The sequence below is a fragment of the Phenylobacterium sp. genome, assembly GCF_024508875.1.
Lineage (GTDB): Bacteria > Pseudomonadota > Alphaproteobacteria > Caulobacterales > Caulobacteraceae > Phenylobacterium.
The window spans coordinates 1-55091 of record NZ_JANINU010000016.1 but is presented as its reverse complement, the minus strand read 5'-3'; the positions used below and the strand labels follow the sequence as shown (position 1 = coordinate 55091).

Sequence of the window (55091 nt, the reverse complement as noted above, 5' to 3'; positions counted from 1 at the left end):
GGGCTGCGGCTGGACGGCGAAGACCGACTTCGCGCGCATTCCCGCGATAGAGGCGATCAACGGGATCAACGCCGAGGGTCCGCTGTCGGGCATTCCGTTCTGGGAGGCCCAGTTGAACGCCGGCCGCCGCATCACCGCCATCGGCGGCTCCGACAACCACGACGCCACGCTCACCGGTCTCCGCGGCGTCGGCACGCCGACGACCGTAGTCTGGGCCGAAAACCTGAGCCAGGACGCGATCCTGGACGGCATCCGCAAGGGCCGGGTCTTCGTCGACGTCCAGGGCACGCGCGACCGACTGCTGGAGGTGAAGGCACAGGGCGGCAAGCTCACGGTCAGGGTCGCCAAGGCGCCGGGAGCCAAGCTGGCCTTCGCAGGTCCGGGTTCTGCCGGGCTGGCCGACGACGCGGCGCTGAGCGACGACGACACCCGGACGTTCGACCTCACCGGCCGCAAGGGCTGGCTGCGCGTGGACGTGCGCGGCCCCGACGGCAAGCTCTGGCTGCTGGGAAACCCGGTCTACCTGGCGCCGTAGCGCCTACTCCCCCGAGGTCGTTCGCGGACGTCCACCTCCTCTCCCCCCGAGCTTGCGAGAGGAGAGGGCAGGGAGAGGGGCGACGCAGGGCGCGCCGCTGCTGCTCCGGGGGCAGCCAGAATCCACCGAAGGATGCTAGCCACCGCGGGCGCAAAGGTTGGATCATGGCTGGGCCATCGTGCAAGCGTCCACGCCGCCGTCGCCCCTCACCCTACCCTCTCCCCTCTCGCTTCGCGGGGGGAGAGGAGGCGAAAACGCCTAACATCCGCCCGGCCCGGCGCTAACTCATCCCCCAAACAACTATTCATCCGGCGCGTTGGGGGATCGGCGGCTGACCATCCAGCGCTTGACCTCGTGGCGTCGAGCCTGCCTGCCGGCCGAGGCGTGTCAAGGACGCGCCTTCGGCGCGCCGCCGCGCGGCTGGCCTCCGGCCAGTCCTTGAGACGCCTCGTCCGACAGGCTCCAATCCGTCCATGAGATCGAAGCCCTCCCCTCTCCGAGGGAGCCTTATCGAAGGGAAGCAGCGAACATCTGCAATGGGTGGAAAGGGGATGTTGGCAAAGCAGCGCTTTCTGCCGATGCTCCCGGCATGCGCCGCTCGCGATTGATCGTTGCCGTGCTCCTGATGATTCCAGGAGTGCTATCCTTCGCTCTCGACTTCGGGACCGGAGGGGGCCTCGGCCTCGCTTGGCGAGTGATCGGCTTCGGATTTTTTGTGGCGGGCGGCCTACTGTTCCGAAACGAAACCAAGCGCCTCCGGAATCCTGGAAGCTGAGGGTGGGGTATGTCCCCGCGCCAACGTCTCAGATAGGTCGTAAGCCGACCTCCACACTGCACCGGCCCCCGCCTCCCGGAACCGGGGTTGAATCACGTCCCCACCATCTACGTCCGAATCTGACGCACACACCCCCTACCTCTCTCGCCATGTCCGCGACCGACCGCGACCTGGAGATGATGGCCTGGCTCGCCGAGCGGGACATGGAGGCCGTCGCCCACGCCCATGCGCAGTTCACGGCCGCCACCGACCCCGACGAGGTGGCGAGCCTGGGCCGGACCTATCAGCGGGTCTCGCGGTGCCTGCGCTCGACGCTGGCGCTGAAGATGAAGGCGCAGCAGGGCCAGGCCGACGAGGCCGCCCGCGCGAAGATCCTGGGCCGGCGCGACGCCTTCGCCCGCGAGCAGCGGATCGAGACGCGCACGCGGGAGCTCCAGGACGCCGTCGAACGCGTCGCCGCGGCCGCCGTCGCCGATCCCGAGGCGCGCGAGGAGCGCCTCACCGACTTCGACATGGCGCTCGACGACTGGATCGAGCAGCCCGACTTTCTCACCGCCGACCTGGACGAACAGGTGCGGCGCGCCTGCCACATGCTGGATCTGCCCGAAGAGCTCGGCCGGGTCTGGCGCACGCTGCCGCGGCCGGTCTTCGAGGACGACCAAGCCCAGGCCGACGATCCGCCCTCCGACGAGGCGGCGGCTGCCCCACCGCCCCATCGCGACTCGGGGTGAAGGGCACTCTCCTCTTCCACCCAAATTTAAGCTCGTCATCCCCGGGCTTGTCCCGGGGATCCAGGGTTCAGCGACCGACGCGTCTTGCGGCGGGTCGCGTCCGCGCGACCCGCTTCCGCCGTCGTGCGGCCGAAGGATGGATCCCCGCCACAAGGGCGGGGATGACGAACGGGAAGGGGGAGGGAGGCCCTCTCCCACGGCCTGGGCAGCCTAGGGCGCGCCACCGCGCCCTAGGCTGCCGCCTCGCCGCCCTCTTCGCGGCCCGCAACGGCATGCAGGATCGCCTCGATCAAGGCGTCGGCGTGGATCGGCTTCGACAGATGCTGGTTGGCGCCGGCCTCGAGGCTGGCCTTGACGTGCTCGTCCAGGGCGTTGGCGGTGAGCATGATCACCGGCGTGTGCGGCAGGCCCTGCTCGCGCTCCCAGATCCGGAGCTGAAGCGTGGCGGCAAGGCCGTCGAGCTCGGGCATCTGCATATCCATAAGCACGACGTCGAAGCGCGCGCCCCGCAACGCCTCCAGGGCAAGGCGGCCGTTCTCCACCACGACCGGCTCGATGCCCACCGCGCCGAGGACCAACTGGACCACCTTCTGGTTCGTGGGATGGTCCTCGGCCAGCAGGACGCGCGCGCCGGAAATGTCGATCGCCTGGACGGCCTCCTCCGCGGCGACCTCGGCCTCACCCTCCAGGCGCTCCAGCGGGACCTGGACCGAGAAGACCGAGCCGTGGCCGGGTTCCGAGGCCACTTCGATCGAGCCCCCCATCAGCTCGACCAGCGAGCGGCTGATCGCCAGGCCCAGGCCGGTGCCGCCGAAGCGCCGGCGGATCGAAGCGTCGGCCTGTTCGAAGCGGCGGAACAGCCGCTCGCGGACCTCGTCGTCGAAGCCGATCCCGGTGTCGGCCACGGTGAAGCCCACCGTGCCGCCGGCGGCGTCCACCTCCAGCCGCACCTCGCCCGCCTCGGTGAACTTCACGGCGTTGGACAGCAGGTTGGAGAGGATCTGGGTGAGGCGCACGGTGTCGCCGGCGAACCGGCGGTCGGCCTCGGGCGAAACGGACCAGTGCAACTGCAGGCCCTTCGCCTCTGCGGACGCCCGGTGCAGCTCGGCGATCCGCCCGACCAGCGTGGCCATGGCGAACTCGTCGCGCGCGAGCCGGATCTCGCCGGCTTCGATCTTCGAGAAATCCAGGATGTCGGTGAGCACCCGCTCCAGCAGCCGGCCGGACGAGACGATCAGCTCGGCCAGCTCCTTGCCCTTGGGGGTCGCCTGCTCCCGCGCCAGGGTCTCGGAGACGGCGATGACGCCGTTCAGCGGCGTGCGCAGCTCGTGGCTCATGTTGGCCAGGAAGCGGCTCTTCTCGGTGTTGGCGCGCTCGAGCTGGGCCGTGCGCTCCTGCACGCGGTCCTCCAGCGTGGTGACAGCGGCTTCGGCCTTTTCCCGCTCGGCGCGGAGGGAGCGGGCGAGGACGCCGATCTCGTCCCGACGCCGCTCCTCGGCGCTCATGTCGGGCCGATGGGCCTCGTCCGCTTCGCACGACTGCGCCAGCCGCTGCAGCGGCCAGGTGATGGTCCGCCGCGCCAGGTAGATGACCAGCAGCGTCTGCAACGCCGTGGCGATCGCGCCCAGCACCAGCACCCACGACGCCGACTGCGCCGCCGAGGCGGCCACGGCCGCCTTCGGATAACTGAGCAGCAGGTACCATTCGGGACCGGACAGTCGCCCGAAGGCGATGATCTGCTGGCCGTCCGGGCTGGTGATGACCCCGCTGGCCCGACCCGTCTTGGCGATGTCGGCCACCATCGCCTTGAGGCCGAGGCGATGCTCGTATTCCGCGACGGTCTTTTCCGCCGCCCTGCCCGGCACGGTGTAGCCCGGGTAGGCGATCAGCTCGCCCTTGCGTGTGACCAGCAGCGCCGACGCGCCGGGCAGCGAGGTCTTCACCGCATTGGCCAGGAAGCCGGTGAGCTCGATGGACGAGCCGAAGGCGCCGACGTAGCGGCCGTCCACGTAGGCCGGCGTGAGGCAGGCGGTGGCCAGGCGCTCGCCCACCTTGTCCTGGATCAGGCGCTGCAGGTTGGTGCAGCGGGTCAGGCGCTGCGGATCGGACTCGGGCAGCGTCAGCCGGGACATCTCCTCCTTCGAGATATCCAGGTCCGCCGGCGCGTCGTGGCGGTAGAACATCAGCCGGTCGGGCCGCTCGGGTCCGAACATCACCAGCCGCGTCTGGGGTGGGGCGAAGAAGTAGAAGTTGTCGTAGTCCTTGCGGGCGGCCTGCCCGAAGGTGGCGACCAGGTCGAACGCCGCCACCAGCGCCTTCTTCTCCTGCGCCGTCATCTCCTCCGGCCGCGCCACCATGGCGCCGACGCCATAGACGTAGCGCCCGTCCTGCAGCTTGCCGTCGAACCATGCGTCGCCGCTCCGGCGGGTGCCGTCCGGACGCTTGGGGAAATAGACGTCTGCGAGGCGGTCCACCTCGGCCGAGGTCAGGCGGTGCATCCGCCGCTCCAGCTCCTCACCGGCCGCGCGGTGCAGGGCGGCGAGGTTCGAGAAACGGCGCTCGACGTTGCTTGTGCGCTCGCGGACGTAATCGGCGAGGAACGAGACCTGCCGGTTCGAGAGTTCACGCTGGAACACCACGAAGGCGCCCAGGGAGCCGCAGATTGTCAGGACCAGTGACGTGATGCCGATGCTGACCAGGAACCGGCGGGAGAGGGATTTCATCGACCGTGGAACCTATACCGCCGTTCTGTTTTGAGGCTTGTTCATTGAGGCTAGGTAAAAAGACAGGAAAATCCGATACCTAAAGAGTCGCAACAGCAACTCGACTGCGTGATCGTGGGCGCCGGGCCGGCGGGGCTGACCGCCGCCATCTACCTGGCCCGGTTCCGGCGGCGGTTCGTCGTGGTCGAGTCCGGCGAAAGCCGGGCCGCCTGGATCCCGCGCAGCCACAACCACCCGGGCTTTCCGGACGGCGTGCGCGGTCCGGTGCTGCTGGACCGGATGCGGCGCCAGGCCGAGCGGTACGGCGCAAGAATCCTGCACGGCCGGGTGGAGGAGCTACACGCTGGCGCACAGGGGTTCCGCCTTTCGACCGAAGCGGGGCCGCTGCGCGCCCGGAACGTCATCCTCGCGACCGGCGTGCTGGACAACGCCCCGCCGATCCCCGGGCTGGAGGATGGCGTGGCGCGCGGGCTGGTCCGCATCTGCCCCATCTGCGACGGCTACGAGGTGATCGGACTGCGGGTGGGCGTTATCGGGCTCGACGACCACTGCGCCCGCGAGGCCCTGTTCCTGCGCACCTATTCGGACGACGTGGCCTTCATTCACGTGGGGCCAGGCGCCCTGCCGGCCGACACGGCGCAGATGCTTCGCGCGGGGGGCGTCGAGGTGATCGAGAGCGCCCTGCGGGGCGTGCGGATCCGGGGCCGGCGGATCACCGCCTTCGACTTCGAGGCCGGCGAGCCGCGCACGTTCGACGTGGTCTATTCCGCGCTCGGCGTGACGCCCCGCACGCGGCTCGCCGTCCACGCCGGCGCGAAGCTGGATGACGGCGGACGGCTGGTCGTCGGCGACCACCAGGAGACGTCCGTGCCGGGGCTCTATGCCGCCGGCGACGTAGTGCGCGGCCTGAACCAGATCTCCACGGCCCAGGGCGAAGGCGCCATCGCGGCCACCGCCGTCCACAACCGACTGCGGAACGCAGGCGTAGCTGCGCCGTCGGCGGTAGCTCGCCCGGCGAAGACCGGCCTATGATCCCGCCATGACGACCTATCGCATCGGCGTGATCGGCCTCGGCCAGCGCATCGCCCACGTGCTCGCCGCCATGCAGGAGGTGGGCTGGAACCTGGACCTCGTGGGGCACGTGGACCCGGCGCCGGTCGGACAGCCGATCCTGGAGGCCGCGGGCGTGCCGATGGGCCGCGCGTTCGCGAGCCCGGCCGAGCTGATGAAGGCCGGCCCGTTCGACCTGCTCATGCTGGGCGCGCCGAACCACCTGCATTTCGAGCACTTGGCCTTCGCCCTGGACCAGGGCGTGCCGATCTTCGCCGAGAAGCCCATCGTCCGCACCGAGGCCGAGACCGAGGCCCTGGCGCGGCGGCTGGCCGACAAGGCCGCCCCGCCCGTCTACGTGGGCCTGGTCATGCGCTCGCTGCCGATCGTGCGCGAGGTCCTGAGGCGGATCGACGGCGGCGAGTTGGGCGAGGTGGTCTCCGTGGACGCCACCGAGCACCTCCCGCCCGAGCACGGCGGCTACCTGGCCCGGAACTGGCGGCGGAAGCAGGAATGGGGCGGGTCCTATTTCCTCGACAAGGTCGTCCACGACTTCGACATCTTCAGCCGCATCGCCGGCGCGAGAGCCGAGCGGGTGGCCAGCTTCGGCGGGCGGCGGATCTTCGTGCCCGAGCGCAGCGACCGGCCGCGGCAGTGGGAGGACGGTTCGGCCGCCTATGCGCTGCGCGACGCCGGCTGGGCCGGGGCCAACGACGCCTTCGAGTCCGACATGGACGTGACGGACCACCAGGTGGCCATGGTCGAATACGCCAATCAGGTGCGCCTCAGCTTCCACGCGAACAGCCACACGGCGCTGACCGAGCGCCGCTGGTACGTGGCCGGGACCGACGGGACGCTGATCGCAGACCTGGTGCGCAACAAGCTGATGGTCCGGCGCGCCCTGTTCCGCGGGAAGCCCGAGAAGATCGACTATGGCAACGTCACCGCCGACGCCCACAACGGCGCCGACCAGGCCATGGCCCTGGACCTGCTGGCCGCCCTGGAGGGCCGCGCGGCCTTCCCGGTGACGCCCTACGAGTCCATGGAGGCCGGCCTGACCGTCATGGCCATCGACCGGGCGCTGGAGACCCGGCAGGTGGTCGAGTGCGCGCCGATGTGGGACCGCTACGACGCGGCGAAGGCCGGCCGCCAGCTCGAGCCCGCGCGCTGACTCGACCTCGTCTGGCCGGGCTTTAGAGGGCGGTGAGCACCGCGTCGCCCAGCAGGTTCTGCAGCACCGGCGCCTTCGGGTAGGGTGTGTGGCGGTACTGGCGGAAGCCTTCGGCGAGTTCGACGCCGAAGTCGCGGCCGACCCGGCGGGTCCAGGCGTCCATGTCCGCGAGATGGTCGGCGATGCCGTGCTGGCGGGCGACCCAGGCGGCCTGGCTCTCGTGCTGGGCCAGCATGGCCTGCTTGAACTGGAACGCGGCGCCAACGTCGACGGCGAAGTCGCGCGGGATCTTCACGCCGTTGCGGTCGCGCCCGCCGATGGCGTCGGTGAAGTACAGCGCCGGGATCGCGTCCAGCGCAGCGGCCTCGCCCGTGCAGTAGTTGGCGACCGGGGCGGCGAAGCAGGCGTCGCGCGCCAGGATGCTGATCGCCTCGTGGTCGGGATGGTAGTCCGCCGGCGAGGCGGTGATCACCACGTCCGGCCGCACGTCGCGCAGCAGCTCGGTGACCTTGCGGCGGGAGGGGTCGTCGTTGAACACGCCGAGATCCGGGAAGCCCAGGCAGCGGTATTCCGCTCCGATCACCTGCGCCGAGCGCCGGGCCTCGGCCTGGCGCACGCGGCCGGTCTCTTCCGTGCCGAACTCGGCCGACCCGCCCTCGCCCGCCGTGGCCGTAACGGCGACGATCCGGTGGCCGCCCGCCTTGCTGAGCAGCGCCAGCGTGCCGCCCATCAGGATCTCGATGTCGTCGGGGTGGGCGTGGAGCGCGAGGATCGTGGCCATCAGCGGTCGAACTTCGTGGAGAGGACCAGGGAGGTGTTGGTGCGCTCGACCCCCTTCACCGCGCCGATTTCGTCGATGACGGCGTCCATCTCGGCCACGCCGGCGGCTTCGACGGTGGCGATCATGTCGAACGGCCCGCTCACCGACTGGAGCCGGCGTACGCCCGGCATCCGCTTCAGCGCGGCGGTCACCGCCGCCGCCTGCTTGGGCTCCACGGTCAGGGTGATGAAGGCCTGGACCCGCCCGGCCTCGTATGCGCCCGCCAGCTTCACCGCGTACCCCGCGATGACCCCGGTGCGCTCCAGCCGCGCCAGCCGGCTCTGCACCGTGGTGCGCGACAGGCCCAGCGCCCGGGCCAGTTCCGCCACCGGCGCCCGGGCGTTGTCGCGGAGCTTCGCCAGGAGGTGCTCGTCCAGGTCGTCCATCGGCGTTCCGCGCAATGATATCGGCGATCCGCCCAGTCTATGCCCGCAGATCGCCGGGGCGCCAATTGAAAGTGGCCAAGCCGCACGGGATTCTGAGCGCGCTCAATGGGAGGAAGTCATATGCGCAAGGTCGCCGTCGTCGGTGCGGGCAAGATCGGGTCCACGGTCGTGGATCTTCTCGTTGGATCGGGCGCCTACGAGGCCATCCTGATCGACCAGTCGGCCGAGGCCCTGGGCGAGTTCGCGGGCCGCGCGCACGTGACCACCGCCGCCATCGCCATCGACGAGTCCGGCGCCCTGGCCGCCGAGCTGGACGGCTGCTTCGCCGTGGTGAACTGCGCCCCCTATCATCTGACCACCGCCGTCGCCCGCGCGGCCAAGGCGGCCGGCGCCCACTACCTGGACCTGACCGAGGACGTGGCCGCCAGCCGGATCGTCCGGGAGCTGGCCAAGGACTCCAAGACCGCCTTCATCCCGCAATGCGGCCTGGCCCCCGGCTTCATCACCATCGCCGCCTGGGACCTGATCAAGCACTTCGACCAACTGCACGACGTGCGCCTGCGCGTCGGCGCCCTGCCCCGCTATCCGTCGAACGCCCTGAACTACAATCTCACCTGGTCCACCGACGGGGTGATCAACGAATACTGCGAGCCCTGCGAGGCCATCACCAACGGCAAGCTGCGCGAGACGCCGGCGCTGGAGGAGTGCGAGGAGTTCGCCCTCGACGGCGTCACCTACGAGGCCTTCAACACCTCGGGCGGCTTGGGCACCCTCTGCCACACGCTCGATGGCCAGGTGCGGAACCTGAACTACAAGACCATCCGCTATCCGGGCCACGCGGCGATCATGAAGGCGCTGCTCAACGACCTGAACCTGCGCAACCGCCGCGACGTGCTGAAGGACATCCTGGAGAACTCGGTCCCGGCCACCATGCAGGACGTTGTCATCGTCTTCGTCACCGTCTCGGGGATGAAAAAGGGCCACCTGATGCAGGAGACCTATGTCAACAAGGTCTTCTCCCAGGAAGTCGGCGGCGAGATTAAGAGCGCCATCCAGATCACCACCGCCGGCGCAATCTGCGCGGTGCTGGACATGCTGGCCGACGGCTCGCTGCCGCAGGCGGGCTTCATCCGCCAGGAAGATATTCCGCTGCACGCCTTCCTCGCGAACCGCTTCGGGCGCTATTACGCCTCGGAACCTGCCGCCGCGCCGTTCCGCGCCGCCGCCGAGTAAGACCAGAGTCCGGACATGACCGTGCAATCGAAGATCACCTCCGCCTCGGCGGAAGCCGCCGCCGTTCTGGGTCGCCTGGGCGTGGCCGACGCCCTTTGGACTGGCGGAAACCGCCCCGTCCGCTCGCCCGTGACCGGCGAGGTCATGGCCCACGTCCACGACGCCACGAAGGCCGAGGTCGACGCCGCCATCGAGGCCGCGCATACGGCGTTCCTGGCGTGGCGCAACGTGCCCGCGCCGCGCCGCGGCGAGCTGGTCCGCCTGTTCGGCGAGGAACTGCGGGCGGCCAAGGCCGACCTGGGCGCCTTGGTCACCCTGGAAGCCGGCAAGGTCACCTCCGAGGCCCTCGGCGAGGTCCAGGAGATGATCGACATCTGCGACTACGCCGTCGGCCTGTCGCGCCAGCTCTTCGGCCTGACGCTCGCCACCGAGCGCCCGGACCACCGGATGATGGAGACCTGGCACCCGCTGGGCGTGGTCGGGATCATCTCGGCCTTCAACTTCCCGGTCGCGGTCTGGTCGTGGAACTCGGCCCTGGCCTTCGTCTGCGGCGACGCGTGCGTCTGGAAGCCCAGCGAGAAGACCCCGCTGACCGCCCTGGCCACCCAGGCCCTGTTCGAGCGCGCCTGCGTCAAGTTCGGCGATGTCCCGGCCGGCCTGTCGTCGGTGGTGATCGGCGGCCGCGAGGTGGGCGAGGCCCTGGTCGACCATCCGAAGGTCCCGCTGGTCAGCGCCACGGGCTCAACCGCCATGGGCCGCACCGTCGGCCCGCGCCTGGCGCAGCGCTTCGCCCGCGCCCTGCTGGAGCTGGGCGGCAACAACGCGGCGATCATCGCGCCCACCGCCGACCTGGACCTGGCGATCCGCGGCGTGGCCTTCGCCGCCATGGGCACCGCCGGCCAACGTTGCACCACCCTTCGCCGCCTCTTTGTGCATGAGAGCGTCTACGACGCCTTCCTGCCGCGCCTGAAGGCCGCCTACGGCTCGGTGAAGGTGGGCGATCCCCGCGAGGCCGGCACGCTGGTCGGCCCGCTGATCGACGCGCAGGGCTTCGAGCTGATGCAGAAGGCCCTGGCCGACGCCAAGACGGCCGGCGGCAGGATCGTGGGCGGCGAGCGCGTCGAGATGGGCGAGGCCTTCTACGCCCGCCCGGCGCTGGTGGAGATGGACGCCCAGGCCGACGTGGTGAAGCGCGAGACCTTCGCGCCCATCCTCTACGTCATGAAGTACCGCGACCTCGGCGAAGCCATCGCCCTGCAGAACGACGTGCCCCAGGGCCTGTCGTCGTCGATCTTCACCAACGACATGCGCGAGGCCGAACTTTTCATCTCAGCCCGGGGCTCGGACTGCGGCATCGCCAACGTCAACATTGGCCCCTCGGGCGCCGAGATCGGCGGGGCGTTCGGCGGCGAGAAGGAGACCGGCGGCGGCCGCGAGGCCGGCTCCGACTCCTGGAAGGCCTACATGCGCCGGGCCACCAACACCCTGAACTACGGCAAGACCCTGCCGCTGGCCCAGGGCGTGACGTTCGACGTCTGATTTCCGCGAGCGGCCCGATCGTCGCACGGCGATGATCGGGCATGTTCCGCCTCATCGGCCCAGACGGCCGCCCCTATGTGAGCGAGACCCCCGGCCGGTTCGGGGGCCACCGGCGGCTCAAGGGTTACGGCCGCCTGGACTGCCCCAGCGCGCTTCGCTGGATCGCGGCCGGCCACTACGTACGCCATCGCGTCTTCTTCGCCGACGAAGCCGCCGCGCTCGCGGCGGGCTACCGCCCCTGCGCCCGTTGCCTGCCGGTTCGCTACGCCGCTTGGAAGGCGGACCCTACGGGCTTCGCGGCGTCCGTCCGCACCCCGTCAAACGGCTGTTTGCCTGCGGACGCCGACCACGGCACAATCGGGCTTTCAGACGTCCATTTCGAAAGACCGTTGCTTTGACCATTTCCAACCCGGCGGCCGCGGCCAACGCCGCCGACCCGCTGGCCTCTGTCGACGCCCTGATCGAGGGCCTGGGCTCGGTCGGCTACATTTCCTCGCGCCGCATCGCCACCGCCCTGTTCATGGCCGTGAAGCTGGAGAAGCCGATCCTGGTCGAAGGCTCGGCCGGCGTCGGCAAGACCGAGCTGGCGCTCTCCACCGCCAAGCTGCTCGGCCTGCCGCTGATCCGCATGCAGTGCTACGAGGGCCTGGACGAGTCCAAGGCGCTATACGAGTGGAAGTACGGCAAGCAGCTCCTCTACACCCAGATCCTCAAGGACCGGATGGGCGACGCCCTGGCCGACGCGCCCGACATGGACGCCGCCATGGACCGTCTGCACGGCATGGGCGACCTGTTCTTCTCCGAGCCGTTCCTGGAGCCGCGCCCGCTGATGAAGGCGCTGCGCGAGGATGACGGCTGCGTCCTGCTGATCGACGAGGTCGACAAGTCGGACGAGGCGTTCGAGGCGTTCCTGCTGGAAGTGCTGTCCGCCTACCAGGTATCGGTGCCGGAGCTGGGCGTGCTGAAGGCCAAGACCCCGCCGCTGGTGTTCCTGACGTCGAACAACGTCCGCGACCTGGGCGACGCCCTCAAGCGCCGCTGCCTGCACCTGCACATTCCGCTGCCCGAGGCGGCGCTGGAGGAGCGGATCGTGGCCACCCGCGTGCCGGGCATCGAGGCCAAGCTGACCCGCGAGTTGGTGTCCTTCGTGCAGACCCTGCGGACCCTGGACCTGCGCAAGTCGCCCTCCATCTCCGAGACCGTGGACTGGGCCCGCGCGCTGGTGCTGCTGCACGCCGACAGCCTGTCGGCCGACGTGGTGCGCGACACCCTGAACGTGATCCTCAAGTTCGAGCAGGACATCGGCGCCATCGAGCCCCAGGTGGTCGAGCTGCTGCATCGCCACTGATGCAGCACACCCTCGAACAGTTCTTCCGTGCGCTGCGAGCCGCCGACGTTCGGGTCTCCCCGGCCGAGGCGATCGACGCAAGCCGAGCCGTGGCCGTCACCGGCTATGGCGACCGGACCCTGTTCCGCGACGCCCTGTGCTCGACCCTGGCCAAGTCGGCCGAGGAGGTGGACCGGTTCGAGACGGTGTTCGACACCTTCTTCGCTCGCGACGCCCTGGCGCCGCCGCCCGAGGGATCCGAGCGGGAGGCGCCGTCCGAACAGGATCTGGCCGCGGTGGAGAGCTCGCCCCTCGCCAGGGCGGTGCTGGAGGGTGACAACGCCCAGATCCAGCAGTCGATGGAAGAGGCCGCCAACCGGGCCGGCGTCGCCGACATCCGCCTGACCACCCAGCGCTCGCGCCTCACCCGCCGGCTGCTGGAGGAGATGGGGCTGGAGGAGATCGAGAGGATCATCGCCAACGCCCGTCGGATGCCGAACGGCGAGGGCGAGGGCCTGGCCGACCGCTTGGACCAGGCGCGCCGCGACCTGTTCGCCGAGGCGCAGCAGTACGTGGCCCGCCAACACGATCTTTATGCCGCGGGGAGCGCGCGTGAACTGCGGGAGGAGCGGCTGGCGCGAAAGCAGCTCAACGCCGACGGCGGTGTCGATCCGGTCGACTACCAGCTCATGCAGGCGCTGGTGAAGAAGATGGCCAAGCGCCTCGCGGCCAAATATTCGCGCCGCCGCCAGGCGGCGCAGAAGGGCCACCTGGACGTCCGCAAGACCCTGCGCCGGTCGATGGCCTATGGGGGCGTGCCGTTCAACATCGAGTGGAAGGTCAAGAAGATCGACCGCCCGTCGATCGTGGCGATCTGCGACGTCAGCAAATCGGTGGCCGCCGCCGCCCAGTTCCTGCTGACCTTCCTGTATTCGCTGAACGAGGTGGTCGACCGGATGGAGGCCTTCGCCTTTTCCGGACGGATGATCAGCGTCACCGAGATCCTGGAGGAGAACGGCGTCGACGGGGCGATCCTGAAGGTGCTGCAGGAGATCGGCTTTCAGCAGACCGACTACGGACGCTCGCTACAGGATTTCGCCGAGCAGCACCTGGAAAGCCTGGACCGCCGGACCACGGTGATCTTCCTGGGCGACGGCCGGTCGAACTTCGCGGACCCGCGCCTGGACATCATGCGCACGATCCATGACCGGGCCCGGGCCGTGATCTGGCTGAACCCCGAGCCCGAGAGCTACTGGGGCCAGGGCGACAGCGTCATGAACCGCTATGCCCGCTTCTGCCACGTGGCCAAGCAATGCGGCACCATTGAGCAGCTCGAACGGATCATCGAGGACGTGCTGCGCAGCTACGTGCCGCACTGACTTCCACTCTTTCGTCTCCCGCGAAGTGGGAGAGGAGGGTTCTAGGAACTCCGCCCTGCCCGCACGTCCTCGGCGCGCTTCACCTGGAGGCGCGCGGCCAGTTCGGCGTGGCGCTCGCGGCTGACGGCGTAGGGCAGCAGCGCAAGGCCTGCCCCGACGCCGAACACCGCGGCCAGCGGGCCCCAGGCGAGGATCAGCAGGCGTAGCGTGTGCTCGGGGACCGTGGCGCCGAGGGCGGCGTGCGCAGTGTCGGGGAAGCGCAGGGCGTCGAGGGCGAAGCCCGCCGCCATCTGGCCCAGCCCCGACGCCGCCTTGGACGCGAACCCCAGGCCGGCGAAGTACAGCCCTTCGCGCCGGGCGCCGAACAGGACCTCGTGCTCGTCGGCCGCGTCGGCCATCATGGCCGGGTACGCGACGACCAGCAGGCCGACCCCGACCCCACCCACGGCGGCGTTTGCCATCAGGAAGGGCACAGCCGCCTCGCCCACCGGCGCGAAGACACCCAGCGCACGCAAGGTGTGGACGATCGTCATCGACAGGATCACCAGCCCCAGGCCCTGAAGGATCACGGTCTTCTTTTCGAAGCGATTCAACAGGGGCCGGGTGACCGGCACGCCCAGCATGATCGCCACGTAGAAGGCGAGGTTCACCGGCTGGATGAGCTGGGGCGTCATCTTCCAGACGAAGGTGTAGGCGTGGTTGTTCAGCGCGCCGTTGATGCCGGCGGCGATCCAGAACAGCAGGGCCGAGACGAACAGCGACCGGAACGAGGCGTTGCGGAACACCTCGGGCAGTTCGCGGGCCAGACCGCCGAACAGCGTGGCGCCCGGCGTCGTCGGCTGGGGCAGCTGGCGCGCGTAGGACCAGACGCCCAGGCAGCAGATCGCGCCCGCGCCGAACAGCATCAGGCCCATCCCCATCCCGAAGGCGGGGTAGTAGGCGCGTTGCTGGATGCCCCCAGGTCCGGCGAAGAAGTACGAGTAGGCCAGGATCGTCACGGCGATGCTGATCAGCACGCCGAAGGCGCCACGGTAGGCGACGACGCTCGCACGTTCGGCATAGCCGCTGGCCATCTCGGCCCCCAGCGCGGCGTAGGGCAGGTTGTAGAGCGAAGCCACGCCCCGCAGGCTCATCTTGAAGACGACGAGCCAGGTGAACAGGATCAGCGGTTGAAGGCCCAGCGGCGGCGAGAACAGCATCCAGAGCGCCAGGCCGGTCAGCGGCGCGCCCAGCGCCATCAGCGGCAGGCGCCGGCCGAAGCGGCTGCGCAGGTTGTCGGAGAACGACCCGATCAGCGGGTCCATCACGGCGTCCAGGCACATGCTGATCGCCAGGGCCACGCCGACCATCGTGCCCGAGAGCCCGAGGACGGCCGTGTAGTAGAAGAACACGAAGCCGGCGACGATCAGGTAGCCGGACTCGATCGCCTGGCCGAACGCGTACAGCAGCTTCACATGGAACGGCGGCTTCAGCTCGCCCTCGGCCACGGCGGGCGCGGGCCCACCTAGTGCGTCAACCGCCGCCAACTCGTTCCTCCCGTACGTCTAATTGTTGGAAGGAACGGTATCGTTCCTGGGGCGGCTGGCAACTTACATCGCCGAAGGAATCGCCCGTTCACTCACCGGCCAGGCCGCGGCGTCGGCGCAGCTCCGTCGAGATTTCCTCGTGCCGCGCCCGGGTGATCGCGTAAGGCGCGAAGATCGCGGCCCCAACGCCGACCAGGGCGGCGGGCAGCCAGCCCCAGGCCAGCACGAGATGGGACAGCACGTCGCCCGACACCGCCGCGTGCGCGTCGCGGCCCACCTCGCGCGGGAAATGGAGCAGGTCGAGCGCAAAGCCGCCCAGCAGCAGGCCCATCCCGCCCGCGGCCTTGCCGGCGAAGCCGAGCCCCGAGAAGAACAGCCCCTCGCGGCGGACGCCCTGGCGATGCTCGTGCTCGTCGGCCGCGTCAGCCATCATCGAGGGATAGGCGATGAAGATGAAGCCCGAGCCCAGGCCGAACACCAGCGACGTGGCCGCCAGCCAGGGCAGCGCGGCCGCGCCGGTTGGGGCCAGGAAGCCGAAGCCACGGAGCCCAGGCACGACCAGCCAGGCGGCTGTGACGGCGACGAAGCCGAAAGCCACTACCACCTTCTTCTCGAACTTGCGGAGCAGCGCAGGCGTCAGCGGGACACCGGCCAGGATGCCGGCGAGGTAGGTGTAGGTCAGGATCTGGATCGTCTCGGGCCGGAGCTTCCAGACGAAGACGTAGTTGTGGTTGTTCAGCGCCATGTGGAGGCCGGCGGCGCTGGCGAACAGCAGCATCGAGAGGAAGAGCACGCGGAAAGTCGGGTTGCGCGCCATCTCGACCACCTCGCCGGCAAACCGGCGCAACATGGGCTGGGGCGGCTCGACCGGCTGGGGCAACGAAGCGGCGTAGCGCCAGACGCCGGCGCAGCAAACGAGGCCGCCGATCAGCACCAGCGCGGCGATGGTCCAGCCGAACTGGGGATAGCTGTCCGGCCGCTGCAGGCCGCCCTCGCCCGCGAAAAACACCGAATAGGCCAGCGCCGTGATCAGGACGCTGACCACGATGCCCGACAGCAGGCGGTAGGCCACGATGCGCGAGCGCTCGACGTAGTCGTCCGACATCTCTCCGCCGAGCGCGAAGTAGGGGATGTTGTACATCGAGGCGAAGGCCCGCACGGCGCCCTTGGTGAGCGTGAGCCAGACGAACAGGGCGATCGGCGTCAGCGCCGATGGGGGGGCGAACAGCAGCCCCATGGCGATCATCGTCAGCGGCGCCGCCAGCAGCATCATCGGAAGGCGACGGCCGAAGCGCGAGCGCACGCTGTCCGACCATGAGCCGATCAGGGGATCCAGCGCCGCGTCGGCGGTCATGCTGATGGCCAGCGCCGCGCCCACCAGGCTTCCCGAGAGCCCGAGCACCGCCGTGTAGTAGAAGAAGATGAAGGTGTTGATGGCCAGGTAGCCGGACTCGACGAACTGGCCGATGCTGTAGAAGAACTTGACCGCCGCCGGCGGCCGCAGTGTTTCGACGCACGGCGACGCCGCGGTTCCGGCGGCCGCGCCGCCCAGGCCTTCCACGACCGCCACCTGGTGTCCTCCCCGTGCGGCTCTCTTTGCGAGAACGGTACGCCCCTCGGGAGGCGTGGCAACCGTGACGTTGCGTCAGGCCTCCGGGTCGCCGCGACGCGCCTGCAACGCCGCGGCGACCGCGGCGTGGCGCAGGCGGCTGATCCCATAGGCCGCGACCAGGGCCATGGCCGCGAAGACGAACAGCGCCGAGAACGGCGCCCAGGCGAAGACCACCCGGTCCTGCAACGCCTCCGGCAACGCCAGCCCCACCTTGCGGCCGGCGTCCTTGGGAAAGCCGATGACATCCAGCGCGAGCCCCGAGACCAGCACGCCCAGTCCCGTGGCGGCCTTGAAGGCGAAGCCGAGGCCGGCGAAGTAGAGGCCTTCCCTTCGCCGGCCGAACAGCAACTCGTGCTCGTCCGCCGCGTCCGCCATCATCGACGGATAGCCGATCGCGCAGAAGCCGGCGCCGATCCCCATCACCGCCGCCAGGCTGGCCAGGTACGGCACGGCCGCTCGGCCCGAGAGCGCGACCAGCCCGGCGAGGCGCGGGACGCCCATCAGCAGCCAGGCGGCGGCCACCAGGCCCATGCCGATCAGCACCACGGTCTTCTTTTCCAGCGCCCGCACGATGAGCGGCGTCGCTGGGACGCCGAGGAACAGGCCGCCGAGGAATGAGAACGTGACCGTCTGGATCATGTCCGGCTGGAGCTTCCAGACGAAGACGTAGGCGTGGCTGTTGAAGGCCTGGTTCACCCCCACGGCCGTGTAGCAGACGGCCGCCGAGAAGAAGAGCGTACGGAACGAGGCGTTGCGGAACATCTCCGCCACCTCGCCCGGCAGTCGCCTCAGCAGGGTCTTTGCGACGGGCGCCTCCGCCGGCAGGCCGGCGGCGTAGCGGGTCACGCCCAGTGTGCAGATCAGGGTCGAGGCGGCGATCAGCGCCGCGATGGTCCAGCCGAACGGCGGATAGTTCTCCAGGCGCTGCAGGCCGCCCTCGCCCTTGAAGAAGCCGGAGTAGGCCAGGCCCGTCGCCGTGCCGGTGGCGAGGATGCCGAACACCGTGCGCCAGGCCACGACGCTGGAGCGCTCGTGGTAGTCGGACGACATCTCGGCCCCGAGCGCCACATAGGGCACGTGGAACATCGAGACGCCGGCGCGCACCAGCATCGCCCAGCCAGACAGCCACGCGAACAACGCAAGGTCGGGCAGGCCCGCCGGCGGGGCGAACAGCATGCCCACCGAGACCGCCATGAGCGGCCCACCGAACGCCATGAGCGGCACGCGCCGGCCGAACCGCGAGCGCAGGTTGTCGGACCAGGAGCCGAAGAACGGGTCCACCACCGCGTCGGCGCAGAGGCCGAGGAACAGCGCGGTCCCCACCAGGCTGCCCGAAAGTCCCAGCACGGCGGTGTAGTAGAAGAACGCGAAGGCGACCGCGGCGATGAAGGCGGACTCGCCCATGTTGCCCAGGCCGTACAGGAACTTGACGGCCAGGGTCGGCCGGCGCGCCGTCGCGTCGATCCCCTCAGCCACCCGTTCCTCCGCCGTGCTTCGCGCGCCGACCGTATTCGCTGGCTCGGCGCTGGCAAGCCGCCTGAGAGAGGTTCGCAATTTTTCCGATTGCTTTTTGCAACTGGTTTTTGTTTATCGAGCTTGTCGTTCGGCGCCCCGCCGTCCGTCCCCAAGGAATCTCAGATGCGCAAGCTGATCGTTTCCCAGTGCGTCAGCCTGGACGGCTTCACCACCGGTCCGGCCGGCGACTTCGTCCCCCCGCCCTGGTCCGACGAGGTGGCGGCCAAGTGGTCGGGTTGGGCCATGGAGACGGGCGACCTGTTCGTCTATGGCCGCGTCAACTTCGAGTACATGAAGGGCTTCTGGCTGGACGCGGAGCACAACGAGGCCATGCCGCAGGACATGCGCGACTTCGCGGTGGCCTATAACCGCCGCGCCCGAGTGGTGGTGTCGAAGACCCTGTCGGGCGATCCGGGCTGGAACGCCACGCTGCTGAGCGGCATCGACCAGCTCGCCGCCCTGAAGGCCGGCCCGGGCGGCGACATGGTCTGCTTCGGCGGCGCCAACCTGGCCCACAGCCTGGCCGAGGCGGACCTGATCGACGAGTACCGGCTGATGCTCACGCCCTACACCCTGGGCGGGGGCAAGAAGCTGTTCGACAGCGACAGGCGGCGCGACTTCACCCTGACCGAACTGGTCCGCACCGACGTGGATTCGTTGATCCTCACCTACGCCCGCAAGCGATAGGCGCCGGCCGCGTCAGCCGCCCGTCGGCCGCTTGCGCGCCACCAGCACGAAATGGAAGGCGCGCGCGACGTTGTACTGATGCCGCACCAGGTCGCTGGCCTCGTGGCCACTGAGCTCACCCCGGTCGAACCGGGAAGCGAAAGGCTCGGCCAGGACCACGGCCCGTTCCGCCAGATGGAAATCGACCCCCGCGTAGAGCGCCAGCGGCGTATTCGACAGACCCTCCGCCCGCCACCGCTCGTTGAGCTGCCGGTCGAAGAGCTGCAGCGTCTCGGGCAGGATCGCACGTACGTGGGTCGGATCGGCCAGGAAGTCGTCGTGCCGCGGATGGGGCACGTCGATCACCACCCGCGCCCCGTCCCGGCAGATCCGGTAGAGCTCCTGCATGATCGCCACGAACACCTTGGGATTGCCGCCGATGTGCTCCAGCGCGTGGATGAAGCTGACTTCGTCGGCGCAATCCGACGGCCAGGGCCAGGGCGTAACCTCCAGGTCCCACACCTCGTCGGGTTGGGCCTCGGGCGAGGCGTCGACGTTGACGTAGCCGGGCTTCTTGCGCAGCCCGCACCCCATGTTGAACTTCATCGACGCATCCTGACGGCCCGGATCGCCCAGGCCACTCCGCAGACCGCAGCCACCACGATGCCGAACTCCAGCCATGGGTGACTCCAGGCCGGAAAAGGCCCGCAGTCGATGCCGCAGGTCAACTTCCCCACGACCTTCATCGTCGGCGGGTCGGATCCCTCCGCCCCGTCGGCTATCACGCCCTACGCCTTCAGCATGTCCGGCGTGACCGGCAAGCTGCGCACGCGCTTGCCGGTGGCGGCGAAGATGGCGTTCGTCAGCGCCGGGATCACCGGCGGCAGGGCCGGCTCGCCCAGGCCGGTCGGCGGGAAGTTCGTTTTCAGGAACTGCACCTCCACCTGCGGCGCCTCGGAGATGCGCATGAGCGGGTAGTCGGTGAAGTTCGACTGCTCGGCCCGGCCGCCGTCGATGGTGATCTGCTGGTGCAGCGCCGCCGACAACCCGTCGATCACCGAACCCTGGACCTGGTTCATCGCGCCCATCGGATTGATAATCTGGCTGCCCACGTCGGCGGCCACCCAGACCTTCTTCACCTTCACCGCGCCGTCCGGCGAGCAGGCCACGTGCGCCACCTCGGCGAAGTAGCCCAGGTGACTGTAGTAGCAGGCCACGCCCATGCCCTCGCCCTTGGGCAGCTTGCCGCGGTTTGCCCAGCCCGACATCTCGCCGACGGCCTTCAGTACTCCGCGCATGCGCCCGGCGGCATAGGCGGCCGGCGCCTCGCCCACCACGTCCTTGTCGCCCAGCAGCTTGATCTGGAAGGCCAGCGGGTCGGCGTTCGCCGCATGCGCCAGTTCGTCGATGAACGACTGCATGACGAAGGCCAGGGCGTTCGACCCCGGCGCCCGCAGCGGTCCGGTGGGCACGCCCAGCGGCATGGTCGAGACCTCCAGGCGGCAGTTCTGCACGAACCGCGCGGGGAACTCGGTCGGCCCCATCCCGGCGCTGGGGGAGAAGCCCGTCCCCTCGCCGAAGCTGACGAAGTGGTCGTGCCAGGCGGTGACATTGCCCGCCGCGTCCACGCCGCCACGGAAGAAGTGGAAGCCCGCCGGCCGATAGTGGTCGTGGGCCATGTCGTCTTCGCGAGTCCACAGCAGCTTCACCGGCGCGCCGGCTTCCCGCGCGATCCAGGCGGCCTCGACCATGTAGTCGTTGGCGAGGCGCCGGCCGAAGCCGCCGCCGCCGCGCACCATGTGCACCGTGATGTCCTCGGGCTTCATGCCCAGCGTCTTGGCCACCAGTTGCCGGCCGGGCTCGGGGTTCTGGGTCGGCGCCCAGATCTCCAGCTTGCCGTCCTTGTACTCGGCCGTGCAGTTCTGCGGCTCGAGGTTGGCGTGGCTGAGGAACGGATAGAAGTAGGCCGCCTCGACGGTCTTCGCCGAGGCTTTCAGGGCCGCGTCCACGTCGCCGTCGTTGCGCGGCGTGCGCTGGGCCTTGCCGGCCGCCAGCGTCTTGGCCTGCTCGGCGAACAGCTTGCTGGACTGCTTGCTGGTCGGATGGTCCGCCCACTTGGTGTTCAGCTTGTCCCGGCCCTTGCGCGCCGCCCACCAGCTATCGGCCACAACCGCGACCCCGGGCATCAGCCCCTGGCCGATCTGGCCCGGCCCGGGCGCGAAGGCGTTGGGATCGCCATCGACCACGAAGGCCTTGCGCACGCCCTTCACGGACTTCGCCGCTTCGAGGTCGGCGCTCGCCACCTTGGCGGCGAACACCGGCGCCTTCTCGTAGGTGGCGTACAGCATGCCGGGCCGGCGCACGTCGATGCCGAACAGCGGCTGGCCGGTGACGATCTTGGCGACATCGTACTGGGCCTTGGGCTTGCCGATGATCCGGTAGGCCTTGGGGTCCTTCAGCGTCAGCGACTTCGGGTCCGGCGGCGTGACGCTGGCGCAGGCCAGGGCCAGCGAGCCGTAGGTGCGCTTCTTGCCGGACGGCGTGTGGATCACCTCGCCCGGCGCGGTCGTGCAGTCGCCCGGGCCGCAGTTCCAGGCCGTGGCCGCCGCCTGGATCAGCATGGCGCGCGCCACCGCGCCCACGCGGCGCAGCTCCTCCCAGTGCATCGGCGTGGCCATCGAGCCGCCCGCGAACTGGCGGCCGTAGGTCTTCGGGTCGTTCGGCGCCGTCTCGATGACGACGTCCTCCCAGGCCACGTCCAGTTCCTCGGCGATCAGCATGGGCAGCATGGTGCGCACGCCCTGGCCGACCTCGGGGTTCTTGGCCTGGATGGTCACCTTGCCGTCGGGCGCCAGGCGGACATAGGCGTTCAGCGGCTTGAGGCCGCCGTCCTGCGCCTCGGCCTTCGAGGCCATGGAGAACGCCAGCGTAAGTCCGCCGGCGCCCACCGAGGTCAGGATCTCGCGCCGGTTGGCGTTGAGGTCGTGATAGGTCATGGCTCAGGCCTCCTTCTGGCCGGAGGCGCGCTTGATGGCCGCGCGGATGCGGACGTAGGTGGCGCAGCGGCAGAGGTTGCCGTTCATCGCCTCGTCGATCTGGGCGTCGGTCGGCTTGGGCGTCTTCGCCAAAAGCGCCGTGGCGCTCATGATCTGGCCGGCCTGGCAGTAGCCGCACTGGGCCACGTCCAGTTCCATCCACGCCGCCTGGACCTTCTTGCCCACGGGATGGGCGGCCATGCCCTCGATGGTGCTGACCTTGGCCTTGCCGACGCTCTCGACCGGGATCTGGCACGAGCGCATCGGCTCGCCGTCCACATGCACCGTGCAGGCGCCGCAGGCCGCGACGCCGCAGCCGTACTTGGTCCCGACGAAGCCGAGCGTGTCGCGCAGCACCCAGAGGAGCGGCGTATCGCCGTCCACGTCGGCGCTGACCGCCTTGCCGTTCACGTTGAGGGTATAGGCCATGCCCGCATCTCCGCCTTCTTGCGCCGATGCTACATCGCCGCGGAGGGGCAGGAAAAGCGCCGGTCGATGACCGAGCTGCAATCTGCGCCCGTAGGCGTCGATCAAGGCGCCGCGATCGGAAAGTGGATGTCGGCCTCGAAGCCCCCGGGCTCGAACCGGGCGGCGACGTGCCCGCCGTCGTTGCGCAGCGAAATGTCCAGCAGGCGCGTGCCGAAGCCACGCCGCGGGGGCGACTTCACCGCGGGCCCTCCCGTCTCGACCCAGCCAAGGCGTGCTCGCTCGCCATCCACCTCAAGGGTCAGTTTCACCCGGCCGCCCGGGCACGACAGTGCGCCGTACTTGACCGCGTTGGTGGAGAGCTCGTGGAGCAGCAGCGCCATCCCCACCACCATCTCGTTGGAGATGGCCAGGTCGCCGACGGCTGGATCGACGTCGAAGCGGCCGGGGTCGAAGGGCGTGAGCGCGCGGCCAAGCAGGTCGCCGAACCGGAGCGAGCGCCCCTGCGTCTGGGTCACGAGGTCCTGGCTGTCGGCCATCGACCGCAGGCGCGACATCAAGAGGTGCTCGAAGTCCTTCACGCCCGTCGCGCTCTTCGCCGTCTGGGCGACGATGGTCATCATAACGACGATGCCGTTCTTGGCGCGGTGGGCGAGCTCCCGCAGCACCAGGCTGCGCCGCTCCTCCGCGGTCTTGCGGTCCGTGATGTCGAGATTGGAGCCGACGGCCATCCGCACGCCGTCCCGGTCCTTGAGCACCCGGCCCCGCGACAGGATCCAGCGCCACTTGCCGTCGGGGCCCGGCCGGGTGCGATGCTCGATGCTGAACAGGCCGCCGTCCGCCTGCTCGCTGGCGGCAAGATAGGCCTCGCGGACGATCTCTCGATCCTCGGGATGCACCAGTTCGGGATAGTGCTGGATCGTCAGCGGGCGGTCGTGGCTTACGCCGAAGAGCTGGCGATTCCGGTCGTTCCAGGTCAGCGCGCCCGAGCGAACATCCCATTCCCACAGTCCGAGGCCGGTCGCCTCGACGGCCGCCTCCAGCCGCCGCAGCCGCTCCCGCAGCGCCTCGGTCTCGCTCTGCTCTTCGTCTTCGTCCAATACGCCGGCCCTCGATGGCCGCGTCCAACAGCCGAGCGCACTGTGGTGCCGCCATGACTTCCGGACAACAATATATGTGAAGACACCGGAGGGGCGGCGCGGCCCTCCTCAAGGTCGCGGCAGCACCACGACGGCGTCGGCCAGTTCGTTGGGATTGTCGCCGAAACGGGCCGGGAAGCGGTCGGCCAGCACGTCGGCGCAGAGGCCGATGGCCTCGGTGAAGCCCTCTGCCGGGCGGCCATGGCGCAGGCCGGTGACCAGCGCCGCCATGGCCTTGTCCCAGGTGTCGTTGGGCACCTGGGCATGGATGGCTTCGTCGGCGATCAGTTCGGCCATCCGCTCGGCCGCCGAGACGTAGATCAGCACGCCGGTCCGCTCGCGGGTGGCGTGCAGGTTCTTGGAGATGAACTGCTCCTCGGCGCGCATCCGCACGCGGTCGCGCTTCATGCCGCGCGGGGTCAGCCAGCGCCGGACGGGCGGAATCGCCACCACGAAGAAGGTCGACACGAACAGCAGGCCTTGCAGCAGCAGCGTGCCGATCAGGGCCGCGCGGGCCGTGGCCTCGCCCACGTCCTCGACCTGGTCGGCGGTCCAGCCGCCGAACAGGGACATGTCGGGGGCCGTCACCTGGATTCCGAACAGCAGCAGGATCGCCGGCGCCAGCAGGGCGACGCCGGCCGCCCAGGCCAGGGGCGTCGCATGATAGTCCGCGCTCTCCTCGGCGACCACGCAGTAGATTTCGCCCGTTGTGCGGATCTCGGCCGCGCGCACCGCCGCCTCGATACGGGCCAGGTCTTCGGGACTGAGTTCCAGCTTCGCCATCACCAGCTCCCGGAGGCGCCGCCGCCTCCGCCCGATCCGCCGCCGCCGGAGAAGCCCCCGCCGCCACTCGACCAGCCGCCTCCGCCGCCGGACCAGCCGCCGCCGCGGCGTCCGCTCGAACCGGGGCCAGAGAGAATGAAGGGCAGAAGCCACCACAGGCCGCTACCGCCGAACCGCCGGCGCGCCCCGAAGGCGCGCATCAGTCCGCTGAGGATCCAGAACACCACGATGACGACGATGAAGATCGGGATGCCCGAGCCGCTGTCGCCCTGCCCGTCGGCGGCCACGGCCGGCTGGGCCTGGGCCTCGGCGTCGCGGATGGCCGCCTGCTGCTGGTCGGGCGGCAGGCCGATCTGACGCGCGATCGCCTCGGTCCCGTCGACCACGCCCTTTTCCATGTCGCCCGCCTTGAAGGCCGGCAGGATCGCCCGCTGGATGATCAGGCTGGAGAGCGCGTCGGTCATCACCGGCTCCAGCCCGTAGCCCACCTCGATCCGCACCTTCCGCTGGTTGGGCGCCACGATCAGGATGATCCCGTCGTCCTGCCCTTTGCGGCCGATGCCCCAGGTGCGCAGGAGTTGGTAGCCGTAGTCCTCGATCTCATAGCCCTGCAGGTCGGGCAGGGTGACGACGACAAGCTGGTGGCCGGTCTGCTGTTCCAGGGTGGCCAGCTCGCTGGTCAGCCGCGCCTCGGCGGCCGGCGACAGCAGGTTGGCGTCGTCGACCACCCGGCCGGTCAGCGGGGGGAACTTGGGCGCGGCCAGAGCCAGCGCCGGCAGGACCAGCGCCAGCGCGAGGGCCAGCCAGAGGCGTCGGACGAGAGCCACTTACTTCGGCGGCGGCGAGCCGGGCGCGGCGCCGGCAGGCGGGGCGGCCGACGGCGTCGTGGGCGAGAAGTCGACCGTCGGCGCGGACTGGGCCGTGGCGGTCGCCTGGAAGAGCTGCATCGGCTGTGAGGAGCTGTACATCGTCTTCGCCCAGATGATCTGCGGGAAGGTGCGCAGCGTCGTGTTGTAGTCTCGGACGGCCTCGTTGTAGTCGCGGCGCGAGATGGCGATCCGGTTCTCGGTGCCCTCGAGCTGGGCCTGCAGCGCCATGAAGTTCTCGTTCGACTTCAGGTCCGGGTACTGCTCCTGCAGCACGCGCATCGGCGCCAGGGCCAGCGATAGGCTGTTCTGGGCGGCGGCGTAGCGCTGGAAGGCGGCGGGATCCGTGGTGATGCCGGCGTCGGAGCGCACCTGCATGGCGCTGGCCCGGGCCTGGCTGACCCCGATCAGGACGGTCGATTCCTGGGCCGCGTAGCCCTTCACCGTCGCCACCAGGTTCGGGATCAGGTCGGCCCGGCGCTGGTACTGGTTCTGCACCTCGGCCCACTGGGCCTTGGCCTTTTCTTCCTTGGTCGGGATCGCGTTGACGCCGCACGCCGCGAGCGCGAGCGGTGCGATCATTACGAGGGCGAGGGTGCGGAAACGTCGGATCAGGCTGGTCATCGAGGTCCTCTCATGGCGACGCCTTACGCGCGATACTTGGCCCGCGGATTGATTGCGCGCAATCGCGGCGGCACAACCGGCGCATGGTCAAGGCCAAGCCCTACTACGCCCCAGGCGGCCTCAGCGTTGCGTACTACGACCTCATCACCGGGGCGGACGGCCGCCTGCGGGGCGACGAGGACGTGTACGCGGGCCTGGCACCCGCGGGCGGCGCGATCCTTGAACTGGGCGCCGGGACCGGCCGGCTGACCTCGGCGCTCGCGGTGCGCGGCTTCGACGTGACGGGCGTGGACATCTCGCCCGCGATGCTGGCGCAGGCCAAGGCGCGGATCGCCGACCTCGCGCCGGACGTCCGCGCCCGCATCGAACTGCGGCGCGGCGACATGACCGCGCTGGACCTGAAGCGCGCGTTCGACCTGGTGATCTGTCCGTTCTTCACCCTGGCCCACGTCCCGGCTGGAGCCGCCTGGAAGAACACCTTCGCCGTCGCGTCCCGCCACCTTGCGCCCGGCGCGCTCGCCGCGTTCCACCTCCCGCGGCTGGAGATCATGCGCCGACCCGGCCCGGCGAACCCGGACCTGCCGGTGCTGGACCTGGCGACGCCCGATGGCCGCCGCCTCCTGCTTTTCGTGCGCGAGCGCACCTTCCGCGAGGGGATCAACCGGCTGGACCAGGTGCTGGAATACGCGGTCGCGGACGGGGGCGGCCGGATCGTCCAGCGCTCACCCGAGCGGCTGACCTACTACGTCGCCGACCCCGAGCCTCTGGCCGCCACGGCCGGGCTGGTCCTCGATCGGCCGCCGATCGACCTGGGCGGCGTCGGCGACATCTTCGTCTTCCGCAGGGCGTAGCCGCCGCCTGGCGCTGGCGCGCTTAGCTCGCCAGTTCCGCCGGGGTCACCACCGTCACCGGCCAGGCCGGTTTCTGCGGCCGCTGGCGGATCTTCTCGCCCTTCAGCCAAATGAACAGCGCCTCCCAGTGGATGGCGCCCAGCACGCCGACCGTCATCCAGGGATGCCGCAGCCAGGCGCGCAGCAGGTTGCGGTCGGTCAGATCCTCGCGCTCGCCTGCGAATCCGGTGGCCAGGACGCGGCCGTCGGCGTCGTCCACGTCCACCAGGACCTGCACCTGCTCGCCGGGCGGCCGGACGCGGAAGGCGTAGCTGAGCGCCATGTCCATGAAGGGCGAGACGTAGAAGCCCTTCTCGCACGCCTGCTTCACGATCGGCGCGGCTTCGGCGGGGATCAGGTAGCTGTGCCGCTCGCCGAAGGTGTTGTTCACCTCGTACAGGATGGCGCTCAGCGCCCCATCCGCGGCGTGGCAGAAATAGACCGTCAGCGGGTTGAACCCCATGCCCAGGATGCGCGGCATGGCCAGCAGGCGGACCGGGCCGCCGTGGGCGACGCCCGCCGCGGCGAGCTGGGCCTCCACCTGGGCCTTCAGGGGTGTGGCCGAGCCGTCGCCATGCCGGTGCGGATCGAAGCCGACCAGGTTGAAGCGCCGCAGCGAGAACAGCTTGAGGCCGCGGTCCAGGTCGGCCAGCTCGTCCAGGTCCAGCAGCAGCATGAAGATCCGGTAGCGCAGGGCGTGCCGGCGGGGCTTCATCCGGGTGTGCGTCACCACCCCGGGATAGAGCCCGGAGGCGGTCACGCCGCCGCGTCCGCCACCGCGGGCTCGCGGACATGGATGCGGCCGTTCTCGTTCTCCACCGTCCAGGGCCGGCGCACGCCGCCCAGTTGCTCGGCCACCGCCAGGCCCGACTGCAGCGCGTCCTCGTGGAAGCCGTGGCCCAGGTACGAGCCGCAGAACCAGGTCCGCCGCACGCCCTGGATATCCCAGAACTCCGTCTGCGCGGCGATGGCGCCGGCGTCGAACAGCGGGTGGTCGTAGATCTCGGTCCGGATCAGCTTGTCGGCCGCGATCTCCTTGTTGGGGTTGAGGGTCACGAACAGGTCCGGCGCGTCCTTCAGGCTCTGCAGCCGCGTCATCCAGTAGCTGACGGCGCCCTCGCCGGGCCGGTCGCGATGGCCGATGTGGTTCCAGCTCGACCAGGCCCGGCGGCGCTTGGGCATCAGCACCGGGTCGGTGTGCAGGGCCACCAGGTTGCGCGAGTAGCGGAAGCAGCCCAACAGCCGCTTTTCCTCGGGGGTGGGGTCGTCCAGCAGCGACAGCGCGGTGTCGCCGTGGGTGGCGATCACCACCTGGTCGAACCGCTCGCGCCCGCCGCTCGCCAGCCGCAGCTCGGCGCCCGCGGCGTCGCGGCGCACACCGGCCACCCGCACGCCCTTCCGCACCTCGCCCTTGAAGGCGGCGCTGAGCTTCTCGACGTACTGGCGCGAGCCGCCCTTCACCGTGCGCCACAGGCCGCGGCCGACGATGCTCATCATGCCGTGGTTCAGGAAGAAGCGGATCAGCGAGGCGGCCGGGTACTGGCCGATCTCCTTCAGCGGCGTCGACCAGATGGCCGCCGCCTGCGGCAGCAGGTGGTCGTCGCGGAACGCCTGGCAGTAGCCCTTCTCTTCCAGGTAGGCCTCGAGCGAGGTCAACGGCGTCTCGAGCCGCGCCAGGTCCTTCGGCGCATGGCGGTAGAAGCGGGTGATGTCGCGCAGCATCGCCCAGAACCGGGCCGAGAACAGGTTGCGCTTCTGCGCGAAGACGCCGAGCGCGCCGTAGCTCGAATATTCGAAGTCGCCGTCGTCCAGGCTCACCGACAGGCTCATGTCCGCGTTGACGCTGGGCACGCCCAGGTGCGCCAGCAGGGCCGTGAAGTTGGGATAGTTGCCTTCGTTGTAGACGATGAAGCCGGTGTCCACGGGGACCGGTCCATGGCGGCCGGGCGCCTCGGCGGTGTTGGCATGGCCGCCCAGGCGGGGATCGGCCTCGAACAGGGTGACGTCGTGCTTCTCCGACAGCAGCCAGGCCGCCGAAAGGCCCGCGATTCCCGATCCGACCACGGCGACGCTCAGCCGCTCACCGCTGCTCATGTAAGCTCCAACCCTATGTCTGCGCGCGAAGCCCCCCGGCGTGCGACCGCGCGCCGAGTGCTTAGCAAATGCTACGGCCTCCTCACAGGCCCGGATGCGTCCGGTCGCGGATCATGATCGTATCGCCGCGGGAGATTTCCATGCTGCTGCAGATCGTCGCCGGCGTCCTTCTGGCCATGCTCGTCGTCATGGTCGCGGCCTGGGCCTTTGGCCTGGCCGTGAAGAACGGCGGCTGGACCGACGTCTTCTGGAGTTTCGGGACGGGGATCCTGCTGGCCGCGGCCGCCTGGATCGCCACCGGGACCGACGCCAGCCAGGCGCGGCGCCTGCTGATCGCGGCGTTCATGCTGGCCTGGGGGCTGCGCCTTGGCCTCTATCTCGCGCCGCGCGTCGCCGGCCATCCCGAGGACGCCCGCTACGCAGCCTTCCGCAAGACCGCGAAGAACTATCCCCTGATGATGCTGTGGGTCAGCCTGCCCCAGGCGCCCGCCACCGCCCTCCTGGCGCTCAGCGTGGTCGCCGCCGCCCAGCGCCCGACGCCCGAGCTTGACCTCCGCGACGCGCTCGCCGCCGCGCTCTATCTCCTCGCCCTGGCCGGAGAGACGCTGGCCGACGCCCAGATGAAACGCTTCCGCGGCGACCCGGCCAACAAGGGCAAGGTGATCGACACCGGCCTCTGGGCCTGGTCGCGGCACCCGAACTACTTCTTCCAGTGGCTGGGCTGGATGGCCTGGCCGGTCATGGCGCTCGACCCGTCCCGCCCGGTCAGCCTTCTGACCCTGGTCGCCCCAGCCGTCATGTACGGCCTGCTGCGCTACGTTTCGGGCGTCCCGCCGCTGGAAGAGGCCATGCTGAAGTCGCGCGGCGACGCATTCCGCGACTATCAACGGCGCGTCAGCGTCTTCTTCCCCCTCCCACCGAAAGCCTCCTGAGTCCGCATGAGCTTCACTTCCGCCATCATCGACACGTTCGAAGGCGCGCCGCTTCCCGACACCGTCCGCAAGACCGCGATCCACCTGCTGGTCGCCAACGCCCGGCGCGAGCACGCCAAGGCCGGCCCCGGGACCGAGGCCGCCTTCGCCCGCGACATGGCCGAGCACCCGATCGCCGCCCACACCGACGCGGCCAACGCCCAGCACTACGAGGTGCCGGCCGAGTTCTTCCTGAACTGCCTGGGCCCGCAGTTGAAGTACTCGTCGTGCCTCTACCGCAACCCCGGCGACACGATCGCCCAGGCCGAGGAGCACGCGCTCAAGGAAACCGCCGAGCACGCCGACCTGCAGGACGGCCAGCGGATCCTGGAACTGGGCTGCGGCTGGGGCTCGCTCAGCCTTTGGATGGCCAAGACCTATCCGAACGCCAAGGTCACCTCGGTCTCGAACTCGGCCAGCCAGAAGGCCTTCATCATGGCCCGCGCGCAGGAGCGGGGTCTGACGAACCTCGAGGTCATCACCTGCGACATGAACGACTTCGAGGCGCCCGGCGAATTCGACCGCGTCGTCTCGGTGGAGATGTTCGAGCACATGTCGAACTGGCGCGCCCTGCTCGGCCGCGTGAAGACCTGGCTGAAGCCCGACGGCCGCCTCTTCATCCACGTCTTCACGCACAGGACCACGCCCTACCGCTTCGACCTGAACGACGAGGCCGACTGGATCGGCAAGTACTTCTTCTCCGGCGGGGTGATGCCAAGCCACGGGCTGATGGCCCAGTTCCCGGACCTGTTCACGGTCGAGCAGGACTGGCGCTGGAGCGGGACGCATTACGAGAAGACGGCGTTGGACTGGCTCGAAGCCTATGATCGCAACGCCGCTGAGATCCGTCCCGTCCTGGAGAGCGTCTACGGCAAGGACGCCACGCTCTGGCATCGCCGCTGGCGGCTGTTCTTCCTCGCCACCGCGGGCCTGTTCGGTCACCGTGGCGGGACGGAATGGGGCGTCAGCCACTACCGGCTGAAGCCGGCCTGACCAGCATTCGGGGGGACGCCTGATGATCCGACTGATCGCCACCTATTTCGCCACCGCGCTCGCCGTCCTGGCGCTCGACATCGTCTGGCTCACCCAGTTCGGGCCGAAGGTGTATTTCCCGACCCTGGATCCGGTGGCCCTGCCGTCGGCGCGGATCGGCCCGGCAGTCGTCTTCTACTTCGTCTACATCGCCGGCATCCTCGCCCTGGCCGTCTGGCCCACGCGGGACAAGCCGCTGCGGACAACCACCCTGACCGGCGCCATGCTTGGCGGCCTGTGCTACGCCACCTACGACCTGACCAACCAGGCCACGCTGAAGGTCTGGGCCACCCAGATCACCGTCATCGACATCACCTGGGGCACGTTCCTCACCGCGGTGGGCGCGACGGTGGGCGGCCTCGTCGTGCGGCGGATGAAGGCGTAGCCGTCGCCACACACCCTTCCCAGGCGTCAGGAGAGGTAGTCAGCCTGCCCTTCCGCGTGTCATGGTCTTTTCGAAGACACATCACGATACAGTGTAAATCTGTACGCGGAGGAAACGGATGGATGCGGTGCTCGAACGTCAGGATCTGAACGCGCAGCTCGAAGCGGCGGCGCTCAACGGCATGACCATGGCGGTGTGGGCCGAGGCCCAGCCGAACAAGGCCGCCGTCGTCGATCCGGACGGGACCAGCCGCTCGTTCGCGGAGGTCAACGCCAACGCCAATCGCCTGGTCCGCCTGCTGCGCGGCGCGGGCCTGAAGGCGGGCGACGCCGTGGCGCTGGTGCTGTCCAACCGCCACGAGTTCCTGGAGATCCAGTCGGCGACCCTTCGCGCGGGCTTCCGGATCACCCCGATCAACTGGCACCTGACCACCGACGAGATCGCCTACATCCTGAACGACTGCGAGGCCCAGGCGGTGTTCGTCGAGGCCCGCATCCCGGCCGGCGTCGCCGCCGTCGCCCAGGCGCCGAACCTGAAGCTCAAGGTCGCGGTCGGCGTCCCCATCGACGGCTTCACCGCCTACGACCAAGCCCTGGCCGGCCTGGACACCTCGAACATCGACGACCCGGCGCTAGGCAACCAGATGCTCTACACCTCGGGCACCACGGGCCGCCCCAAGGGCGTCTTCCGGCCGACGCCGGTCGTCACGCCCCAGGCGATGTACGCCCTGCGCGGCTACGACGCCGACTCCGTGCAGATGTGCGCCGGTCCTGCCTACCACGCCGCGCCGCTGGCCTTCGACGTGCGGGCCGCCATGGGCGCCGGCGCCACCCTGGTCTTCCTCGACAAGTGGGACAGCGAGCACACCCTGCGCACCATCGCCGAGCGCCGGGTGACCCACATGCACCTGGTGCCGATCATGTTCCAGCGCCTGCTGGCGCTGCCCGACGCCATCAAGACGAAGTACGACCTCTCCAGCGTCAAATACATCGTCCACGGCGCGGCGCCCTGCCCGCCCGAAGTGAAGCACGCGATGATCGAGTGGTTCGGCCCGGTCCTCAGCGAGTACTACGCCGGCTCGGAGGGCGGCGCAGGGTTCATGATCAACTCCGAGGAGTGGCTGCGAAAGCCCGGCTCGGTGGGCAAGAAGCCGGAACTGCTGGGTTCCAAGATTCTGGATGAAGCCGGCAACGAGTGCCCGCCGAACGTCTCGGGCACCATCTACCACCAGCTCCCGCCCGGCGGCGGCTTCACCTACTACAAGGACGAGAAGAAGACCCAGGCGTCCCGCGTCGGCGACTACTTCACCATGGGCGACATGGGCTACTTCGACGAGGACGGATACCTGTTCCTCACCGGCCGCAGCGCCGAGACGATCATCTCGGGCGGAGTGAACATCTACCCGCAGGAGATCGACAACGAGCTGATCAAGCACGAGGCCGTCGCCGATTCCTCGACCGTGGGCGTGCCGCACGACGAATGGGGCGAGCAGGTGAAGGCGGTGATCCTGCTGAAGCCCGGCTACGAACCCTCGGACCTGCTGGCGAACGAAATCCTGGCCTTCGCCCGCGACAGCCTCCCCGGCTTCAAGGTCCCGCGCAGCCTGGACTTCGTGACCAGCCTGCCGCGCTCCGAGGCCGGCAAAATCCAGCGCGGCAAGGTGCGGGCGCCCTACTGGGAAGGCCGCGCACGGCAGATCTGAGCCACGGATCGCCCTTCTCCCCTCGCGGGAGAAGGTGGCCTGCGGCGCAGGTCGGATGCGGGGCGCGCAAACCGTTCCGCCGCCGCGGCGCGTCAGCGGCGCGCACCGCCCACTGGCGCTTTCCGGACTTCGAACCTAGGGTCCGCCCAGATTTGTTTCCGGGGGACGTTCCTTGAAGACCTTCATCCTCGGCGCCGTGCTGGCGGCCGCCCTTTCCGCACCCGCGCTGGCCCAGGCGCCCGCCGCCACCTTCGTCCAGGCCGGACGCGTGCTGGTCGACCCGGCCTCGGGCAAGGTCGAGACGAACAAGACCCTGGTGGTGCAGGGCGGCAAGGTCGTCCGCGTCGCCGACGGCTTCGTCTCCGAGCCCGGCGGCAAGGTCGTCGATCTGAAGTCCAGCTTCGTCCTGCCCGGCCTGATCGACAGCCACGTCCACATCACCAGCCAGCAAGGCCCCACCTCGCGCCTGGACGAGGTGACCGAAAGCTCGGCCCAGCAGGCGATGGATGGCGCGCGCTATGCGAAGCGCACCCTGATGGCCGGCTTCACCACCGTGGCCGACCTGGGCGCCGACAACGACGCCATCTTCGCCCTGCGCAAGGCGACCGCCATGGGCGACGTGCCCGGTCCGCGCATCGTGGCCGCCGGCTCGGCTATCTCGGTCCACGGCGGCCACGGCGACGTGAACGGCTTCCGCGAGGACGTGATGCACGTGCTGCGGCCGGGCTCGGTCTGCTCCGGACCCGCCGACTGCAGCCGCGCGGTGCGCGAGCAGGTCTGGAAGGGCGCCGACATCATCAAGATCACCGCCACCGGCGGGGTGCTCTCCAACACGGCCGCGGGCCTGGCCCAGCAGTTCTCGGACGAGGAGCTGAAGGCCATCGTCGAGAGCGCCCACCGCATGGGCCGGCGGGTCACCGCGCACGCCCACGGCGGCGACGGCATCAACAGCTTCCTGAAGGCCGGCGGCGACTCCATCGAGCACGGCACCTATCTGGACGCCGAGGGCATCGCCCTGATGAAGAAGAACGGCGCCTACCTGATCCCGACGCTCATGGCCGGGGACTTCGTCTATCGCGTTGCTTCGGGCCCCAACAACTTCCTGACGCCGGCGCAATCGGCCAAGGCGCTGGAGGCCGGCCCCAAGATGCTGGACATGGCCCGGCGCGCGCATGCCGGCGGCGTCAAGATCGCCTTCGGCACCGACACCGGCGTCTCGGCCCACGGTGACAACGCCGGCGAGTTCGCCCTGCTGGTGAAGGCCGGCCTCACGCCGCTGGAGGCGATCCAGGCCGCCACGGTCAACGCCGCCGACCACCTGCAGATCTCGAACGTCGCCGGCAGCCTGACGCCCGGCCACGCCGCCGACCTGATCGCCGTCCAGGGCGACCCGCTGAAGGACGTCGCCGTCCTGCAGAAGGTCGGCTTCGTGATGAAGGACGGGACGGTCTACAAGGCGGAATAGGCCGCCGTCCGGGCGGCGTTACGGCGGGGTCGTCAAGCTGACGTCCCGCCGAATCCGGCGCGTCACACGCGAAGGCTAAGGCTCCCGTCCTCAACACAGAGGGTGGGTCATGTTCCTTCACAAGCTTACGCTGTCCGCCGTCGCCGCCGCCTCGGCGCTGACGCTCTTCGCCGCGCCGGCCGTCGCGGCCGACATCATCGTGCCGGGCGCCAACGCCGGCCAGTCGGGCGGCTCGAACAACTTCATGCCGTTCGACCTCGCGGACGGCGTCTCGCAGCGCTACCAGCAGTTCTACAACAGCTCCGCGTTCGGCGACGCCCCGGTCACGCTGTACGGCATCAAGTTCCGCCTCGCGACGACCGGCGGCACCCCCGGCGCGCCGTTCGACGCCCTGATCGACAACATCACCATCAACCTGTCGACCGCCGCCACCGACCTCGCGGCGGCCAGCCTCACGTTCGCCGCCAACGTCGGCGCCGACAACACCACCGTCTTCGACGGCCCGCTGCACCTGACCAGCACCTCACCGACCAAGACCTCGGGCGTGCAGCCGTTCGACGTGCTGATCCAGTTCGAGAACCCCTTCGTCTACGACCCCACCAAGGGCGACCTGCTGCTGGACGTGTTCAACTTCAGCGGCGGCGAGACGGGCCTGTTCGACTACATCACCGGCGGCTCGGACATGCTGACCCGCGTGGTCGGCCGCCAGGGCGGGGTCAACGACACCACCGCCTTCTTCCAGCAGCGGGCCGGCCTGGTGACGGCCTTCGCCACCACGCCCGTGCCTGAGCCGGCCACCTGGGCGCTGATGATCTCCGGCTTCGGCCTCGCCGGCGCGGCCCTGCGCCGCCGCCGCGAACGCGCGGCCTGATCCGAAGGCCGCTCCGCCATCGGCGGGGCGGCCGCTCGCGCGCCATCGCCGCGCAACAGATCGATACCAAGCGTGTTTGGCTCCGCCCGCCGACGCAGGGCATAAGCCGCCGCCATGATCCCCTTCATCGACCTGCAGGCCCAGCGCCAGCGCCTGGGCCAGCCCCTCGAAGACGCGATCCTGAAGGTGGTCCGGTCGGGCGCCTACGTCATGGGCCCCGAGATCGCCCAGTTCGAGGCCGAGCTCGCCGCCTTCGGCCAGGCGCCGCACGCCCTGTCCTGCGGCTCGGGCACGGAGGCCCTGGTCCTGCCGCTGATGGCCTGGGAGATCGGGCCCGGCGACGCCGTCTTCTGTCCGTCCTTCACCTTCGCCGCCACCGCCGAGGCCATGCCCTTGGTGGGCGCCTCGCCGGTGTTCGTCGACGTCCTGCCCGACACCTACAACCTCGACCCGGCGAAGCTCGAAGCGGCCGTCCAGGCTGTGAAGGCCGATGGCAAGCTCACGCCCCGTGCGGTCATCGCCGTCGACCTGTTCGGCCAACCGGCGGACTACCCCGCCATCGCCGCCGTCTGCGCGAAGCATGGCCTGAAGCTGATCTCGGACTCGGCCCAGGGCTTCGGCTGCACGCTGGGCGGCCGACACCCCATCCATTGGGCGGACGTGACCACCACCTCGTTCTTCCCGGCCAAGCCCCTGGGCTGCTACGGCGACGGCGGGGCTGTGCTCTGCAAGGACGCGCGCCTGCACGACCTGCTGGTCAGCCTCCGCGTCCACGGCCAGGCGGTGAAGTCCGACCTGGAAGGCCGCACCTTCGACCACGACCCCAAGTACCTGAATATGCGGGTCGGCATGAACAGCCGGATGGACACCATCCAGGCCGCGGTCCTGCTCCAGAAGCTGACCATCTTCGCCGACGAGATCGTCGCCCGGAACCGCGTGGCCGCCCGCTACGCCACGGGCCTTGGCGACGTGGTCCGCGCGCCGCCGGTGATCGAAGGCGGCGTCTCTGTCTGGGCCCAGTATGTCATCGAGACCGACGGCCGCGACGGCCTGGCCGCCCACCTGAAGGCCGAGGGCGTGCCCACCGCCGTCTACTACCCCGTCCCGCTGCACCAGCAGGCGCCGTACAAGGGCTATCCCCAGCCCGGCGGCCTGCCGGTGACGGAGGCGGCCGCACACAAGGTCCTGGCGTTACCGATGCACGCCTACCTGGCCGAGACGGATCAGGACCACATCGTCTCGACGATCCGCAACTACGTGAAGCGCAACGGCTGAATGCAACCGGACGTGCGTTCGGCGGCGGGTAGGGTATGGTGGCGGCGAGCCATCGTCCCTGGAGGCATGCCATGCCCGACCGTGACGCGTACCCCGTGCTCCCCGGCGCCCGCGCCGACAAGCCGACGCTGAGCCTCGGCGACCGCCTGCGCGGCAGGCGGCTGCGGATGCCCTGGGCGATCCCCGACGAAGCCTTCGAGACCCCGATCCTCAAGACCCGCTCGCTCATCGGCGACGTGGTGTTCGTCTCCGATCCGGCCCTGGTGAAGCACGTGCTGGTCGACAAGTCGGCCAACTATCCCAAGGCCGACATGGAGCTGCGCCTTTTCCGGGCGCTGTTCGGGCAGGGCCTGATCGGAATCGACGGCGAACTCTGGCGCAAGCACCGTCGCACCATGGCCACGACCTTCACGCCCGCCAGCGTGGCCACCTATGCGCCCGCCATGGCCAGCGCCTCCGAACGCTTCGCCGACCAGTGGCGCGCGCTGCCGGAGGGCGCCGTGGTCGACGTCTCCGACGCGATGAACGCCCTGACGCTGACCATCATCGCCAGGACCATGTTCTCCGACGACGGCGCCGCGGCCGAGCCCGCGGTGGCGGCCGCGATGGACGCCGCCGGTGACCTCAACGACATCAACCTCCTCGACCTGCTCCCCGGCGTCGCGGAGCTCCGCATGAAGGCTCGGATCAAGCGGTACGAAACCCTGTTCCGCCCCCTGGACGGCGAGATCGCCCGGATGACCGCCGCGCGGGAGGCGGCCGCCAACCCGCCCGACGACCTGCTCTCGCGCCTGATGGCGGCGCGCGACGCCGAGACCGGCGCGGGCTTCACCGCCCAGGAGGTGCGCGACGAGGTGGTGACCATCTTCCTGGCCGGCCACGAGACCACGGCGACGGCGATGACCTGGATCTGGTACCTGCTCGCCCGCCAGCCGGCCGAGGCCGCCCGCCTGCGCGAGGAGCTGGACGCCGTGTTGGGCGGACGCACGCCGAGCGGCGACGACCTGCCGCGCCTGCCCTATGCCCGCCGGTTCGTGGACGAGGCCCTGCGCATCTTGCCGCCCACCCCCGGCATCTCCAGCCGCGTGGCCGCGCAGGCCGACGAACTGGGCGGGGTTCCGATCCCGAAGGGCGCCTACATGGTCGTGCTGCCCTGGCTCACCAACCGCAGCCCCCTCACCTGGGACCAGCCCGAGCGGTTCGATCCAGACCGCTTCCTGCCCGAACGCAGCGAGGGGCGCCACCGGCTGGCCAGCATGCCGTTCGGCGCCGGGCCGCGGGTGTGCATCGGCCAGTTGCTGGCCACCAACGAAATCCTGCTGATCCTGGCGACGCTCGCCCAGCACTTCGAACTGGACCTCGCCTCCGACGCGCCGGTCGAACTGCTGCACAACATCACCCTGCGGCCCAAGGGTGGCTTGCCGATGCGCGTCCGCCGGCGCACGCGCACCCCGGCGGCCGTGGCGGCGGAGTAGCACCCTTTCGGCGCAACGTTCCCCTGGCCGGTGAATTGCATGGCGGCGGGTCCGGAAATCATTTCTGAACACCGTGCGGGGCGCCGTGGCCTAGCGGCGCCAAGGTTGGGGAACCTGATGAAATTGAAGATCGCCGCCGCGTTCGCGGCCCTGTCCATGATGTCGGGCGCGGCGCAAGCCAGCGTCATCTACGACAACTACACGAGCGACGACGCGACCGTCGACATCGTCGGCCACGGCTATACGGCCGTCTTCCAGTCCAACATCGACCAGACGATCAGCCAGATCGGCGCTCGCCTCAGCGGCGGCGAAGGCGACGTCAAGTTCGTGATCCTCGACCTCGGCGACAACACCTCCCCCGCCAGCGCGGGCCAGGCGGTGTTCAGCGACGTCACCCACATCGTCGCCGACAGCTCCCTCGCCTGGCGATATTCCGACGCGTTCTCGTTCAACCTGACCGCCGGCCGCTGGTACGCCGTCGGCGCCGTGGGCGCGGCGGGGACGAACTTCGCCACGAGCTAAGACTACGCGAGCGCGGTCAGCCCGGGCCCGACCTTCACCGCGTTCGCGAGCAACAACGTGAACATCAACAGCTTCTCCGACCCGAACGAAAACTTCGGGTTCGGCTGCTGCAACATCCACGTCCAGCTCCTCAACGGCGGCGAGAGCCCGGCGCCCGAGCCGGCCACCTGGGCCCTGATGATCGTCGGCTTCGGCAGCGCGGGCGCGATGCTCCGCCGGACCCGCCTCGCCCAGGCCTGAGGCCGGTCGCGGACCCGTTCAACGAAGGGGCTCCGGCGGCGACGTCGGAGCCCTTTCGTTTGGCCGCCGCCCGCTCAGGCGTCCAGCGACCCGGTGATCGACGCGCGCTGGGACAGCTCGATCCAGTTGCCGTCCGGGTCGCGCACCATCGAGATTCGCGCCGTCGTGCCCAGCGTCACCGGCGCCAGCGCCTCGCGTCCGCCCGCGGCCAGGACCCGCGAATGCTCGGTGTCGACCTTGAAGACCTGGAAGGTGATGTAGCGCCAGCCGGGCCCCTGCATCTGGGCGTCGGACGGGGCGTTCGCGTCGGCCTCCAGCAGGATCAGGCTCTCGCCGGCGCGGAACACGCCCGGCCGCTCCTCGGGCAGCCCCAGGGCTTCGGCGTAGAAGCGGCGATGGGCCTCCAAGTCGCGGACGCCGATCCGCACGGCGATCTGCCCGATCCCCTCGAAGCCGGGGGGAACCAGCGTGACGCGGTTGCCCTCGGGGTCGGCCATCGCCGTCGGCGCCGCGACCCCCGGCCGCGCGATGAGCAGCTCGAGATAGCCGCTCGGCGGATTGGCCGGCAGCGGCGCTTCGTGATGATTGATCTTCAGCACGCTGCCCAGGACGTCGTGCCGGTGCTGGTCCTGGCCGCGCCGGATCGGCAGCACATGATCCAGGGGGACGCCCACCTCCCCCTGCCATAAGGCCAGCATCGGCGGCAGGTCGTTGGTGGCGAGCCCGATGTCGATCCGCGGCTTGGCCAGTTCCATGGCGTCCTCCCCTTGCGTCAGCACCATCGGCATGGAATGGGTTGTGTCAAACAGATGTTTGAGGGAGGTCCGGGATGAAGGCTGCGGTCTATTACGAGAACGGTGGCCCCGAGGTCCTGCGCTATGAGGACTTCCCGGATCCGGAGTGCCATCCCAAGGGCATCGTGATCCGCGTCGAGGCGATCTCGATCGAGGGCGGCGACACCCTGAACCGCTTCCGCGGGCCGCTGATGACCCAGCCGCACGTGGTCGGCTACCAGGCCGCCGGCGAAGTGGTCGAGGTCGGGGCCGAGGTGACGACGTTCAAGGTGGGCGACAAGGTCTGCACCACCGGCGCCTATGGCAGCCACGCCGAGCTGCGCGCCGTGCCGGCCTTCACCGCGTGGAAGGTCCCCGCCGGCCTCAGCACCAGGGAAGCGGCGGTGATCCCCGTGACCTTCGGCACCGCCGACGACTGCCTGTTCGAGTTCGGGCGGATGAAGAAGGGCGAGGTCGTCCTGGTCCAGGCCGGAGCCTCCGGCGTCGGCGTGGCGGCCATCCAGCTCGCCGCCCGCGCGGGAGCTTCGATGGTCCTGGCCACCGCCTCGTCGGACGAGCGACTGGAGAAGCTGAAGGCCTACGGCCTGACCCACGGCATCAACTACAAGACCCATGACGTCGTGAAGGAGGTCATGCGCCTGACCGACAGGAAGGGCTGCGACGTGATCGTCGATTCGGTCGGCGGCCCGACGCTGCAGTCCTCGATCCTCAGCCTCGCCTACCGCGGCCGCGTCTCGATGGTCGGCCAGGCCGGGCGCGAGCCCATGACGGTGGACGTGGGCTCGATGATGGGCGGCAACCGCAGCCTCTCGGGCGTCTTCCTGGGCGCCGAGATCGGGACCGAGCGGGTGCAGAAGAACATCGAGCGCCTGATCGCCGACGTCGCCCGCGGCGACCTCAAGGTCTTGATCGATCGGGAGTTTCCGCTCTCGCAGGCGGCCGAGGCGCACCGCTACATCGAGAGCCGCCAGGCCGTGGGGCGCGTGCTCCTGATTCCTTGATCGTCAGGCGTGGCCGAAGATCTTGAGCCAGAGTCCCGCCAGGCCAAGCAGGATGAACGCCCACATCGCCAGGGACAGCAACAGGGGAACGATCACACGCATACTTCGCTCGGCCCTCCCCCCAAAGGCGACTCTTGCGGCCATGATTGGCGCACTCGCCAAGGGAAGACCAGCCGATTCACGCGCCAGGATCGTCGCACCCTATGTCGTGCAACCGACAGGGGATGACGGAGGAGACACAAGCCATGCCAAAAGCCCGTAACGGCGCCGTCGAGATCGAATACGAGACGTTCGGCGACGATCGCCCCGAGACCGTCCTGCTCGTCAACGGGCTCGGCTCCCAGATGACCCGCTGGCCCGAGGCGTTCTGCGAGAAGCTGGTGGCCCGCGGCTACCGCGCCATCCGCTTCGACAATCGCGACACCGGGCTCTCCACCTGGTTCAAGCCGGGCGACCGCTACACCCTCAAGGACATGGCCGCCGACGCCATGGCCGTGTTGGACGCGGCGGGCGTTCGGAAGGCGCACATCGCCGGCGTCTCCATGGGCGGGATGATCGTCCAGCGCATCGCCATCGACTATCCGGCGCGGGTGCTGTCGCTCACCTCCATCATGTCCGCGCCGTCCGGCGACGTCGTGGCCACGCCCGACGCGATGGCGGTGATCAGCAACCCGCCGCCCGATCCCGCCGCCGACTACGAGGCCTTCGTGGCGCACGGCGTGAAGAACGCCCGCACCATCGGCAGCCCCGGCTATCCGTGGACCGACGAAGAGCTCCGGGCCCGCGTCGTCGCCGAGCACGCCCGCGCCTTCAACCCGGCCGGCGTCGGCCGCCAGCGTCAGGCGATCGGCGCCGACGGCGACCGCACCGCCGAGCTCAAGGGCCTGCAGGTCCCCACCGTCGTCCTGCACGGCGAGGCCGATCCGCTGGTCCAGCCCGTCGGCGGGCGCGAGACCGCGGCGGCCATCCCCGGCGCCGAGCTTCGCCTGATCCCGGGCATGGGCCACGACCTGCCCCCGGCCCTCTACGATACCTTCGTCGACGCCATCGTCGCGGCGGCGAGCCGAGCCAAGACCAACGCCTAGACCTCGAGGAACACCATGGGACGTCTTTCCGGCCGTGTGGCCGTCATCACCGGCGCGGCCAGCGGCATCGGCCGGGCCTCGGCGAAACTGTTCTCGGCGGAGGGCGCCAGCCTCGTCATCGCCGACCGGGCCGACGCCGTCGACGAGACCGCAGAGGCCATCAAGGCCGCCGGCGGCAAGGTCGTGGCGCTGAAGGGCGACGCCGGCGAGGACGCCTTCGTGAAGTCGCTGGTCGAGCGGGCCAAGGCCGACTTCGGCGGCCTGGACATCTTCTGGGCCAACGCCGGCATCTCGGGCGGCTTCACCCCGCTGCACGAGCAGACCGCCGACTACTGGGCCGAGATCCTGCGCGTGAACCTGATCGGCGCGTTCCTCGGCGTGAAGTACGCCTCCGAGGCGATGATCCCGCAGGGCAAGGGCTCGATCATCTGCACCGCGTCGGTGGCGGGCATCCGCTCGGGCGCCGGCGGCCCCGCCTATTCCGCCTCCAAGGCCGGCGTCATCAGCCTGGTCCAGACCGCCTGCAACGAGCTGTACGGCACGGGCGTGCGCGTCAACGCCGTCGCGCCGGGCCTGATCGAGACCGGCATGACCAAGCCGATCTTCGACGGCGCGCGGGCGCGGGGCAACGAGGACAAGATCGGCCAGCTCAACCCCACCACGCGCTACGGCGTGCCGGAAGAGATCGCGGCCGCGGCCCTGTTCCTGGCCTCGGACGACGCCTCGTACGTCAATGGCCAGACCCTGGCGGTGGACGGCGGCCTGTCGACCTCCCACCCGGTGGTCCGGCGCAAGCGGTGATCGTCCTCCTGCGCCACGGCGAGACCTTCTGGAACCGCGAGGGGCGTATCCAGGGGCACATGGAGTCCGACCTGACGCCGCTGGGCGAGCGTCAGGCGGCCGCCATGGCCGGGCTGGCGGCCGACCTCGTGCGCCGCGACGGACGCGGCGACTGGCGCCTCGTGGCCAGTCCCATCGGCCGCGCCCAACGCACCGCCGGGATCGTGGCGGCCGCCACCGGCCTCGCCATCGAGACGGATGCCCGTCTGGCCGAGATCTCGTGCGGCGCGTGGGAAGGCAAGCTGCGCGCCGACATCGCCCACCTGCACCCGGAGAAGTTCGCGACCCGCGAGTGGTTCTTCGGCGCGCCGGGCGGCGAGACCTTCGAGGATGTCGCGGCGCGGGCCGCCGACTGGCTCGCCAGCCTGCCGCCCGAGCCCGGCCGGCGCGTCATCGCCGTCAGCCACGGCGTCTGGGGCCGGCTCGCGCGCGGCCTCTATGCCGGCCTCGACCGGCAGGCGACGCTGAACCAGGACGTCCCGCAGGACGCCGTCTACCGGTTGCAGGACGGCCAGATCGACCGTTTCGATTGCGAGCCTGTGCTGTAGCCTGCGGGCGCATGATCCGCGCCCTCGTCACCGCCGCCGCCGCCATCGCGCTCCTGGGCGCCGCCAAGGCCCCGACCGTGGACTACCGCCTGGGCGTCGAGACGCCGCCCGCCGGCAAGCCGCCCGTCCTCGACGTCGAGATGAGGTTCCGAGGCGACACCGACGGCGAGACCCGGCTCCAGCTTCCCGACCATTGGGCGTCCGGCAAGGACCTCTGGCGCTACGTCTCCGACGTCCGGGTGGACGGCGCCGCGGCCGCCGAGGACGGCCCCGCGGTCCGCATCCTGCGCCACAAGCCGGGCGCGAAGATCACCCTCCGATACCGCGTCCAGACCGCCTACGACACCGATCCGGCGGGCGTCGACGGCAATCCCTACAAGGGACCGCTGATCCGCCCCGGCTGGGTTTCGCTGATGGGCAACTTCGTCTTCGCCGCGCCCGAGGGCCGCGACGAACAGCCCGCGACGTTCCGGTGGGGCAAACTCCCCAAAGGCTGGCGGTTGGCCTCCGACCTCGAACACGGGCGGATGGGCCGGCCCATGAGCGTCGACGACATCGCCCAGTCCATCACCGTCGGAGCCCCGAACCTCACCGTGATCGAGCGGCCGATCGCCGGCGGGACGCTGCGCTTCGCCGCCCCCGCCGGCGCGCCGTTCGACCAGACCGCTTTCGCCGACGACATGGCCAAGGTCGTCTCGGCCCAGCGCGCCTTCTGGAACGACCTCAACGAACCCTACTTCGTGGCCTACCTGCCCCTCACCCCCAAGCCGAGCGGCAGCTCCAATGGCGGAACGGGGCGCGGCGACGGCTTCGTCCTCTACGGCACCCCGAACGCTGCGCCCGACCGCATCCGCTGGACGCTCGCCCATGAGCACGTCCACACTTGGATTCCCATGCGCATCGGCCGCCGCATGGACGAGCCGGAGGCGCGCTACTACTGGCTCAGCGAAGGCTTCACCGAGTTCTACACGGCCCGCACCCTGTTGCGCGCCGGCCTGGTGACGCCGGAGCAGGGTGTCGGCTACTGGGCCGAGGGGATGGCGCGGTATGAGGCCAACCCGTTGCGCACGGCGCCGGCGGCCCGGATCATCTCCGACTTCTGGACGGACCCCAACGCCCAGCGTCTGCCCTACCAGCGCGGCATGCTGCTGGCGTTGAAGTGGGACGACGAGATCCGCCGCAAGACCGGCGGCAAGGCCGACCTGGACGACGTGATGCTACGCATGCGCGACCACAATGCGCAGTTCCCCGGCGGCCAGGGTCCAGACCTCGTCACCGGCCTCGTCTCGGCCGCCTGGGCCGTCGCCCAGATCGACCTTCGGCCCGACATCGCGAAGTACGCCGACGGAGGCGCCTACGTCGATCTGCCCGCGCACATGTTCGATGGCTGCCTCGACGCGAGGGTCACCACCTCGCCGGCCTTCGACGCCGGCTTCGACTACATTGGCTCGGCGAAGGACATGGTCGTGAGGGGCGTCCGGCAGGGCGGCCCCGCCTGGAACGCGGGCCTGCGCGACGGGGCCAGGATCACGAAGATCACCCTCACGCCCGGCGACACGTCACGGGAGATCGTGATGGCGGTCTTACCCAATCTGGGGCAGGCGACACCCCAGGCGATCCGCTACTGGCCCTACGGCGACAACGACGTCGCGACCCGCAAGCTGCAACTGGCGGTGGGCCTGTCCGAGGTGGAGAAGACCGCCTGCGCCCGGAAACTGGGCGGCCTCTGAATACCCCGGATTGAGTAGCTGCGGCGGGGCCTGCGACACCGCGCCGACTGCCGCAGAGGGCTGAGCTCCACCATATCCCGCTCGCCTCACCCGGACGGGGACCGAGTGGGTGCGTCTCTTAACCACTGCCGTGCGTAAGGTCGTCGAATGTCGTTCTCCCGCCCCCTCTCCGCCATCGTCGCCGGCCTGGTCCTCGCCAGCGCCTCGGCCGCCCTGGCCGCGCCCGCGCCGACTTCGGCCAACGCCGAAGACGTCAACGCCGGCCTGCAGGCGATGCGGGACTACAACCTGATCGTCCTCAAGGATCTGCAGTCGTCCTCCCAGGTGCAGGGCAAGACCTTCGTCGGCGGCAACCTGTCGGGCGGCTCGTCGAACTACTTCACCAATCCGGGCAGCCAGGCGGGTGGCGTCGCTCTCACCGTCGGCGGGAACGTCACGGGCGGGGCCAAGAACATCAACAACGGCGGTTCGGTGAAGGTCGGGGGCGACCTCGACTCCGGCGCCAACATGAACGGCGGCGGCGGCGTCCAGGTCGACGGCGACGTCAAGAAGGTCAACGCCAACGGCGCCTCGGTCTACGCCGGCGGCAACGTCTCGAACACCAACGCCAAGGACATCTACTACGGCGGTTCGGTCAGCAGTTCGAACGGGACCAAGCACGCCGGCGACCACAGCGCCGACGGCATCCAGGCCGCGATCGCCGCGACCACCGCCAGCCTGACCACCGACCTCCTGGCGACGTCGGACTACTTCTCCGATCTGTCGGCCACCAATTTCCTGAGCTATTCGGCCAACGGCCAGCAGGCGATCTTCGACGCCGGCTCGGGCACGGGCGTGGCGGTCTTCCAGATCTCCGATCTCGAAGCGGCCCTGAAGAACCGCAGCCAGCTCATCTTCAACATGCCCACCGGCTACGACGCGGTGATCGTCAACGTGGCCGGCACAAACGTGAAGCTGCCCAGCAGCATCAACTTCAACGGCCCGACCGGCCTGGGCGCCAAGGTCATCTGGAACTTCTACGAGGCCGCCAGCGTCGATCTGGGCTCCAAGGCCTGGTACGGCTCGATCTTGGCCCCGCAGGCGCAGATCAAGAACAACAACTTCGTCGAAGGCTCCGTCGTCGCCGCCAGCATGCTGCAGAACGGCGAGATCCGCATGAACGGCCTGGGCGCGGCGAACCTGATCGTCTCGTCGACCGCCACCGCGGTCCCCGAACCGGCGGCCTGGGCGCTGATGATCCTCGGCTTCGGTGCGATCGGCTCGATCCTGCGCCGCCGCCGCGCTGTCGCCGCCCTCTAGGCTAGTGCAGCACGCCTCGCCGCCACTTCCAAGGCGGCAGGCCCTCGCGGCGCGGCGCCAGGTAGCGGAACGCCGCCAGCGCCCCAAACGCCGCTACGACGCCGAGGGCAAAGACGGTCAGGGCCGCCGCCGAGGCGCCCGCGGTCCCCAGCCGGATCGGCCCGGGCTCCATCCAGTGGACGAGATCGCCACGCGGCTCCTCCGGCGCAAAGTCTTCGGTCGGCAGGGTCATGGGAAACACTCCGGTCACGACGCAGCCTAACCCGCGCCATCGCCGGGGGTTCCGTGCGCGGCCCCGCCTGAGGTAGAAGGCGCGCTCGCTCTTCCAGGAACGCCGCTCGGGACCATGGCCGGACACTCAAAGTTCAAGAACATCATGCACCGCAAGGGCCGCGCCGACAGCGCCCGGTCCAAGCTGTTCTCCAAGCTCTCGCGCGAGATCACGGTGGCGGCCAAGGCCGGCCTGCCCGACCCCAACATGAACGCCCGTCTGCGCTTGGCCGTCGCCAACGCCAAGGCCGAGTCGATGCCGAAGGACGTCATCGACCGGGCCATCAAGAAGGCGGCCGGCGGCGACGCCGAGACCTACGACGAAATCCGCTACGAGGGCTTCGGCCCCGGCGGCGTGGGCGTCATCGTCGAGGCCCTGACCGACAACCGCAACCGCTCGGCCTCCACCGTGCGATCCACCTTCACCAAGTGCGGCGGCAACCTCGGCGAAACCGGCTCGGTGTCGTTCATGTGGGACCGCGTCGGCCAGATCGTCTACGGCCCCGAGGCGGGGTCCGAGGATAAGGTCATGGAGGCCGCCATCGAGGCGGGCGCCGACGACGTCGAGTCCGACGAGGACGGACACACCATCTACACCGCCTTCGAGGCGCTCTCGGAGGTCTCGGCGGCGCTGGAGGCCGCGCTCGGCCCGGCCAAGTCCACCCAACTCGCCTGGAAGCCCAAGGCGCTCACCCCGCTCTCGGGCGACGCGGTCGCCACGCTGATGAAGCTGATCGAGACGCTGGAAGACGACGACGACGTCCAGAACGTCTACTCCAACGCCGACATCTCGGCCGAGGACCTGGAGAAGCTCGCGGGCTGATGGCCAAGGAGCCGAGGGACAATCAGGGGGGCGATCCCCGGGTCACCGACCTGCGCGCCTATCGCAAGGCGCGGGAGACGGCCGCCCGCAAGGCGCCGCCCAGGCCCAAGCCGCCCGGCCAGTCGTTCCTGGGCTCGAACCCCAAGGCGGGGTTGATCCTGGCGGCGGTGGTCGTGATCCTCGCCCTGCTCTACCTCGGCCCCCGCTTCCTCTGAGGGAAGCGGCAGGGCTAAGCTCGGGCCCATGGTCCTCGCCGATCAGTTCCTCACCTATGTGCTGCCGCCGCTTAGCGCGACGGTGGCCGGGGGTCTGGTCGGCCTGGAGCGCGAACTTCGCGGGCATGCGGCCGGACTGCGCACCCACACGCTGGTCAGCCTCTCCTGCGCCCTGCTGATGCTGGCCGCCGCCCACCAGGCAAGCTGGATTCCGGCCGATATCCCGCGCGACATGATCCGCTTCGACCCGGCGCGGATGGCGCACGGCATCCTCACCGGCATCGGCTTCCTCTGTGGCGGCGTGATCTTCCGCCAGGGCTTTTCGGTGCACGGCCTGACCACCGCCGCCTCGCTCTGGATGGCCGCCTCGCTGGGCCTGCTCTACGGCGTCGGCTCGTACGGACTGGCGTCGGGCGGCACGGTGGCGACCCTGCTCGTCCTGATCGCGCTCCGGTGGGTGGACGCCCACCTGCCGCGGCGCGCCGCCGTGGATGTGACCGTCACCTATCGCCGGCACGGTGACTTCCCCGAGAGCGCGCTGCGCGACCTGATGGCCGAGCTCGGCCTGCCCACCGGCCGGCTGGGCCGCCGCATGCGGGCGCGCGAGGACACCTTGGAGTTCGGGACGACCCTGCGCACCCAGCCGGGCGCCAAGACCGACGAACTGGCCCGCCGCCTGGCCGAGGATCCCCGCGTGGTCGGCTTCTCGATCGAGCCGCGGGACGATTGAGCGATAGGCGCCGGGGCGGAAGCTTCGGTATGGTCCCGACAAAGTCAGAGGGGAGCCCAGTATGAAGATCACCGCCAGCCTTGCCGCCGCCGCCGCGGTCCTCGGCCTCGCCGGTTCGGCCCATGCCGCCGGCGACTATGTCTCGATCGTCCAGGAGACGACGATCGCCCTGCCGGCCGACGCCGCCTGGGCCAAGCTGAACAAGTACTGCGACATCGGCCCCTGGCTGAAGACCACGTGCGAGATCACGTCGGGCAAGGACGGGGAGCTGGGCGCCGTGCGCAAGATCGCCGGACGCATCGAGGAGGTGATCGTGGCGGTCACCCCGATGTCCTACAGCTACGCCGACGTCGACCCGAAGATCTTCTATCACGGCACGGTCGAGATCCGGCCGGTGACCAAGACCAGCTCCAAGCTGGTCTACAGCCTGTTCTTCGACCAGACGAGCATCCCCGCCGAACAGCGCGAGGCGAACAAGACCCGCCGCCAGCAGATGTTCGCCGGCGTTATGGCCACCATGAAGGCCCAGGCCGAGAAGAAGTAGGAAACGCCGCGCGGCGCTCACCGCCGCCCGAAGTTCTTCCGCACGACGGCGGCGATGATCAGCATGAAAGCCGCCAGCCGCAGGAGGTAGATGTAGCCCTGGTTCTCGCTCGGAATGTCGAGCAGGACCGGGGCCGCCTGGTTGACCGCCAGCAGGGCGAAGGCCGTCGCGAACGCGAGGAACAGGCCATCCCGCGTCCGGCGCCAGAACTTCAGGAAGAATAGCCCCACCGCCAGGAAGCCCAGGGTGAGCGCGCCCGCGGCGTAGGCGGCCAGGATCGGGTCCGGCTGGGTCAACGCTCGGCCTCCCAGACAAAGCCGTACAGCAGCACCGCCACCGCGCAGGCCGACGCCGCCTGCCGGTAGGGCCACAGGTCGACGGTCGGGAACAGCACCAGGTCGCCTACCAGGAAGAGGTTGTTCACCGCCAGGAACCCGAAGCCGAGGGCGGTCCAGAACAGAAGCCGCGAGCCGGTGTGCCGCCAGGCGTTCAGCAGCAGGACGGCGCAGGCGAGGCTGGCGGCCAAGCACAGCGCATAGACCAGCGAAGGGCCGAGGTCGCTCATCATTTGTCCCCTCGCCACTTGAAGGCGTCCGCCAGCCCCTGGATCGGGTCGGGCGGGGCCGAGATCAGGTTGATGATCGCCACCGGCCGCTCGCGGTAGGCCGCCTCGAGTTGCCCGGCCAGTTCGTCCAGCGCGGCCGCCGCCGGCGCGTATCGCCAGCAGGCGTCGTCGTCCTCGACCGCCAGGCCGCTGCGCTGGAAGCTCGCCAGGTTGTCGCGCACGAGGTTTGTGCTGGCGCGCAGCTCGCGCACCAGCTCGTCCGGCGCCCAGCAGCGCGCAGGGTCCCGGCGCAGGAGCAGCAGCAACTCCACGGCCCAGACGGATTTTATGTGCTCGCGCGCAAAGGCGACGAGCCTTGGGTCGTCGGCCAACACACGCTCCGAAGCGACCCCCCCGATGCGGGCGAACCTATAGCCTGCGGCCATGCGATCAACCCCCGGCGCCCGATTGACCGGCGATCGTGTCCGGCTGAGCTTGCCCCGCCCCGGGTTCAAGGACTTCCAACGATGCGCACCCTCGCCGCCGCGCTGGCCGCCACGCTCCTCGCCGCGACCGCCGACGCCCAGCCGCTGACCAGCGCCCAGCCCACAAGCGCCGGCGCGGACCAGACCGAGGCGCTGCACTTCGCGGGCGGCCGGGTTCACCAGGCCATCGGCTTCGGCAACACCTACATGGTCACCACCAAGGCCGGGAATGTGATCGTCGACACGTCCATGCCGGGCCCGGCGAAGCGCCACCACAAGCTGCTGACCGCCGTCTCGGACGCCCCCGTCCGCTACATCATCCTCACCCACGCCCACGGCGACCACACCGGCGGCGTGCCCCTCTGGAAGGGCCCGGGCACAAAGGTGGTCGGCCAGGCGCAGGAGACCGAGTTCCTCGACTACCAGACCCGACTCTCCGGCTTCTTCGCCTATCGCAACGCCGCCCAGTACGACAACACCGCCGGCGCGCGTCGCAACGAGGCGCTGAACCCCGGGAACCACGCCGCGCCCAAGCTGGCCGACATCCTCTTCGAGAAGGAAATGACCCTGAAGGTGGGCGACCTCACCTTCCGGCTGATGTCCACGCCGGGCGAGACGCCGGACCACCTCACGGTCTGGGTTCCCGAGCTGAAGGCCGCCTTCATCGGCGACAATTTCTACGGCTCGTTCCCCAACATCTACACCCTGCGCGGCACCCAGCAGCGCAAGGCGCTGGAGTACGTCGACTCGCTGAACAAGGTGCTGGCGCTGAACCCGGAGATCATCTTCCCCAGCCACGGCGAGCCCATCGTCGGCGCCGACAAGGTGCGCGCCGCGCTGACCAAGTACCGGGACGCCATCCTCTACGTCCACGACGCCACGGTGAAGGGCATGAACGAGGGCCAGGACGTCTTCACGCTCATGAAGACCGTGAAGCTGCCACCCGAGCTCTACGTCGGCGAAGGCTATGGCCAGGTCGCCTGGTCCGTGCGCGGCATCTACGAGGGCTACGCCGGCTGGTTCGACAACGACGCGGCCACGATGTACCCGGTCTCGCCGGCCGAGGCGCAGGGCGAGTTGGCCCGGCTGGCCGGCGGCGCGGCGCCCATCGCCGCGCGGGCGGCCGAGCTGAACGCCCAGGGCCAGAACGCCCTGGCGCTGCGCCTCACCAGCGCCGCCCTCGCCGCCGATCCGAAGAACGCCGCCGCGCTCGCCGCCCGCCGCGACGCCCTGAAGGCGCTGCTGGCGAAGTCCGGCAACTCCAACGAAAGCGGCTGGCTGAACGCGGCCCTGCGGCAAGTCGAGACCGCTAAGGCGTCGGCGGCTCCGTAGGCTTCGCCGCGGGCGAGGCCGCGGCGGCCCCCTGCTTCAGCGCGCTGTCCGCGTCCTGGCCCTGCTCCACCGCCACGGCCGCGGCCTGCCGCGCCTGTTCGTCCTGAACGATGGCGGCCACGCCGCGCCCGCCGCCAGAACTCGCGCAGGCCGCCAGGCCGCACGCCAGAAACGCCCCGCTCAGCAACGTCCACCGCATCCTTCGCGCTCCTCGTCCTCGGCGAAACGCAACCCCCGTCGAAGATCGAGGTTCCGGATTCGACCCGCGGCCTTTGCGTGAGCTAGAACACGCGCCAGTCGGGGAAACGGAAACGCCATGCAGAGACGGAAGGTCGATCGGGCCCAGCGAATGCGCGCGCGCCGCATCTGGTGGGAGCGCAACGGCGCCTTCGTCCGCGGCTTCCTTGTGGGTGCGGTCGTGTCAGGCCTCGGCGTTTGGCTCGCCCTCTCGGTGCTGCTCCGATAGCCCAGCCGCCCACCCCCGAGCACCTGGCGCGCGAAGCCGCCTACCGCGTCCGCGTCGCGGCCGACGTCGCCCGATGGCGCGAGCGGGTGCTGAAGCCGCCGGGCCCCTTCGACCGGGCCGCGCGCGACCTCCAGGGTCGGGTGAACCGCATCATCCCCGAGCAGGTCCACCTCGCCGTCACCAAGGCGATCGAGGGGATGACCCGCACCATCCTCACCGGCTCGGATCTCGTCGCGCCGCCGCCCCGCGTGGGCGAGGAGATGTGGAACCGCGACGAGCGCGCCCGCGAGATCGTCGACGCCTATCGCAAGACCGCTGCGGTCGAGGGCGGGGTCGCCGGGGCCGGCGGCTTCTGGCTGTCGCTGGCCGACTTCCCGGCCCTGCTGGTCATCAAGATCAAGCTGCTGTTCGACCTCTGCGCCGCCTACGGCCACCGCTACGACCGCTTCGAGGAACGGCTCTACATCCTGTCGCTCTTCCAGCTCGCCTTCTCGGGCGCCGAGCACCGCGCCCGCGTTTTCCACGATCTGGAGGACTGGGACGCCCGCCAACACCCCGCCGACTTCGAGCACTTCGACTGGCGCGCCTTCCAGCAGGAGTACCGCGACCACATCGACCTGGCGAAGATGGCCCAGATGATCCCCGTCGTCGGCGCGCCCATCGGCGCCGTCGTGAACTGGCGCCTGGTGGAACGCCTGGGCGAGACCGCCATCAACGGGTATCGGATGCGGTGGCTGGCGCGTTAGGCTCTCCGCCCGTCGCAAGCAGGGAGGGGATCTTGATACGCTTCGCGCTCCTCGCCTCGACCCTTGCCCTCCTCGCCGTCCCGGCCTTGGCCGCGCCCGCCCTCACCGACGCGAGCGTCCGGGCTTTCGTCGCCGCCCAGCAGGACGCCTGGAACGCTGGCGCGCTCGACCGCTACTTCGGCGCCTTCACGCCGGAGGCCCGCTTCACCGACCAGGCCTACGTCGGCGACAAGCCGCCCGTGCCCTATGGGACCTCCACCCTCGCCGAGGCCCGCGCCCAGTCGCGACAGGCCCGCGCGAAGGGCCCCAGCCGCGAGGCCGGCCGCATCGTCAGCATCCGGATCGCCGCCGACGGCCGCACGGCCCAGGTCGTCTCGCGGATCGAGGCCACGGTCCGGGCCGACGGCCGCACGCGCAGGCTTTGCGCCGCGCGCGGCCAGGCGCTCGTGCTACGAGGCGGCCGCATCCTCTCCACCGGCCAGACGGACACCTTCTACAAATGCAGCCCGTGATCCCTTCCCGCCTGCAGGTGGGCGTCGACGTTCCCTGGGTCACCAGTTGGTCCGAGGAACAGCCCGGCGGCGTCGGCCCCTGCCCCACGGTCGACGGGCAGATGGCGGCTCTCCAGATGTGGAAGCCGGGCGTCGGCAAGCCCCTCTACTCGCGCAACCACCTGCGCCGCCAGCGCGACAGCGTCCGCGCCATGCTGTGCCCGATGTGTGGCGAGCCCACGCCCGAAGGCGACCGCTGGAGCCAGACCGGCCGGTTCCAGGCCGCCGGCGTCCTGCGCGCCCGCGGCTTCGCCCACGCCTTGCCGGCCGACCTCGACGACGACCGGGTGGTGCTCGACTGCGGAGCCATCGCCCCGCTCCACTTCCGCTGCGCCCAGGCCTCGCTCCTGCGCTGCCCGCACCTGGGCGGCATGCCCGACAAGGACCTGAAGGCCTTCCCGCCTGCCTGGACCGTCGTGCCCCTCTACGTCGAGGCGAAGCAGCAGGTGACCGGCAAGTCGATCCCCGCCGTCAGCTTCCTTCAACTCATCGGCCTCACCATCACCCGCGACCCCGACTGGCGCCAGCGGCTGGCGGAGGGGTAGGGGCTCTACCCCTCCTCTCCCCTCTCGCTTCGCAGGTGCGGGAGACGCGGACGATGACATCCGCAGCGGCCGGGTCGCGTGATCGGGCGCTGCGCGCGCCCGCAAATATGTACAGGTTCCGCGCATTTGGGCCCGTGATAGCGGACCGACCTCCGAAGGGCCTGTTGCCCTTCACACAAGTGAGGTGGGTCAGGTCCAGATGTCAGTCGATCCTACATTCCAGGCGCGTTCGGCCGTTCCGAGCCGCTCGCGGCGCGGCCGCAAAGGTGGCTCAGCACCGAGCCTTCGGTCGGGCGCCGCAGCGCTCGTCGCGCTGGCCACGTTTGTCGCGACCCCGGCGGCCGCGGCCACGCTCACCTACACGCTGAGCGGCGTCTTCCCGATGTTCGGCGCCGACACCTCGACCGTCGGAACGGACGGACAGTTCTCGTCGTCCAAAACGCTCGAGGAACTCGCACCCAGCTTCGCCGCAAGCCTGGGCGTGCTGAAGAGCGTGACGATCGAAGAGACGTTGGGAGCCAGCACCCAGGTGTCTTGGGTTCCCATCCTGGCGCCGGGCACATCCAACTTCGTGTTCCCGCCGAGCGTAGGCATAAACCTTCAGGTGGAATCTGAAATCCGCGCGCCGTTGAACGCCGCGCTCGGCTACGGCGCTGTGACGGCGATGTCGTCGAACATCTTTGCCTTGAGTGACAGCTTCCAGAACAGTTTCACCAAGACGTCGGTCTTCTCCGACGCGGGGGCGATGGACGCCTTCCTCAGCACCTCCGCCCCGCTTACGATCTATCGGACGGCAGACGTCCTCGGGCATTTCGGACACGTGGTGCGCGCCTCGGCCGGCGCCTACGCGGCGTATCAGACCGTGATCACCTACGATTACGACCCCGCGGATACGGCGCCGGCGCCGGAGCCGGCCACGTGGGCGCTGATGATCGCGGGCTTCGGCCTCACCGGCGTCACCCTTCGCCGCCGTCGCGCGGTGGCCTAGGTCCGCGAGGATTTTCGTGCGCCGCGTCCCTCGTTCCTGTGGAAGCGGGAGCGGCGGATGCGGCGCGCGACCAAACGATCTGCCCTTCCGGCCCACCGGGGATTGGCCCTAGTCTCGCGCCATGCTCCGCCGCACGCTCCTCGGCCTCGCCGCCGCCTTCGCCGTCTCGGCCGCCCAGGCCCAGACGCCCTCGCCTGCCCCGACGCCCGCGCCGTCACCCGCGCCGGCCAAGCCGAACCCCCGCGTGAAGATCGAGACGCCGCAGGGGAACATCGTCGTCGAGCTCTATGCCGACAAGGCGCCGATCACCGTCGCCAACTACCTCAAGTACGTGGACCGCGGACTCTTCAACGGCGCGAGCTTCTATCGGGCCTCCAAGCCGCCAGGCTACGCCGGCAACGACTACGGCCTGATCCAGGGCGGCCTGCAGAACGACCCCAAGAAGGTCCTGCCGCCGATCGCCCACGAGTCGACGATCAAGACGGGTCTCACCCACAAGACCGACGGCACGATCTCCATGGGCCGCCACGCCCCGGGCACCGCCCAGGCGGACTGGTCGATCACCCTCGGCGACATGAGCTACCTGGACGCCGACGCCAAGAACCCTAAGGCGAACCCGGGCTTCGCCGCCTTCGGCCAGGTGGTCGAAGGGCTCGACGTCGTCCGCAAGATCATCGTCCTGCCGACTGACCCCAACAAGGGCGAGGGCGCGATGCACGGCGAGATCCTGGTCCATCCGGTGCGCATCACCCGCGTCTCGCGCGTCGCGGCC

58 protein-coding genes (1 of these 58 running past the window's edge) are annotated in these 55091 nt (G+C 69.9%); 37 read left to right on the top strand and 21 right to left on the bottom strand.

Going from position 1 to position 55091, the window contains the following annotated elements; translation table 11 throughout:
* Both Q0L11_RS02210 and Q0L11_RS02205 read left to right on the top strand, forming a co-directional pair.
* Nucleotides 1-535, top strand: the end of a protein-coding gene (locus Q0L11_RS02210; protein WP_296595213.1) for a CehA/McbA family metallohydrolase. It extends 830 nt beyond the left edge of the window; the window shows 535 of its 1365 coding nt (coding positions 831-1365); its start codon lies beyond the left edge, outside the window; the stop codon is at nt 533-535.
* A gap of 924 nt (nt 536-1459) precedes the next feature.
* Nucleotides 1460-2041, top strand: a complete 582-nt coding sequence (locus Q0L11_RS02205) for a hypothetical protein (RefSeq protein WP_296595212.1) — start codon at nt 1460-1462, stop codon at nt 2039-2041.
* Between the two features lie 230 nt (nt 2042-2271).
* On the opposite strand, the gene Q0L11_RS02200 is transcribed toward Q0L11_RS02205, so the two are convergent.
* The gene (locus Q0L11_RS02200) at nt 2272-4764 is read right to left on the bottom strand and encodes an ATP-binding protein (protein WP_296595211.1); all 2493 of its coding nucleotides are present in this window, start codon (nt 4762-4764) and stop codon (nt 2272-2274) included.
* A gap of 108 nt (nt 4765-4872) precedes the next feature.
* Here Q0L11_RS02200 and Q0L11_RS02195 point away from each other — a divergent pair, with 108 nt between their 5' ends.
* Nucleotides 4873-5796 (top strand): NAD(P)/FAD-dependent oxidoreductase, encoded by a 924-nt coding sequence (locus Q0L11_RS02195; protein ID WP_296595210.1) that lies wholly within the window; start codon nt 4873-4875, stop codon nt 5794-5796.
* 7 nt (nt 5797-5803) lie between these two features.
* On the top strand, nt 5804-6985 hold the full coding sequence (locus Q0L11_RS02190; RefSeq protein ID WP_296595209.1) for a Gfo/Idh/MocA family oxidoreductase: 1182 nt from the start codon (nt 5804-5806) through the stop codon (nt 6983-6985).
* 22 nt (nt 6986-7007) lie between these two features.
* Here the strand turns inward: Q0L11_RS02190 and Q0L11_RS02185 are convergent, their stop codons facing one another.
* Nucleotides 7008-7766, bottom strand: coding sequence for a PIG-L family deacetylase (locus tag Q0L11_RS02185; RefSeq protein WP_296595208.1), 759 nt, complete (start codon nt 7764-7766; stop codon nt 7008-7010).
* Nucleotides 7766-8191, bottom strand: coding sequence for an Lrp/AsnC family transcriptional regulator (locus Q0L11_RS02180; RefSeq protein WP_296595207.1), 426 nt, complete (start codon nt 8189-8191; stop codon nt 7766-7768). Before Q0L11_RS02180 ends, Q0L11_RS02185 begins: the two co-directional genes overlap by 1 nt.
* A gap of 120 nt (nt 8192-8311) precedes the next feature.
* Between Q0L11_RS02180 and Q0L11_RS02175 the strand changes: the two genes are divergently transcribed.
* Genes Q0L11_RS02175 through Q0L11_RS02155 form a run of 5 tightly spaced genes read left to right on the top strand, consistent with a single transcriptional unit; the run spans nt 8312 to nt 13669 of the window.
* Entirely contained in the window at nt 8312-9424 is a 1113-nt protein-coding gene (locus Q0L11_RS02175; protein ID WP_296595206.1) for a saccharopine dehydrogenase C-terminal domain-containing protein, read from the top strand.
* 15 nt (nt 9425-9439) lie between these two features.
* Nucleotides 9440-10963, top strand: coding sequence for an aldehyde dehydrogenase family protein (locus tag Q0L11_RS02170; protein ID WP_296595205.1), 1524 nt, complete (start codon nt 9440-9442; stop codon nt 10961-10963).
* Nucleotides 10964-11004: 41 nt separating this feature from the next.
* Nucleotides 11005-11361, top strand: a complete 357-nt coding sequence (locus tag Q0L11_RS02165; protein WP_296595204.1) for an Ada metal-binding domain-containing protein — start codon at nt 11005-11007, stop codon at nt 11359-11361.
* Nucleotides 11358-12311, top strand: a complete 954-nt coding sequence (locus tag Q0L11_RS02160) for a MoxR family ATPase (protein WP_296595203.1) — start codon at nt 11358-11360, stop codon at nt 12309-12311. Before Q0L11_RS02165 ends, Q0L11_RS02160 begins: the two co-directional genes overlap by 4 nt.
* On the top strand, nt 12311-13669 hold the full coding sequence (locus tag Q0L11_RS02155) for a VWA domain-containing protein (RefSeq protein ID WP_296595202.1): 1359 nt from the start codon (nt 12311-12313) through the stop codon (nt 13667-13669). The genes Q0L11_RS02160 and Q0L11_RS02155 overlap by 1 nt, the downstream gene beginning before the upstream one ends.
* A gap of 41 nt (nt 13670-13710) precedes the next feature.
* Here Q0L11_RS02155 and Q0L11_RS02150 read toward each other — a convergent pair whose 3' ends face one another.
* From Q0L11_RS02150 to Q0L11_RS02140, 3 genes are all read right to left on the bottom strand, one after another.
* Nucleotides 13711-15195 (bottom strand): MFS transporter, encoded by a 1485-nt coding sequence (locus Q0L11_RS02150; protein WP_296595201.1) that lies wholly within the window; start codon nt 15193-15195, stop codon nt 13711-13713.
* An 88-nt stretch (nt 15196-15283) separates the two neighbouring features.
* Entirely contained in the window at nt 15284-16765 is a 1482-nt protein-coding gene (locus Q0L11_RS02145; protein WP_296595200.1) for an MFS transporter, read from the bottom strand.
* 75 nt (nt 16766-16840) lie between these two features.
* Nucleotides 16841-18283: an MFS transporter gene (locus Q0L11_RS02140; RefSeq protein ID WP_296595199.1), complete on the bottom strand. Its 1443-nt coding sequence runs from the start codon at nt 18281-18283 to the stop codon at nt 16841-16843.
* A 162-nt stretch (nt 18284-18445) separates the two neighbouring features.
* On the opposite strand from Q0L11_RS02140, the gene Q0L11_RS02135 reads away from it, so the two are divergent.
* Nucleotides 18446-19009, top strand: a complete 564-nt coding sequence (locus Q0L11_RS02135) for a dihydrofolate reductase family protein (RefSeq protein ID WP_296595198.1) — start codon at nt 18446-18448, stop codon at nt 19007-19009.
* Between the two features lie 12 nt (nt 19010-19021).
* Here Q0L11_RS02135 and Q0L11_RS02130 read toward each other — a convergent pair whose 3' ends face one another.
* From Q0L11_RS02130 to Q0L11_RS02100, 7 genes are all read right to left on the bottom strand, one after another.
* Nucleotides 19022-19594, bottom strand: coding sequence for a hypothetical protein (locus Q0L11_RS02130; protein ID WP_296595197.1), 573 nt, complete (start codon nt 19592-19594; stop codon nt 19022-19024).
* A gap of 182 nt (nt 19595-19776) precedes the next feature.
* Entirely contained in the window at nt 19777-21984 is a 2208-nt protein-coding gene (locus Q0L11_RS02125; RefSeq protein WP_296595196.1) for a xanthine dehydrogenase family protein molybdopterin-binding subunit, read from the bottom strand.
* Nucleotides 21985-21987: 3 nt separating this feature from the next.
* The gene (locus Q0L11_RS02120; protein WP_296595195.1) at nt 21988-22452 is read right to left on the bottom strand and encodes a (2Fe-2S)-binding protein; all 465 of its coding nucleotides are present in this window, start codon (nt 22450-22452) and stop codon (nt 21988-21990) included.
* Nucleotides 22453-22553: 101 nt separating this feature from the next.
* Nucleotides 22554-23549 (bottom strand): HWE histidine kinase domain-containing protein, encoded by a 996-nt coding sequence (locus Q0L11_RS02115; protein ID WP_296595194.1) that lies wholly within the window; start codon nt 23547-23549, stop codon nt 22554-22556.
* Nucleotides 23550-23657: 108 nt separating this feature from the next.
* Complete coding sequence (locus Q0L11_RS02110; RefSeq protein WP_296595193.1) at nt 23658-24371, bottom strand: TPM domain-containing protein; 714 nt, start codon at nt 24369-24371, stop codon at nt 23658-23660.
* Nucleotides 24371-25198 (bottom strand): TPM domain-containing protein, encoded by an 828-nt coding sequence (locus tag Q0L11_RS02105; RefSeq protein WP_296595192.1) that lies wholly within the window; start codon nt 25196-25198, stop codon nt 24371-24373. Before Q0L11_RS02105 ends, Q0L11_RS02110 begins: the two co-directional genes overlap by 1 nt.
* Nucleotides 25199-25861, bottom strand: coding sequence for a LemA family protein (locus tag Q0L11_RS02100; RefSeq protein ID WP_296595191.1), 663 nt, complete (start codon nt 25859-25861; stop codon nt 25199-25201). It abuts the gene before it with no gap.
* An 83-nt stretch (nt 25862-25944) separates the two neighbouring features.
* On the opposite strand from Q0L11_RS02100, the gene Q0L11_RS02095 reads away from it, so the two are divergent.
* Nucleotides 25945-26712: a bifunctional 2-polyprenyl-6-hydroxyphenol methylase/3-demethylubiquinol 3-O-methyltransferase UbiG gene (locus Q0L11_RS02095; protein WP_296595190.1), complete on the top strand. Its 768-nt coding sequence runs from the start codon at nt 25945-25947 to the stop codon at nt 26710-26712.
* 22 nt (nt 26713-26734) lie between these two features.
* Here Q0L11_RS02095 and Q0L11_RS02090 read toward each other — a convergent pair whose 3' ends face one another.
* Nucleotides 26735-27511, bottom strand: a complete 777-nt coding sequence (locus tag Q0L11_RS02090) for a DUF1365 domain-containing protein (RefSeq protein WP_296595189.1) — start codon at nt 27509-27511, stop codon at nt 26735-26737.
* A complete protein-coding gene (locus Q0L11_RS02085; RefSeq protein ID WP_296595188.1) occupies nt 27508-28845 on the bottom strand; it encodes an NAD(P)/FAD-dependent oxidoreductase in 1338 nt (445 codons plus the stop codon). The genes Q0L11_RS02090 and Q0L11_RS02085 overlap by 4 nt, the downstream gene beginning before the upstream one ends.
* A gap of 140 nt (nt 28846-28985) precedes the next feature.
* On the opposite strand from Q0L11_RS02085, the gene Q0L11_RS02080 reads away from it, so the two are divergent.
* The 10 genes from Q0L11_RS02080 (at nt 28986) to Q0L11_RS02035 (ending at nt 38783) form a co-directional block, all read left to right on the top strand.
* Nucleotides 28986-29777 (top strand): DUF1295 domain-containing protein, encoded by a 792-nt coding sequence (locus Q0L11_RS02080; RefSeq protein ID WP_296595187.1) that lies wholly within the window; start codon nt 28986-28988, stop codon nt 29775-29777.
* 6 nt (nt 29778-29783) lie between these two features.
* Nucleotides 29784-30809: a cyclopropane-fatty-acyl-phospholipid synthase family protein gene (locus Q0L11_RS02075; protein WP_296595186.1), complete on the top strand. Its 1026-nt coding sequence runs from the start codon at nt 29784-29786 to the stop codon at nt 30807-30809.
* A gap of 22 nt (nt 30810-30831) precedes the next feature.
* A complete protein-coding gene (locus Q0L11_RS02070; RefSeq protein WP_296595185.1) occupies nt 30832-31233 on the top strand; it encodes a DUF2177 family protein in 402 nt (133 codons plus the stop codon).
* A 118-nt stretch (nt 31234-31351) separates the two neighbouring features.
* On the top strand, nt 31352-32935 hold the full coding sequence (locus Q0L11_RS02065; RefSeq protein WP_296595184.1) for an AMP-binding protein: 1584 nt from the start codon (nt 31352-31354) through the stop codon (nt 32933-32935).
* 184 nt (nt 32936-33119) lie between these two features.
* Nucleotides 33120-34400, top strand: a complete 1281-nt coding sequence (locus Q0L11_RS02060; RefSeq protein ID WP_296595222.1) for an amidohydrolase family protein — start codon at nt 33120-33122, stop codon at nt 34398-34400.
* Between the two features lie 109 nt (nt 34401-34509).
* The gene (locus Q0L11_RS02055) at nt 34510-35271 is read left to right on the top strand and encodes a PEPxxWA-CTERM sorting domain-containing protein (RefSeq protein ID WP_296595183.1); all 762 of its coding nucleotides are present in this window, start codon (nt 34510-34512) and stop codon (nt 35269-35271) included.
* 114 nt (nt 35272-35385) lie between these two features.
* On the top strand, nt 35386-36546 hold the full coding sequence (locus tag Q0L11_RS02050; RefSeq protein WP_296595182.1) for a DegT/DnrJ/EryC1/StrS aminotransferase family protein: 1161 nt from the start codon (nt 35386-35388) through the stop codon (nt 36544-36546).
* Between the two features lie 71 nt (nt 36547-36617).
* On the top strand, nt 36618-38021 hold the full coding sequence (locus tag Q0L11_RS02045) for a cytochrome P450 (protein WP_296595181.1): 1404 nt from the start codon (nt 36618-36620) through the stop codon (nt 38019-38021).
* Nucleotides 38022-38138: 117 nt separating this feature from the next.
* On the top strand, nt 38139-38543 hold the full coding sequence (locus Q0L11_RS02040) for a hypothetical protein (RefSeq protein WP_296595180.1): 405 nt from the start codon (nt 38139-38141) through the stop codon (nt 38541-38543).
* Nucleotides 38544-38600: 57 nt separating this feature from the next.
* Nucleotides 38601-38783: a PEPxxWA-CTERM sorting domain-containing protein gene (locus tag Q0L11_RS02035; RefSeq protein ID WP_296595179.1), complete on the top strand. Its 183-nt coding sequence runs from the start codon at nt 38601-38603 to the stop codon at nt 38781-38783.
* Nucleotides 38784-38857: 74 nt separating this feature from the next.
* Here Q0L11_RS02035 and Q0L11_RS02030 read toward each other — a convergent pair whose 3' ends face one another.
* A complete protein-coding gene (locus Q0L11_RS02030) occupies nt 38858-39538 on the bottom strand; it encodes a VOC family protein (protein ID WP_296595178.1) in 681 nt (226 codons plus the stop codon).
* A gap of 74 nt (nt 39539-39612) precedes the next feature.
* Here Q0L11_RS02030 and Q0L11_RS02025 point away from each other — a divergent pair, with 74 nt between their 5' ends.
* The 6 genes from Q0L11_RS02025 (at nt 39613) to Q0L11_RS02000 (ending at nt 46080) form a co-directional block, all read left to right on the top strand.
* On the top strand, nt 39613-40578 hold the full coding sequence (locus tag Q0L11_RS02025; protein WP_296595177.1) for a zinc-binding alcohol dehydrogenase family protein: 966 nt from the start codon (nt 39613-39615) through the stop codon (nt 40576-40578).
* A 245-nt stretch (nt 40579-40823) separates the two neighbouring features.
* Nucleotides 40824-41663 carry an alpha/beta hydrolase gene (locus tag Q0L11_RS02020; RefSeq protein ID WP_296595176.1) on the top strand — a complete coding sequence of 280 codons (840 nt, stop codon included), beginning with the start codon at nt 40824-40826 and terminating at the stop codon, nt 41661-41663.
* 15 nt (nt 41664-41678) lie between these two features.
* Complete coding sequence (locus Q0L11_RS02015; protein ID WP_296595175.1) at nt 41679-42464, top strand: SDR family NAD(P)-dependent oxidoreductase; 786 nt, start codon at nt 41679-41681, stop codon at nt 42462-42464.
* On the top strand, nt 42461-43051 hold the full coding sequence (locus Q0L11_RS02010) for a histidine phosphatase family protein (protein ID WP_296595174.1): 591 nt from the start codon (nt 42461-42463) through the stop codon (nt 43049-43051). Before Q0L11_RS02015 ends, Q0L11_RS02010 begins: the two co-directional genes overlap by 4 nt.
* An 11-nt stretch (nt 43052-43062) precedes the next feature.
* On the top strand, nt 43063-44781 hold the full coding sequence (locus Q0L11_RS02005) for a hypothetical protein (protein ID WP_296595173.1): 1719 nt from the start codon (nt 43063-43065) through the stop codon (nt 44779-44781).
* Between the two features lie 147 nt (nt 44782-44928).
* Complete coding sequence (locus Q0L11_RS02000; protein WP_296595172.1) at nt 44929-46080, top strand: collagen-binding domain-containing protein; 1152 nt, start codon at nt 44929-44931, stop codon at nt 46078-46080.
* Nucleotide 46081: 1 nt separating this feature from the next.
* Here the strand turns inward: Q0L11_RS02000 and Q0L11_RS01995 are convergent, their stop codons facing one another.
* Entirely contained in the window at nt 46082-46312 is a 231-nt protein-coding gene (locus Q0L11_RS01995; RefSeq protein WP_296595171.1) for a hypothetical protein, read from the bottom strand.
* 114 nt (nt 46313-46426) lie between these two features.
* On the opposite strand from Q0L11_RS01995, the gene Q0L11_RS01990 reads away from it, so the two are divergent.
* The 4 genes from Q0L11_RS01990 (at nt 46427) to Q0L11_RS01975 (ending at nt 48662) form a co-directional block, all read left to right on the top strand.
* Complete coding sequence (locus Q0L11_RS01990; RefSeq protein ID WP_296595170.1) at nt 46427-47173, top strand: YebC/PmpR family DNA-binding transcriptional regulator; 747 nt, start codon at nt 46427-46429, stop codon at nt 47171-47173.
* Nucleotides 47173-47388 (top strand): hypothetical protein, encoded by a 216-nt coding sequence (locus Q0L11_RS01985; RefSeq protein ID WP_296595169.1) that lies wholly within the window; start codon nt 47173-47175, stop codon nt 47386-47388. Before Q0L11_RS01990 ends, Q0L11_RS01985 begins: the two co-directional genes overlap by 1 nt.
* 28 nt (nt 47389-47416) lie before the next feature.
* On the top strand, nt 47417-48118 hold the full coding sequence (locus Q0L11_RS01980; protein WP_296595168.1) for an MgtC/SapB family protein: 702 nt from the start codon (nt 47417-47419) through the stop codon (nt 48116-48118).
* Nucleotides 48119-48179: 61 nt separating this feature from the next.
* Entirely contained in the window at nt 48180-48662 is a 483-nt protein-coding gene (locus Q0L11_RS01975) for an SRPBCC family protein (protein WP_296595167.1), read from the top strand.
* A gap of 17 nt (nt 48663-48679) precedes the next feature.
* Here Q0L11_RS01975 and Q0L11_RS01970 read toward each other — a convergent pair whose 3' ends face one another.
* Genes Q0L11_RS01970 through Q0L11_RS01960 form a run of 3 tightly spaced genes read right to left on the bottom strand, consistent with a single transcriptional unit; the run spans nt 48680 to nt 49598 of the window.
* On the bottom strand, nt 48680-48958 hold the full coding sequence (locus Q0L11_RS01970) for a DUF5985 family protein (protein WP_296595166.1): 279 nt from the start codon (nt 48956-48958) through the stop codon (nt 48680-48682).
* Nucleotides 48955-49227, bottom strand: a complete 273-nt coding sequence (locus Q0L11_RS01965; protein ID WP_296595165.1) for a DUF5985 family protein — start codon at nt 49225-49227, stop codon at nt 48955-48957. The genes Q0L11_RS01970 and Q0L11_RS01965 overlap by 4 nt, the downstream gene beginning before the upstream one ends.
* Nucleotides 49227-49598 carry a hypothetical protein gene (locus Q0L11_RS01960; protein ID WP_296595164.1) on the bottom strand — a complete coding sequence of 124 codons (372 nt, stop codon included), beginning with the start codon at nt 49596-49598 and terminating at the stop codon, nt 49227-49229. Before Q0L11_RS01960 ends, Q0L11_RS01965 begins: the two co-directional genes overlap by 1 nt.
* Nucleotides 49599-49733: 135 nt before the next feature.
* Here Q0L11_RS01960 and Q0L11_RS01955 point away from each other — a divergent pair, with 135 nt between their 5' ends.
* Nucleotides 49734-51023: an MBL fold metallo-hydrolase gene (locus tag Q0L11_RS01955; protein WP_296595163.1), complete on the top strand. Its 1290-nt coding sequence runs from the start codon at nt 49734-49736 to the stop codon at nt 51021-51023.
* Here the strand turns inward: Q0L11_RS01955 and Q0L11_RS01950 are convergent.
* Complete coding sequence (locus Q0L11_RS01950) at nt 51001-51222, bottom strand: hypothetical protein (protein ID WP_296595162.1); 222 nt, start codon at nt 51220-51222, stop codon at nt 51001-51003. The genes Q0L11_RS01955 and Q0L11_RS01950 overlap by 23 nt on opposite strands.
* A gap of 236 nt (nt 51223-51458) precedes the next feature.
* Here Q0L11_RS01950 and Q0L11_RS01945 point away from each other — a divergent pair, with 236 nt between their 5' ends.
* The 5 genes from Q0L11_RS01945 to Q0L11_RS01925 all read left to right on the top strand — a co-directional run.
* On the top strand, nt 51459-52235 hold the full coding sequence (locus Q0L11_RS01945; RefSeq protein WP_296595161.1) for an EcsC family protein: 777 nt from the start codon (nt 51459-51461) through the stop codon (nt 52233-52235).
* 32 nt (nt 52236-52267) lie between these two features.
* The gene (locus tag Q0L11_RS01940) at nt 52268-52747 is read left to right on the top strand and encodes a nuclear transport factor 2 family protein (protein WP_296595160.1); all 480 of its coding nucleotides are present in this window, start codon (nt 52268-52270) and stop codon (nt 52745-52747) included.
* The gene (locus tag Q0L11_RS01935; RefSeq protein WP_296595159.1) at nt 52735-53331 is read left to right on the top strand and encodes a hypothetical protein; all 597 of its coding nucleotides are present in this window, start codon (nt 52735-52737) and stop codon (nt 53329-53331) included. The genes Q0L11_RS01940 and Q0L11_RS01935 overlap by 13 nt, the downstream gene beginning before the upstream one ends.
* A gap of 184 nt (nt 53332-53515) precedes the next feature.
* Complete coding sequence (locus Q0L11_RS01930; RefSeq protein ID WP_296595158.1) at nt 53516-54319, top strand: PEPxxWA-CTERM sorting domain-containing protein; 804 nt, start codon at nt 53516-53518, stop codon at nt 54317-54319.
* A gap of 121 nt (nt 54320-54440) precedes the next feature.
* A partial coding sequence (locus tag Q0L11_RS01925) for a peptidylprolyl isomerase (RefSeq protein WP_296595157.1) occupies nt 54441-55091 on the top strand: 651 nt, incomplete at its 3' end.

What these genes read in the sequence shown, in the direction of transcription:
- Q0L11_RS02205 (WP_296595212.1), top strand. Translation starts at nt 1,460, where the DNA reads ATGTCCGCGACCGACCGCGACCTGGAGATGATGGCCTGGCTCGCCGAG.
- Q0L11_RS02200 (WP_296595211.1), bottom strand. Translation starts at nt 4,764, where the DNA reads ATGAAATCCCTCTCCCGCCGGTTCCTGGTCAGCATCGGCATCACGTCA.
- Q0L11_RS02190 (WP_296595209.1), top strand. Translation starts at nt 5,804, where the DNA reads ATGACGACCTATCGCATCGGCGTGATCGGCCTCGGCCAGCGCATCGCC.
- Q0L11_RS02185 (WP_296595208.1), bottom strand. Translation starts at nt 7,766, where the DNA reads ATGGCCACGATCCTCGCGCTCCACGCCCACCCCGACGACATCGAGATC.
- Q0L11_RS02180 (WP_296595207.1), bottom strand. Translation starts at nt 8,191, where the DNA reads ATGGACGACCTGGACGAGCACCTCCTGGCGAAGCTCCGCGACAACGCC.
- Q0L11_RS02175 (WP_296595206.1), top strand. Translation starts at nt 8,312, where the DNA reads ATGCGCAAGGTCGCCGTCGTCGGTGCGGGCAAGATCGGGTCCACGGTC.
- Q0L11_RS02170 (WP_296595205.1), top strand. Translation starts at nt 9,440, where the DNA reads ATGACCGTGCAATCGAAGATCACCTCCGCCTCGGCGGAAGCCGCCGCC.
- Q0L11_RS02165 (WP_296595204.1), top strand. Translation starts at nt 11,005, where the DNA reads ATGTTCCGCCTCATCGGCCCAGACGGCCGCCCCTATGTGAGCGAGACC.
- Q0L11_RS02155 (WP_296595202.1), top strand. Translation starts at nt 12,311, where the DNA reads ATGCAGCACACCCTCGAACAGTTCTTCCGTGCGCTGCGAGCCGCCGAC.
- Q0L11_RS02135 (WP_296595198.1), top strand. Translation starts at nt 18,446, where the DNA reads ATGCGCAAGCTGATCGTTTCCCAGTGCGTCAGCCTGGACGGCTTCACC.
- Q0L11_RS02130 (WP_296595197.1), bottom strand. Translation starts at nt 19,594, where the DNA reads ATGAAGTTCAACATGGGGTGCGGGCTGCGCAAGAAGCCCGGCTACGTC.
- Q0L11_RS02125 (WP_296595196.1), bottom strand. Translation starts at nt 21,984, where the DNA reads ATGACCTATCACGACCTCAACGCCAACCGGCGCGAGATCCTGACCTCG.
- Q0L11_RS02120 (WP_296595195.1), bottom strand. Translation starts at nt 22,452, where the DNA reads ATGGCCTATACCCTCAACGTGAACGGCAAGGCGGTCAGCGCCGACGTG.
- Q0L11_RS02110 (WP_296595193.1), bottom strand. Translation starts at nt 24,371, where the DNA reads ATGGCGAAGCTGGAACTCAGTCCCGAAGACCTGGCCCGTATCGAGGCG.
- Q0L11_RS02100 (WP_296595191.1), bottom strand. Translation starts at nt 25,861, where the DNA reads ATGACCAGCCTGATCCGACGTTTCCGCACCCTCGCCCTCGTAATGATC.
- Q0L11_RS02095 (WP_296595190.1), top strand. Translation starts at nt 25,945, where the DNA reads ATGGTCAAGGCCAAGCCCTACTACGCCCCAGGCGGCCTCAGCGTTGCG.
- Q0L11_RS02085 (WP_296595188.1), bottom strand. Translation starts at nt 28,845, where the DNA reads ATGAGCAGCGGTGAGCGGCTGAGCGTCGCCGTGGTCGGATCGGGAATC.
- Q0L11_RS02080 (WP_296595187.1), top strand. Translation starts at nt 28,986, where the DNA reads ATGCTGCTGCAGATCGTCGCCGGCGTCCTTCTGGCCATGCTCGTCGTC.
- Q0L11_RS02075 (WP_296595186.1), top strand. Translation starts at nt 29,784, where the DNA reads ATGAGCTTCACTTCCGCCATCATCGACACGTTCGAAGGCGCGCCGCTT.
- Q0L11_RS02070 (WP_296595185.1), top strand. Translation starts at nt 30,832, where the DNA reads ATGATCCGACTGATCGCCACCTATTTCGCCACCGCGCTCGCCGTCCTG.
- Q0L11_RS02065 (WP_296595184.1), top strand. Translation starts at nt 31,352, where the DNA reads ATGGATGCGGTGCTCGAACGTCAGGATCTGAACGCGCAGCTCGAAGCG.
- Q0L11_RS02055 (WP_296595183.1), top strand. Translation starts at nt 34,510, where the DNA reads ATGTTCCTTCACAAGCTTACGCTGTCCGCCGTCGCCGCCGCCTCGGCG.
- Q0L11_RS02050 (WP_296595182.1), top strand. Translation starts at nt 35,386, where the DNA reads ATGATCCCCTTCATCGACCTGCAGGCCCAGCGCCAGCGCCTGGGCCAG.
- Q0L11_RS02045 (WP_296595181.1), top strand. Translation starts at nt 36,618, where the DNA reads ATGCCCGACCGTGACGCGTACCCCGTGCTCCCCGGCGCCCGCGCCGAC.
- Q0L11_RS02040 (WP_296595180.1), top strand. Translation starts at nt 38,139, where the DNA reads ATGAAATTGAAGATCGCCGCCGCGTTCGCGGCCCTGTCCATGATGTCG.
- Q0L11_RS02030 (WP_296595178.1), bottom strand. Translation starts at nt 39,538, where the DNA reads ATGGAACTGGCCAAGCCGCGGATCGACATCGGGCTCGCCACCAACGAC.
- Q0L11_RS02025 (WP_296595177.1), top strand. Translation starts at nt 39,613, where the DNA reads ATGAAGGCTGCGGTCTATTACGAGAACGGTGGCCCCGAGGTCCTGCGC.
- Q0L11_RS02020 (WP_296595176.1), top strand. Translation starts at nt 40,824, where the DNA reads ATGCCAAAAGCCCGTAACGGCGCCGTCGAGATCGAATACGAGACGTTC.
- Q0L11_RS02015 (WP_296595175.1), top strand. Translation starts at nt 41,679, where the DNA reads ATGGGACGTCTTTCCGGCCGTGTGGCCGTCATCACCGGCGCGGCCAGC.
- Q0L11_RS02005 (WP_296595173.1), top strand. Translation starts at nt 43,063, where the DNA reads ATGATCCGCGCCCTCGTCACCGCCGCCGCCGCCATCGCGCTCCTGGGC.
- Q0L11_RS02000 (WP_296595172.1), top strand. Translation starts at nt 44,929, where the DNA reads ATGTCGTTCTCCCGCCCCCTCTCCGCCATCGTCGCCGGCCTGGTCCTC.
- Q0L11_RS01995 (WP_296595171.1), bottom strand. Translation starts at nt 46,312, where the DNA reads ATGACCCTGCCGACCGAAGACTTTGCGCCGGAGGAGCCGCGTGGCGAT.
- Q0L11_RS01990 (WP_296595170.1), top strand. Translation starts at nt 46,427, where the DNA reads ATGGCCGGACACTCAAAGTTCAAGAACATCATGCACCGCAAGGGCCGC.
- Q0L11_RS01985 (WP_296595169.1), top strand. Translation starts at nt 47,173, where the DNA reads ATGGCCAAGGAGCCGAGGGACAATCAGGGGGGCGATCCCCGGGTCACC.
- Q0L11_RS01980 (WP_296595168.1), top strand. Translation starts at nt 47,417, where the DNA reads ATGGTCCTCGCCGATCAGTTCCTCACCTATGTGCTGCCGCCGCTTAGC.
- Q0L11_RS01975 (WP_296595167.1), top strand. Translation starts at nt 48,180, where the DNA reads ATGAAGATCACCGCCAGCCTTGCCGCCGCCGCCGCGGTCCTCGGCCTC.
- Q0L11_RS01965 (WP_296595165.1), bottom strand. Translation starts at nt 49,227, where the DNA reads ATGAGCGACCTCGGCCCTTCGCTGGTCTATGCGCTGTGCTTGGCCGCC.
- Q0L11_RS01955 (WP_296595163.1), top strand. Translation starts at nt 49,734, where the DNA reads ATGCGCACCCTCGCCGCCGCGCTGGCCGCCACGCTCCTCGCCGCGACC.
- Q0L11_RS01950 (WP_296595162.1), bottom strand. Translation starts at nt 51,222, where the DNA reads ATGCGGTGGACGTTGCTGAGCGGGGCGTTTCTGGCGTGCGGCCTGGCG.
- Q0L11_RS01935 (WP_296595159.1), top strand. Translation starts at nt 52,735, where the DNA reads ATGCAGCCCGTGATCCCTTCCCGCCTGCAGGTGGGCGTCGACGTTCCC.